General features: G+C 57.5%; 48 protein-coding genes (2 of these 48 cut by a window edge). 17 read left to right on the top strand and 31 right to left on the bottom strand.

Features of this window, described 5'->3' with window-relative positions; translation table 11 throughout:
- The 5 genes from AABO57_14250 to AABO57_14230 all read left to right on the top strand — a co-directional run.
- Positions 1–1,716, top strand: partial view of an ABC transporter substrate-binding protein gene (locus tag AABO57_14250; protein MEK6286897.1) — the 3' portion only. The gene continues 3,927 nt to the left of window position 1, outside the view; 1,716 of the gene's 5,643 nt are visible here — the last part of the coding sequence; the start codon falls outside the window, past its left edge; it ends in the stop codon at positions 1,714–1,716.
- 140 nt (positions 1,717–1,856) lie between these two features.
- Positions 1,857–2,543, top strand: coding sequence for a lipid-binding SYLF domain-containing protein (locus AABO57_14245; GenBank protein MEK6286896.1), 687 nt, complete (start codon positions 1,857–1,859; stop codon positions 2,541–2,543).
- A 602-nt stretch (positions 2,544–3,145) separates the two neighbouring features.
- Complete coding sequence (locus tag AABO57_14240; GenBank protein MEK6286895.1) at positions 3,146–3,787, top strand: DNA-3-methyladenine glycosylase 2 family protein; 642 nt, start codon at positions 3,146–3,148, stop codon at positions 3,785–3,787.
- 156 nt (positions 3,788–3,943) lie between these two features.
- Positions 3,944–4,933: a PP2C family protein-serine/threonine phosphatase gene (locus AABO57_14235; GenBank protein MEK6286894.1), complete on the top strand. Its 990-nt coding sequence runs from the start codon at positions 3,944–3,946 to the stop codon at positions 4,931–4,933.
- Positions 4,933–5,415, top strand: coding sequence for a hypothetical protein (locus tag AABO57_14230; protein MEK6286893.1), 483 nt, complete (start codon positions 4,933–4,935; stop codon positions 5,413–5,415). The genes AABO57_14235 and AABO57_14230 overlap by 1 nt, the downstream gene beginning before the upstream one ends.
- A 4-nt stretch (positions 5,416–5,419) precedes the next feature.
- On the opposite strand, the gene queA is transcribed toward AABO57_14230, so the two are convergent.
- Together queA and AABO57_14220 are read right to left on the bottom strand one after the other, a co-directional pair.
- Positions 5,420–6,532, bottom strand: a complete 1,113-nt coding sequence (queA, locus tag AABO57_14225) for a tRNA preQ1(34) S-adenosylmethionine ribosyltransferase-isomerase QueA (GenBank protein MEK6286892.1) — start codon at positions 6,530–6,532, stop codon at positions 5,420–5,422.
- Between the two features lie 52 nt (positions 6,533–6,584).
- The gene (locus AABO57_14220) at positions 6,585–7,472 is read right to left on the bottom strand and encodes a YihY/virulence factor BrkB family protein (protein ID MEK6286891.1); all 888 of its coding nucleotides are present in this window, start codon (positions 7,470–7,472) and stop codon (positions 6,585–6,587) included.
- A gap of 156 nt (positions 7,473–7,628) precedes the next feature.
- Here AABO57_14220 and solA point away from each other — a divergent pair, with 156 nt between their 5' ends.
- From solA to AABO57_14200, 4 genes are all read left to right on the top strand, one after another.
- Positions 7,629–8,801 (top strand): N-methyl-L-tryptophan oxidase, encoded by a 1,173-nt coding sequence (gene solA / locus AABO57_14215; GenBank protein MEK6286890.1) that lies wholly within the window; start codon positions 7,629–7,631, stop codon positions 8,799–8,801.
- 135 nt (positions 8,802–8,936) lie between these two features.
- On the top strand, positions 8,937–9,203 hold the full coding sequence (locus tag AABO57_14210; GenBank protein MEK6286889.1) for a hypothetical protein: 267 nt from the start codon (positions 8,937–8,939) through the stop codon (positions 9,201–9,203).
- A gap of 27 nt (positions 9,204–9,230) precedes the next feature.
- The gene (locus AABO57_14205; GenBank protein ID MEK6286888.1) at positions 9,231–9,563 is read left to right on the top strand and encodes a hypothetical protein; all 333 of its coding nucleotides are present in this window, start codon (positions 9,231–9,233) and stop codon (positions 9,561–9,563) included.
- 141 nt (positions 9,564–9,704) lie between these two features.
- Positions 9,705–10,466 carry a cupin domain-containing protein gene (locus tag AABO57_14200; protein ID MEK6286887.1) on the top strand — a complete coding sequence of 254 codons (762 nt, stop codon included), beginning with the start codon at positions 9,705–9,707 and terminating at the stop codon, positions 10,464–10,466.
- A gap of 81 nt (positions 10,467–10,547) precedes the next feature.
- On the opposite strand, the gene AABO57_14195 is transcribed toward AABO57_14200, so the two are convergent.
- Positions 10,548–11,750, bottom strand: a complete 1,203-nt coding sequence (locus AABO57_14195) for an ATP-grasp domain-containing protein (protein MEK6286886.1) — start codon at positions 11,748–11,750, stop codon at positions 10,548–10,550.
- Positions 11,751–12,217: 467 nt separating this feature from the next.
- Between AABO57_14195 and ftcD the strand changes: the two genes are divergently transcribed.
- From ftcD to AABO57_14170, 5 genes are all read left to right on the top strand, one after another.
- Positions 12,218–13,138, top strand: a complete 921-nt coding sequence (gene ftcD, locus AABO57_14190) for a glutamate formimidoyltransferase (GenBank protein MEK6286885.1) — start codon at positions 12,218–12,220, stop codon at positions 13,136–13,138.
- Positions 13,135–13,782 (top strand): cyclodeaminase/cyclohydrolase family protein, encoded by a 648-nt coding sequence (locus AABO57_14185; protein MEK6286884.1) that lies wholly within the window; start codon positions 13,135–13,137, stop codon positions 13,780–13,782. Before ftcD ends, AABO57_14185 begins: the two co-directional genes overlap by 4 nt.
- A gap of 17 nt (positions 13,783–13,799) precedes the next feature.
- On the top strand, positions 13,800–14,579 hold the full coding sequence (locus AABO57_14180) for an enoyl-CoA hydratase-related protein (protein ID MEK6286883.1): 780 nt from the start codon (positions 13,800–13,802) through the stop codon (positions 14,577–14,579).
- Positions 14,580–14,701: 122 nt separating this feature from the next.
- Positions 14,702–15,028: a DUF971 domain-containing protein gene (locus tag AABO57_14175; protein ID MEK6286882.1), complete on the top strand. Its 327-nt coding sequence runs from the start codon at positions 14,702–14,704 to the stop codon at positions 15,026–15,028.
- 233 nt (positions 15,029–15,261) lie between these two features.
- Positions 15,262–16,704, top strand: coding sequence for an amidohydrolase (locus tag AABO57_14170; protein ID MEK6286881.1), 1,443 nt, complete (start codon positions 15,262–15,264; stop codon positions 16,702–16,704).
- Between the two features lie 81 nt (positions 16,705–16,785).
- On the opposite strand, the gene AABO57_14165 is transcribed toward AABO57_14170, so the two are convergent.
- Both AABO57_14165 and AABO57_14160 read right to left on the bottom strand, forming a co-directional pair.
- A complete protein-coding gene (locus AABO57_14165; protein MEK6286880.1) occupies positions 16,786–17,976 on the bottom strand; it encodes a VCBS repeat-containing protein in 1,191 nt (396 codons plus the stop codon).
- A 21-nt stretch (positions 17,977–17,997) separates the two neighbouring features.
- Positions 17,998–18,240 carry a hypothetical protein gene (locus AABO57_14160; protein ID MEK6286879.1) on the bottom strand — a complete coding sequence of 81 codons (243 nt, stop codon included), beginning with the start codon at positions 18,238–18,240 and terminating at the stop codon, positions 17,998–18,000.
- A gap of 103 nt (positions 18,241–18,343) precedes the next feature.
- Between AABO57_14160 and AABO57_14155 the strand changes: the two genes are divergently transcribed.
- Complete coding sequence (locus AABO57_14155) at positions 18,344–19,348, top strand: hypothetical protein (protein ID MEK6286878.1); 1,005 nt, start codon at positions 18,344–18,346, stop codon at positions 19,346–19,348.
- A 70-nt stretch (positions 19,349–19,418) separates the two neighbouring features.
- Here AABO57_14155 and AABO57_14150 read toward each other — a convergent pair whose 3' ends face one another.
- From AABO57_14150 to AABO57_14065, 18 genes are all read right to left on the bottom strand, one after another.
- Positions 19,419–19,871 carry a type II toxin-antitoxin system VapC family toxin gene (locus AABO57_14150; protein MEK6286877.1) on the bottom strand — a complete coding sequence of 151 codons (453 nt, stop codon included), beginning with the start codon at positions 19,869–19,871 and terminating at the stop codon, positions 19,419–19,421.
- Positions 19,868–20,098: a hypothetical protein gene (locus tag AABO57_14145; GenBank protein ID MEK6286876.1), complete on the bottom strand. Its 231-nt coding sequence runs from the start codon at positions 20,096–20,098 to the stop codon at positions 19,868–19,870. The genes AABO57_14150 and AABO57_14145 overlap by 4 nt, the downstream gene beginning before the upstream one ends.
- A gap of 71 nt (positions 20,099–20,169) precedes the next feature.
- Positions 20,170–22,635 carry a serine/threonine-protein kinase gene (locus AABO57_14140; GenBank protein MEK6286875.1) on the bottom strand — a complete coding sequence of 822 codons (2,466 nt, stop codon included), beginning with the start codon at positions 22,633–22,635 and terminating at the stop codon, positions 20,170–20,172.
- Between the two features lie 403 nt (positions 22,636–23,038).
- Positions 23,039–23,191 (bottom strand): hypothetical protein, encoded by a 153-nt coding sequence (locus AABO57_14135; GenBank protein ID MEK6286874.1) that lies wholly within the window; start codon positions 23,189–23,191, stop codon positions 23,039–23,041.
- Positions 23,192–23,238: 47 nt separating this feature from the next.
- Positions 23,239–26,718 (bottom strand): protein kinase, encoded by a 3,480-nt coding sequence (locus AABO57_14130; GenBank protein MEK6286873.1) that lies wholly within the window; start codon positions 26,716–26,718, stop codon positions 23,239–23,241.
- 151 nt (positions 26,719–26,869) lie between these two features.
- Positions 26,870–29,347, bottom strand: coding sequence for a serine/threonine-protein kinase (locus tag AABO57_14125; GenBank protein MEK6286872.1), 2,478 nt, complete (start codon positions 29,345–29,347; stop codon positions 26,870–26,872).
- A gap of 708 nt (positions 29,348–30,055) precedes the next feature.
- The gene (locus AABO57_14120; protein MEK6286871.1) at positions 30,056–32,413 is read right to left on the bottom strand and encodes a carboxypeptidase-like regulatory domain-containing protein; all 2,358 of its coding nucleotides are present in this window, start codon (positions 32,411–32,413) and stop codon (positions 30,056–30,058) included.
- A gap of 718 nt (positions 32,414–33,131) precedes the next feature.
- Entirely contained in the window at positions 33,132–33,770 is a 639-nt protein-coding gene (locus AABO57_14115; GenBank protein ID MEK6286870.1) for a VOC family protein, read from the bottom strand.
- Positions 33,771–34,119: 349 nt separating this feature from the next.
- Entirely contained in the window at positions 34,120–34,686 is a 567-nt protein-coding gene (locus AABO57_14110; GenBank protein MEK6286869.1) for a Uma2 family endonuclease, read from the bottom strand.
- 88 nt (positions 34,687–34,774) lie between these two features.
- Positions 34,775–36,940, bottom strand: coding sequence for a S9 family peptidase (locus tag AABO57_14105; GenBank protein ID MEK6286868.1), 2,166 nt, complete (start codon positions 36,938–36,940; stop codon positions 34,775–34,777).
- A gap of 367 nt (positions 36,941–37,307) precedes the next feature.
- Positions 37,308–38,099 carry an alpha/beta fold hydrolase gene (locus AABO57_14100; GenBank protein MEK6286867.1) on the bottom strand — a complete coding sequence of 264 codons (792 nt, stop codon included), beginning with the start codon at positions 38,097–38,099 and terminating at the stop codon, positions 37,308–37,310.
- Between the two features lie 196 nt (positions 38,100–38,295).
- Complete coding sequence (locus AABO57_14095) at positions 38,296–38,850, bottom strand: YdeI/OmpD-associated family protein (protein ID MEK6286866.1); 555 nt, start codon at positions 38,848–38,850, stop codon at positions 38,296–38,298.
- An 89-nt stretch (positions 38,851–38,939) separates the two neighbouring features.
- The gene (locus tag AABO57_14090) at positions 38,940–39,320 is read right to left on the bottom strand and encodes a hypothetical protein (protein MEK6286865.1); all 381 of its coding nucleotides are present in this window, start codon (positions 39,318–39,320) and stop codon (positions 38,940–38,942) included.
- A 310-nt stretch (positions 39,321–39,630) separates the two neighbouring features.
- Positions 39,631–39,981 (bottom strand): nuclear transport factor 2 family protein, encoded by a 351-nt coding sequence (locus AABO57_14085; protein ID MEK6286864.1) that lies wholly within the window; start codon positions 39,979–39,981, stop codon positions 39,631–39,633.
- A gap of 16 nt (positions 39,982–39,997) precedes the next feature.
- Entirely contained in the window at positions 39,998–40,705 is a 708-nt protein-coding gene (locus AABO57_14080) for an alpha/beta hydrolase (protein MEK6286863.1), read from the bottom strand.
- A 168-nt stretch (positions 40,706–40,873) separates the two neighbouring features.
- A complete protein-coding gene (locus AABO57_14075; protein MEK6286862.1) occupies positions 40,874–42,724 on the bottom strand; it encodes a hypothetical protein in 1,851 nt (616 codons plus the stop codon).
- Between the two features lie 83 nt (positions 42,725–42,807).
- Complete coding sequence (locus AABO57_14070) at positions 42,808–43,689, bottom strand: ABC transporter ATP-binding protein (protein ID MEK6286861.1); 882 nt, start codon at positions 43,687–43,689, stop codon at positions 42,808–42,810.
- A 467-nt stretch (positions 43,690–44,156) separates the two neighbouring features.
- Positions 44,157–45,578 (bottom strand): cytochrome c, encoded by a 1,422-nt coding sequence (locus AABO57_14065; protein MEK6286860.1) that lies wholly within the window; start codon positions 45,576–45,578, stop codon positions 44,157–44,159.
- Positions 45,579–46,195: 617 nt separating this feature from the next.
- On the opposite strand from AABO57_14065, the gene AABO57_14060 reads away from it, so the two are divergent.
- Positions 46,196–47,143: a polysaccharide deacetylase family protein gene (locus AABO57_14060; GenBank protein ID MEK6286859.1), complete on the top strand. Its 948-nt coding sequence runs from the start codon at positions 46,196–46,198 to the stop codon at positions 47,141–47,143.
- Positions 47,144–47,332: 189 nt separating this feature from the next.
- Here AABO57_14060 and AABO57_14055 read toward each other — a convergent pair whose 3' ends face one another.
- The 7 genes from AABO57_14055 to rpmE form a co-directional block, all read right to left on the bottom strand.
- On the bottom strand, positions 47,333–48,352 hold the full coding sequence (locus AABO57_14055; protein MEK6286858.1) for an energy transducer TonB: 1,020 nt from the start codon (positions 48,350–48,352) through the stop codon (positions 47,333–47,335).
- An 11-nt stretch (positions 48,353–48,363) separates the two neighbouring features.
- A complete protein-coding gene (locus AABO57_14050; protein MEK6286857.1) occupies positions 48,364–50,079 on the bottom strand; it encodes an alpha/beta fold hydrolase in 1,716 nt (571 codons plus the stop codon).
- A 57-nt stretch (positions 50,080–50,136) separates the two neighbouring features.
- Complete coding sequence (prmC, locus tag AABO57_14045) at positions 50,137–51,018, bottom strand: peptide chain release factor N(5)-glutamine methyltransferase (GenBank protein ID MEK6286856.1); 882 nt, start codon at positions 51,016–51,018, stop codon at positions 50,137–50,139.
- Between the two features lie 40 nt (positions 51,019–51,058).
- A complete protein-coding gene (locus AABO57_14040; GenBank protein ID MEK6286855.1) occupies positions 51,059–52,411 on the bottom strand; it encodes a serine hydrolase in 1,353 nt (450 codons plus the stop codon).
- A 213-nt stretch (positions 52,412–52,624) separates the two neighbouring features.
- Entirely contained in the window at positions 52,625–53,704 is a 1,080-nt protein-coding gene (gene prfA, locus AABO57_14035; protein ID MEK6286854.1) for a peptide chain release factor 1, read from the bottom strand.
- Positions 53,689–54,852 carry a DUF1385 domain-containing protein gene (locus tag AABO57_14030; GenBank protein ID MEK6286853.1) on the bottom strand — a complete coding sequence of 388 codons (1,164 nt, stop codon included), beginning with the start codon at positions 54,850–54,852 and terminating at the stop codon, positions 53,689–53,691. Before AABO57_14030 ends, prfA begins: the two co-directional genes overlap by 16 nt.
- An 87-nt stretch (positions 54,853–54,939) precedes the next feature.
- Positions 54,940–55,149 carry a 50S ribosomal protein L31 gene (rpmE, locus tag AABO57_14025; GenBank protein ID MEK6286852.1) on the bottom strand — a complete coding sequence of 70 codons (210 nt, stop codon included), beginning with the start codon at positions 55,147–55,149 and terminating at the stop codon, positions 54,940–54,942.
- Between the two features lie 242 nt (positions 55,150–55,391).
- Between rpmE and AABO57_14020 the strand changes: the two genes are divergently transcribed.
- Positions 55,392–57,089: a DnaJ domain-containing protein gene (locus tag AABO57_14020; protein ID MEK6286851.1), complete on the top strand. Its 1,698-nt coding sequence runs from the start codon at positions 55,392–55,394 to the stop codon at positions 57,087–57,089.
- Between the two features lie 67 nt (positions 57,090–57,156).
- Here AABO57_14020 and AABO57_14015 read toward each other — a convergent pair whose 3' ends face one another.
- Positions 57,157–57,671, bottom strand: the 3' portion of a protein-coding gene (locus AABO57_14015; GenBank protein ID MEK6286850.1) for a J domain-containing protein. It continues 256 nt past the right edge of the window; only the last 515 of its 771 coding nucleotides appear in the window; its start codon lies off the right edge, out of view; the stop codon is at positions 57,157–57,159.

Below are 57,671 nucleotides of genomic sequence, written 5' to 3'. Positions count from 1 at the left end.
GATCAGATATTGGAAGAGGCTCGCTCGGAGAGCCGGCCGAACGTCAGAGCGTCTCTTTATCGGAAGTACGAGAACCTTCTCTTGGAATCCGGTGTACTCTTCCCACTATTTCATGACATTGATCACCGCCTCGCCAGCGCGAAAGTGCGCGGGCTTAAGCTGTGGGGCAGCGCCCCTTACGTGAACTATTCAGGGCTAGGCAAGGTTGAATCGGCCGCCACCGTGACCGAGAGCGTCCGTACTGCCAGCGGGAATATCCAAGTTCCCATCGCCGGGGTGATTGCAAGTCTGGACCCGTCACTGTCGTCGACTCTGGAACAGTCAGAGGTGCTTCCGAGCATCTACGAGACGTTGACTCGCGAGGTCGGGGGCAGGATTATTCCGTGGCTCGCGGCTGAATTCAGAGTGGAAGAGGGAGGCAGGAGATACCTGTTTCGTCTCAGGGACGATGTTCGCTTCCACGACGGTCGCAGACTCACCGCGCGCGATGTCCGCTATTCCTTCGAACGGTTGCTGCAGAATCCTGAAAGCGGGTGCCGGTGGTTCTACTCTCGGATCCGGGGAGCGAAGGCGCTGTTGGGCGGCGAGGCTGGGGATCTTGCCGGGTTTCGAATCCACACCGCCAATGAATTCACGATCGAACTCGACGAACCAGTATCAATCTTCCCCGCTCTGATTTCTTATCCCGGGGCCTCAATCGTACCTGAGGGAGTGGAACCAGTTGGCGAGAGCTGGCGCGAGGGTTGTGTAGGAACAGGACCGTATCGGGTGGTGAAGTTCGATCCGGGCCGCCGGCTCGAGCTTGAACGCAACAAGACTTATTGGCGCGCGGGGTATCCCAGAAACGAGGGACTGGTTTTCAGTTTTGGTGTTTCCCCGGCAGACATTGTTTCGGAGTTTCGCGCCGGCAGGTTTTCGCTGGCGTCGGATCTGTTACCGTCGGACGTGGAGCCATTGCGACGCGAGCCCGACTTCGCTCCGGGCTACCGCGAGACGCCCCGGCTCATTACATACTACGTTGCGTTCAATACGCATCAGGGGCCTCTGAGCGACAAGGGCGTCCGCCAGAGCCTTGTTCAGTCAGTCGACGTCGCCGCACTCGTTCGTCAGACGCTGGGGCGTCTTGCAATACCAGCACACGGGCTCATCCCGCCAGGTCTCCTCGGTCATGATCCCGCATACACACCACGCATGACCGGCGCGGCTTCGTCGGGGCCGGAACAACCACTAGCCGAGATTGAATTGACCGCGGCACTCAACCCGGTTTATTTCGGCGAATACTCGGCGCTCGCCCGGGAACTCTCAGCCGCCTTTCGTCAGAAGGGAATAAACATTCGACCTCTAAACAGGACAATGGCCGAGCTGATGGAGGCTCAGACACGAGCCACGGTCGACCTGGCAGTGGCGCGCTGGGTCGCCGACTACCCTGACGCGGACACCTTCGTCAACATTCTGCACTCTCGCGAGGGAATCAACGGGCGACTGTGTGGGTCTGCTGAGATCGACCGGCTTATCGAACGAGGACGAGCCGAAACCTCTCCACCGGTGCGCCATTCCCTCTACCGCCAGATCGAGGAGATTATCGTGCGCGATGCCCTGCTGCTTCCTCTCTTCCACGAGCAGACTTACCGGTTTGCGAGGCCGGAAGTTGAGGGACTCTCGCTGTCCTACGGTGCGACTGTGGTTGATTATGCGAGTCTTCGGATCCGAAGCTAGACGGGACCCCCAATCGTCGCCGATGGGGTGACAGCGACGAGGCAGCTTCGGTATGATGCAAAGGTAGGCGGCGGCTAGACTCGCCGCGGGCCGCGTGGACGCTCTAATAACCAAATCATCGCGAGTATGAGGCATCACCCATGAAATCAGTTCTAGTTTCCTGTTCGCTTCTGTTGCTTTTATCGAGCGCCGCGATGGCAGCCGATCGAAGAGACGTAGTCAAAAGACTGCAGCGAGCAACCGAAGTCTTCAGCGAAATAATGAAGACGCCCGACAAGGGGATTCCCGAAGACCTGCTAAACAAATGCGAGTGCGTCGGTATCGTGCCTGGCTTGAAGAAGGGCGGCCTGGGCCTCGGCGGGAAATACGGCAAGGGCCTGATCATGTGCCGCAAGCCTGACCGAAGCTGGACAGCGCCGTCGTTCATCACCATCGAGGGCGGCAGCATCGGCTTCCAGATCGGGTTCACCCAGATAGATGTGGTGATGCTGATGATGAATCGCAAAGGGGTCGACAAACTGATCGGCGACAAGTTCACCATAGGAGCCGATGCGTCCGCGGCAGCCGGCCCCGTCGGCCGTCAAACAGCGGCGCAGACGAATATCAGGATGGACGCCGAGATCCTCACGTACTCGCGCGCCAAGGGATTGTTCGCCGGTATTTCGTTGGACGGCGCAACGCTCAGAGCGGACAAGGACGACAATCGCGACTTCTACGGCAAGGATGTCGATGCGCGTAAGATTCTGCTCGAAGGCGCAGTCGAGATGCCGGCGGAAGCGCGAGCTCTCGCTTCAGCGCTGTCGTGGCAGTCGCCGAAGAAGAAATGATTGCGCGGTCCGGCGACCGCGGCGTTGGATCTGGGGCGCGGCAACCGGGCGCGAGTTTGCCGCGCCGCAGTTAGTAGCGTAGCCGAACGCGCGCAGCAAGAAGATTCTGGGTGAACCAGGCATCACAAATTGCATCATGAGGAGGCACCAATGAACAACACAATGCACTTACTGCCACACCACCGACTTCGACGAAGACACGCCTCGCAAGCAGATCGCTCGCTTCATGATGACCCAGTTCTCGCAAGGGTTGGTGAAACAGGATGGCAGCGCAGTAGGCTGCAATGATTGCCATCAGGGCCATGCTCGGCCGCTGGCTGCAATGCCGTTCGCCCAGCGCAGACCGGCCCCGGCCCCGGCCAAGAAGCCTAACTGATCCGGTTGAACGGATGGTCGATCATTCACCCTGATCTCAGATGTAAACGGCCTCGCCGCGGAAAGGCTTTTCGGGTCGCTTGCTAGACCCCTCATCGACGCGCGACTTACCAAACTCCGGAAATACCTCCAACTTCAGGCGAGGAGGGTATGCGCGAAAACGTGATGCGCGACCTCACTGTTTGGAATATCTTGAACCAGGATCGGGACGGTCCGGTGAGCCAAGAGTGACTAGACCTCACACGAACGCTACCTACCTCAGCGATGAAGCGCTAATGCGTGGAGTCAGGTTTTTATCGCGGCGTGATCCGGACCTCGGCCGCGTGGTGAAGATGTTCGGCGCCCCGCCGATGTGGGCGCGCGAGTCCGGATTCTCAACTCTGCTTCACATCATCCTGGAGCAACAAGTTTCGCTTGCGTCAGCGAGAGCGGCTCATCGCAAACTGCTGGAAGCTGCCTCGCCGCTCACACCGGGACGCTTTCTCGAACTGGATGACGTAGCATTGAAGGCCATCGGGTTCAGCCGCCAGAAAACTTCCTATGGACGCTACCTCGCACAGGCGATTGTCGAGGGCTTGCTTGATCTCGACGCCTTGAGGTCGATGGATGACGCCAGTGTAAGATCCGAGTTGATCAAGATCAAAGGCATCGGACGTTGGACCGCGGATATCTATCTGCTGATGGTGCTGCGCCGGCCTGATATCTGGCCCTCGGGAGATCTCGCGCTGGCGGTCGCGGCGCAAAAGGTCAAGCGGCTAGGGACTCGCCCTACTCCGGAGGAACTCGACGAGATGAGCGCGGCGTGGAAGCCGTGGAGAGCAGTCGCCGCGCGGATCCTGTGGCATTACTACTTGAGCGAGTTGGCATAGACTTTAGTCTGTGCCTCGTGGTTACTCCTATAGCGGAGCTACGGGACAGAGACTAAAGTCTGTGCTACTTCCATTTTCGTCTTGGGTCTCAGCGAAACATCTCTATAATGTCGAAGTGTAGAGCACCGCGCCTCGTCAATCGCGTCAAGGACTCAATTGGAAATAGGAAACACGATTCAACAATCAAAGCCAGGCTTCACCATCGAGGCTCGGGACAAGGTTTATTTGATCGGCTTCGTGGTGGGAGCGGGCCTCCTGTTGTTTCTCGGGCGCGGACTGGTACAGGGCTCAGCGCTGGCAACTTGGGGACTGACGTTTGGAGCTACGACGGCGGTTGCCGTCCTGCTGGTGTCGCTCTATCGCGTTCAGATCGAGTTGCAAGCGAGCCGCCGCCAACTGGCTCGCAAGGAGGCCGAGCTGAGCTTCGCGCTCGAGGTGCAGCGCGCGCTCTTTCCTCGGCAGTTGCCGGACAAGAACGGATTGGAGTTCGCGGCGGTGTGCATTCCCGCGCGCGGCATCAGCGGTGACTACTACGACGTGATGCAATTCCCTGACGGGCGCCTGGTGTTCGCGATCGCCGACATCAGCGGCAAAGGCATCTCGGCGGCGATCCTCATGGCCAACGTGCAAGCCCTGTTGCGCACGCTGTGCGAGACGGGAATTCCGCCCGCGGAAGTCTGCAAGAGATTGAACCATCATCTTCATCAAGTAACCGATGACTCAAAGTTCGCGACTTTTTTCTATGCTGAATGGAGCACAGCCGAACGGCGTCTGAGCTATGTTAACGCGGGACACTATGCGCCAGTCCTGCTCGGCTCGATGCGCGGGCGGCAGTTGTGTGAAGGTGGATTGCCGCTCGGGTTGTTTGCGGGTTCGGAATTCCAAACCGGCGAAGTGACGTTGCAGCCCGGCGATTTGCTGGCGCTCTATTCGGACGGCATCACCGAAGCGGCGTCGAAGAGCGGCGAAGAGTTTGGCGACGCGCGTTTGCAAGCTGAGATCGAAAAGCGCTTGGACAAGACCCTTGAGGAGATCCAGGCCGGAGTGCTTGAAGCTGTGCGTAAGTGGGCGGGCGATGAGCTCGAGGACGATATGACGCTATTGATGGTGCGGGCTATCGAGGCCAGCGAGACCAGGGAGACATAATGAACATTTGCGGGCGCGGACTACGCGATCACATTCGAATGTTGGCTCCGTTGTTTGGTCTCATCACCTTGGTTTGGGCGCTGAGGTGGGGGCTCGACGCCGCAGGGGTTTCGCACGGCATGGTGCGCGTGTTCAGCGTGACTGTCGCGACGTCTCTTGCGATCCTGATATCGGTCTGGCTGATTCACACGCAGAAATTCGGCAGCTATCCGAACGTGGTAGTCGCGAGCCTGCTTCTGGTCATCTATGAACAAGGGGTGATAGTTATCGCCATAATCTACTCGGTGATCAGCAAGACTGAGAATGTGTTCACGGCGCCTGAGTTCTCAATCGCGGCTGAGGATCCTTATCACCTTCGACACATAGTCGGCCATCTGACTTTTGGGATAGGCGCGGGCATGTTGTTCGGAGCAGCGACGGGGTGCTTGATGTTGTGGCTGCTGCGACGGCTCGTGCCTCGAGACCGCGCAGTCACCCACTAACGCACTAGAGAATTAGCATCGCATCGCCGTAGCTGTAGAAGCGATAGTCGCGGTCAATAGCATGGCGGTAAGCCTTTAGGATCAACTCGCGCTCAGCGAACGCGCTCACCAGCATCAGCAGTGACGAACACGGTAAGTGAAAGTTCGTCACTAACCCACTGACCACGCGAAACTCGAATCCCGGATAGATGAAGAGATCGGTAGTCAGGGGTTGGGGGCTGGGGGTTAGAGGTTGGTACGCCGCATTCTGGTCACCGACCAACCCCCGACCCCCAGCACCCAACCCCCGTCTCGCCGCTGATTCGAGTGCGCGAGTTGCCGTCGTGCCCACCGCGATCACTCGGCGGCCTTCGATCAACGCTCGGTTGATTGAAGCAGCCGCTTGCTCGCTGATCGAGTAGGCTTCGGGTTCGACGCGGTGGTCCTCGACTCGTTCGACTCGGACCGGCTGGAACGTCCCGTAGCCGACGTGCAGAGTGATCTCCGCGATTTCGACTCCGGTTGCGCGCAAACGGTCGAGCAACTCGGGAGTGAAGTGTAGTCCCGCCGTAGGAGCAGCGACCGCGCCGCGTTCGCGGGCGAATACAGTTTGATAGCGCTCGGCGTCCAGGCGGTCTTCTTCATCTCGCTTGATGTAAGGCGGCAGGGGGGTGCGGCCGATGCGGTCGATTATTTCGTCGAAGTCTCCTGTTGCTTCGAAGCGAACCAGGCGGCGTCCGCGATCGCGCCACTCGATCACTTCAGCGGTGAGTTTGCCGCGGGCGAATTCAACTCGCGCGCCTGGCGTCAAAGCTCTGCCCGGCTTAACAAGCGTTTCCCATATCAGCGGTTCGATGCGGCGCACGAGAAAGACTTCAACGCGCCCGCCGCGCACCGTATCGCCTCGCGGCGTCACGCGCAGCCGCCGGCCAATAAGCCGCGCGGGGAAAACTCGAGTGTTGTTGAGCACGAGCAGGTCGCTCGCGCGAAGATGATCGGGTAACTCTGCGAAGACCGAATCGACAAGCTCGCCTGTCGCGCGATGAACCACCAGTAGCCGCGAGAGGTCGCGTGTTGCGGCGGGTTCCTGCGCTATCAAACGCTCGGGGAGATCGTAGTCGAAATCGGAAACGAGCATGGGTTATGAATCTCGCTCACTCGCGAACTCCTCTCACTTTGCGCGCTGGCTTTCAATGGCGGGCGCTTGGGGCGCTGGGGTGGGCGAGGGTTTCAGACGCGTTGAACAAGTGATCGCGATGAAGCAGCGCCGTGAACTGCGCGCCGAACAACATTATGACGCTGGACAAATAAACCCACGTCAGCAATGCCACCCCCGCGCCGATCGAGCCGTACAACAAGTCGTAGTGGAAGTAGGGCAGCAAGTAGGCAAAGCCGAACTTGGCCGCTTCCCAGAACACCCCGGCAAGCACTGCGCCCGGCAACGCTTCCATGATCGACACCCGTGTGTTCGGCAATATCTTGTACAGAACCGCAAACAGGATGACGGTCAAGGCGAGACTTGTCAGCACAAACACAATTTGCCACACGTGGCCGGACAGCGCCGTGAGCCACGGAGCAACTCTCAGCGGAATCCTGTCTGCCGCCGACCTTACTCCAGTAACGAACGCGGTGAAAAGGGCCGAAGATGCCAACAAAGCCCAAACCAGACTCATCACCGCGATGTTCACCGCACGCCCGTGCAGGAACGATCGCGGATATGTGCCCCATATGCGGTTCAACGCTTTCTCGATCACGGTGAACATCCAGGACGCGGCCCACAGCATCACGACCAGACAGCTCACGATGATGCCGGTCGAGATGGTCGATATCGACTCGAGGTTTTTGCTGACGAACGGGCGAGCTCCGGGCAGAAGCGCCAGCACTTGACCGATGACATATTTTTCAACGGTCTCCGGCCCGATCAAACGGTTGCCGATCGCGAGCAGAACCAACAGCGTCGGAAACAGCGCCAGCATCGAAAAGTATGAAACGGCGGCGGCCGCGGTCGTCAGGTCGTTGTCCATGAACGACATGAAACTGCGCGTCACTATTCGGCGTCTGTGAGCTTTCGTCGGCATCTGGCTCGATGATTCTAAGTGCTCCCCTGATCAAAGGGAAGTCCGTAGTCCGTAGTCCGTAGTCCGTAGTCCGTAGTCCGTGGTCAGTGGACAAACTCGAGAACTACGGACTACGGACTACGGACCACGGACTACTATGTTAGAATCGCCGGCGCGATGCAGACATTCGACGTGGCAATCGTCGGAGCGGGCGTGATGGGCGCGGCCGCCGCTTGTGAGCTTGCTCGCGAAGGCGCCAGCGTTGCCCTTATCGACCAATCTTCTCTGCCTAATCCGCGAGCCGCTTCGGTCGATCACTCCAAGGTGTTCCGATTCGCGTATCCCGATCCACTCTACGTGAAGCTCGCGGTCGATGCGCTCGAGCGATGGCGCGAGCTTGAAGCCCAGACCGGCACGCGGCTGCTAACCAACACGGGAGCGTTGCTTCTCGGGAAGCGCCAGCCTTCCTTTGAAAGCGAATGCTACGAGGCGTTGCGCTCGCTGGGGCTCGAAAGCGAAAGGCTGAACAGCCAGGAGGTGATCGCGCGATTTCCTCAGTTCAATGCGAGTGCGTTCGCTTACGGCGTTTACGATCCAAGCGGCGCGATCTTGCACGCGGAAACGGCGATGCGAACCTTGATCGACCTGGCGACCCGGCGAAGGGTGGCAATCATCGAAGGCGAGCGTGTCGTCGAGGTCAAGCAAGCCTCTGAGTCTCGCATATCGATTGTCGCCGAGTCCGGCATGGAGATCGTGTCTGAGCGCGTGATGATTGCTTCGGGTCCGTGGTCGCGAAGGCTGCTTCCATTTCTCGAAGACAAGCTAACGACCACGCGTCAGGAGATTGCTTACTTCGAGCCCGGCAACGCGATTTCAGCGGGCTCGTCGCACTCTCTCCTCAGCTTTGAACCCGGCAGCTTCCCAATCTTTCTAGAACTCGAGAGCGGCTTCTACGGGTTCCCGATTCATCATGCCGGCTCGATGAAGATCGCCAACCATCACAAGGGCGCAGAAGTTGACCCGGATTCGGCAGAGGATCACGCGGGCGAAGACTTCATCGAGAGCTGCCGCGCGTTTTTCTCCGAGTTCATCCCCGGGCTTGCGGATGCGAGAGTCCGCGAGGCGCGAGTGTGCGTCTACAACAACACGCCCGACGACGACTTCATCATCGACTGGCATCCTCAGCTTGAGGGCGTGTTGGTGGTGACGGGCTTCTCGGGGCACGGCTTCAAGTTTGGCCCGACGATCGGGCGCATTGCGACGGAACTTCTGATGAATGGCCGCACATCTTTCGATATCCGCCGGTTTGAGCTGTCGCGGCTTGGCGACCCAATGATGACGACCTGTTAACAGTTGTCCTGAGCTTGGCCGGGTTTGGGAGCGCGGCGCGTGTCGCACGTGGTTGAAACTCGTTTGAAAATGGAGGCGCTATTGTGTCTCTGATTGAGCTGACTGATCTTGTGATTGTTGTTCGAGGAGGCGCCGGTGAGTTGCCACCGACCCGGCACGGCCTTCTCCGGTGCAGTGGGCAAAACGGTTGAAGACGCAGCGGCCTACGTTCCACACGGCACGATTCGGTTTACAACTATCGGCGCAGTCCTGGCGGGCGGTGGCACGGTGACGCTTAAACCTGAAGTCACCAGAAGTGGTAGAATAAACGAGCGCCACGTCAACGTGATTGAAGGCTCGTCGCCATCAGCGTTCTCTGGCGCATTGCCAAATCCGGTACCCAAGCGGGATCGGATTCGGTAAGCGTTCCGCATATCAAAGGAGCTTGCTATGAACTGGGCGACAATTCGTTATCGCGACTTTTACGATGTCCCTCGCATCTTCATCACGGCTCTCGACGGAAAGGAATATCTTTTCGATTGCCCTTTCGATGATGATCTCGACGACTACTCGGATCACTATCGCGTCTATCAACTCCCTGCGATCTTGGAAAGTGAGCTTGAAGGTTCGTGGGAGCTACTGCCGGAACAGGCTGAGCGCTTGCTTGGGGCGGTTCCAGTAGCTGAAGTTCAGTTTGACTCAACAAAGCGACAACGCATCAACACGACGGTCATAGAAGCGTTGCTGGCTCGCCGTGATCCGCAGACCACGCGCGTAGCCTGAGCTCTTAGTTCAGTTCCGATTTTCGTTTGAGGGATTCAAATTGACCTCGACAATCAAAGCATTGCTACCGGCTGTATTTGAGGAGGAGCCAGGCCGGTTGGCAAATCCGGACCCGGCTCCGAGAAGGTGTGAGGTAAGCGGATGAAAGCATTATCTGGGCTTGCAGCAGTGGTCGAGCGTGGCGAACTCACTCAGACAGAGGGCGCGCGACGTTATAGCGTTCCCATCTCGCGAGCGATGGGCGCTCGCGACATCGCGCAATATGTGAGCGTCTACTCCGAAGGCGTCTCCTCCGCGCGTCGCAATCCTGTCGGCGAAGAAGTTATCTACGTCGTGAACGGCACGGGCACCTGTTACATCGACGGATACAGCTACCCGCTCGCGCCGGGCACTGCGGTCTATGTTCCACCTGGAAGCGTCTACCAGATCGAGAACCTGGACGAGCGAGGGCGCGGCGTTAGCGATCTCGAGATCGTTAGTGTCTGCTGCCCCGAGGATGACGACGCGGAAACCGGAATAGAGCCGATAGTGCGCGCGGCGCAGGACACGAAACCGTTTCGCACGGTGCGCGAGGATGAGGTTGAGGCGCTCCCGGCCGGCGACCGGACCTTCAAGATTCTAGTGAATCAAGACATCGGCGCGCACCGCGTGACGCAGTTTATCGGTGTGATCCCGCCCGGCCGCGCGCCGATGCATCATCACACCTACGAAGAAGCGATCTACATAATCGAAGGTGAAGGCTGCGTGCACACCGAAGACGGCGACGCCACGTTCAAGGCAGGCTCGAGCATTTATCTTCCGCGACTCGTAAGCCACTGTCTCGAAAATACCGGCTCAAGTAGCATCAAGTTGCTCGGCGTATTTCACCCGGCAGGCAGTCCGGCCGCGCTATACGACGACTAGGATGTTTAGAGTACAGACTTTAGTCTGCGAGCGCGCTGCGGCAGCCTGAAGGCTGAACTCTGAACTTCTCTCAACGGTCGCTCACGAGGCAGGCCTGTCGAGCGGCGGCTCGGTTGTATAGAAGTCTTCGTAGAAGCGTCGGCTGTACTCTTCGAGCAACTGCTCGACTCGCCGCGGGTCCTTCGATGCCACCACCAGACCCGCGTGGTGAGGCTTGTTCAAACGATAAGCGATCTCCGGATCACCATACGCCGAAGTCTCCGGCTGTGCCTGCCGCGCAAGCGAGATGATTACTCCAGCGTAGTCGTCCCGATGCGGCGGTACCTGGTATGAGCCTTCCTCTCCGGCGATCTCGATGCGGGCCCATTCGGCCCACAGGTTCACGTCAGTCGCGGCTTCTATAGCTTCGGCAATGTTAGCGCCGCCGACGCGCGCGGCGATCTCCAAAAAATAAAAACGACCGTCGGCCCGCGCCTTGATGAACTCGGCGTGGGTGACTCCCCGCACCAAACCTAGCTTGTCGATCACTTCACGGTTCAACGAATCCAGCGCCTGCGCATCGGCCGAGGTGCGAGGGATCTTTCGCGTAGTGAAGATGCCGCCCTGCGAGACATCCATCGGCGGATGGCCGTATTTGTGAGGCACCGTGAACACGACTTCTCGCTCGGACACAATCGAATCAACGTGGTAGATATCACCGGGCAAATACTGCTCGAGAACGTAGAAGGACTGCCGGTCGCCAAGCGCGTCAAGCAGCGGCCACAGTTCATCGGAGGCCGCGATCTTCTTGATGCCCATCGAAGCCGCTTCCGAGCGCGGCTTCAACACCCACGGCGGCGCGACGCGGGACATGAATTCGCGAAGGTGGTCATAGTTCAGGACGTGAACGAACTCGGGAACGAGTATGCGTTCGGTCCGGGCCTTGACTCGCATCGCCAGCTTGTCGCGGAAGTAGCGAGCTGTGGTGTCACCCATGCCAGGAATGCGCAAGTGTTCGCGCAGGAGCGCTCCGGTTTCCTGATCGTACTCATCGAGTGGCACGATGCGATCGATGTTTTGCGCGCGAGCCAGATAGCTGATGCCTTTGATTATGTCGGCGCGTGAGTAGCCGTCGGGCATATAAAAGATTTCATCGATCGCCTCGCGCGGCCAGTTCGCCTCGCGAAGTGTTTCAACGGTTATCAGCAGGACGCGGCAGCCCTCACGCTTGCACTGGCGGAGGAAGGCCTCGCCCTTCTCGTAGCTTGCCAGACAGAGCATCGTTAGTGGAGTCTGGTCGGACACGGCGCGCTCCTTTCCAGTTGCGCGATTATATAGCGGGCGCGGCTTGCGCGGTAGCCTCTGGGGTCGAGTCTGACCCGCCAATTTCTGTCGCCCGCATACGCGGGCTTGCGCGCCCGGGCGGCGTCAACCCAGGGCTCGCGGACTCGCCCTGGGCTACACGCTATTGCCAGTCCGTGGCTGACCCTGCCCTCGGTTGCAGAATCCACCGTCACCGCGTCAAGAACATCAATCAACCTTCTCGCAATCACGCGCGCCTTGTAGCGCTCCCAGACATAGGTTTGTCCTCCCGAACGGCAAAACTGTTGAAACAGTTTGAACGCGGATCTATAGCACGCTGGACACCTCGATGAATCGAGGTGTTAATGAGAGAGCGGCTCGACCGCGAACGTAATCCGCGACCTGCACCGCGTCACGGTCCTGCTACCGCTTCTTTGCAAGCCCAAAGCTAATCGGTTAGGATTCTGAGCGTGCGAAGCATAGTCGAGTGCATTCCTAACTTCAGCGAAGGCCGGCGAACCGAAGTCTTAGATCAAATAGTGGGAGCCATCAAAGCAGTTACCGGCGCGGTTTTGCTGGACCGCGAATCGGACCCCAATCACAACCGATCAGTCGTCACCTTCGTTGCGTCGCCCGAACATGTAGTCGACGCCGCGCTCGCAGGGGCTAAGAAGGCGGCTGCGTTGATAGACCTCAACAAACACACCGGCGAGCACCCTCGCATGGGGGCGACCGACGTAATTCCGTTCGTGCCAATCTCAGGAGTGACGATGGATGACTGCGTCGCCCTTGCTCGCGCTTGCGGAGAGCGGATGTGGAGCGAACTCGGAATCCCGGTCTACCTCTACGAAAAAGCGGCGACCAGACCTGAACGCGAGAACCTCGCGACATTGCGCAAGGGACAGTTCGAAGGCATACGTGACGAGATCGCGGCCAACGAAGCTCGCCGCCCTGACTTCGGAGAGCTTCGAGTTCATTCGACCGCCGGGATAACCGCTGTAGGCGCGCGTCCGCCTCTGATTGCTTATAACGTTAACCTCGCCACTTCCGACCTGGAAGTCGCCAATAAGATCGCGCGTGCCGTGCGGCATCAGTCGGGCGGCTTGCGCTACGTGAAAGCGCTGGGGTTCGAGCTGAAGGATCGAGGCATCGTTCAGGTCTCGATGAATATGGTCAACTATGAAGGCACCCCGCTGTTCCGCGCGTTCGAAATGATCAAGCGCGAAGCTGAGCGTTATGGTGTCGCGGTCGTCGGGTCCGAGATCGTGGGGCTGGTTCCGCAGCGCGCGCTGAATGCAGTCGCGGACTTCTATCTACAGCTCGAAGAATTCAGCGAGGACCAGATCCTGGAACACAGACTTGCAGGAGCGATGGAGGAAGCCGAAGCATGAGCGATCCCGCCATTGCCGATCAGACGACGGTTCTGTCAACCAGCGTAGGAGCGTTCGCCGACCTTGTCGCGGCCGGCACGCCGACGCCAGGCGGCGGAAGCGTCGCGGCTTACTGCGGAGTGCTTGCAGCCTCGCTCGGACAGATGGTGTGCAATCTAACAATCGGAAAGCAAAAGTACGCCGAAGCTGAACCGCGGCTAAAAGAAATCAGATCGAGCCTTGAAAGTTTGAGCGCGCGGCTGCGAGAGTTGATCGCAGAGGACGCCGCAAGTTTTGAAGCGGTGCTCCGCGCTTATCGATTGCCGAAGGAAAGCGACGAGCAAAAGGCGGATCGCGCCGGACAGATTCAAATCGCGCTTCGAGGCGCGGTTGACGTTCCGTTTGAAACGGCGCAGCGCGGCTTCGATGTTCTCGCGCTGCTGGGTGAGCTTGCCGAGATCGGCAACCCTAACGCGCTATCCGATGTGGCCGTCGCAGCCCAGCTCGCACAGGCCGCCATCAAGGGTGCTTCTTACAACGTTGGCGTCAACCTTGATTCGATTGCGGATCGCGAAGCCGCGGACGAGACGGGTGAACAGATGAAGGCTATGATCGAGCGGTCGAAAGGCATCGCGGAACAGGTTGAAGCGAAGTTGAAGATGTAGCCCGCGGAAGTTCTACAATGGCAGCACACTACAGAGACATTCAGGTGGCAGTGACCGACCGCGTTGCGCGGATAACCTTTGCGCGGCCGCCGTTGAACATTTTGACGATTGCGATGATGAAGGAGATCGTCGACGCGATCAATCGCATCGCCCAGACGCCCGACACCTGCGCGATAGTGTTTGCCGCATCGCAGGCAAGCGGGGCTTTTTGCGCCGGCGTCTCGATCGAAGAGCACAAGGCCGAAACGGTGTTTCAGATGCTTGACGGCTTTCATTCGATCTTTCGCTCGCTCAACGCGGTGTCGAAGCCGGTGATTGCGCTGGTCGGAGGCGCAGCGCTGGGCGGTGGGTGCGAGCTTGCCGCCTTTGCCGACATCGTCATTGCCAGTGGCTCCGCGCGGTTCGGTCAGCCCGAGATCAAACTCGGCGTCTTTCCGCCGGTTGCCGCCTTCCTTTTGCCGAAGGTGATCGGTGAGAAGAAAGCGCGCGAGATGATATTGACTGGCGAGTTGTTGACTGCCGAAGCCGCGCAGTCGCTAGGCCTGGTCAATCACGTCGTCGCCGAAAACGCTCTGGAGGCGAAAGCAGAGGAGTTGCTCGGAGCGTTTCGGCAGATGAGCGTCCCCGGACTGGAGATGGCGCGTCGGGCGATGGTTCAGACGTGGGGCCTCGGTTTCGATGAGGCGCTCAAACGCGCGGAGGATATCTACCTTAACGAGCTGATGTCTTTCAAGGACCCGCAAGAAGGCGTTGAGGCTTTCATCGCCAAGCGTCCTCCTCGATGGAAACACAAGTGAAATGGGTCAGTAGTCCGTAGTCCGTGGTCCGTAGTCAGTTGAGGTCCAACCTGGGGTACTCTGTCTAGCTGACCACGGACCACGGACCACGGACTACGGACTACGGACTACTGACGTCCCTTATGCCAACTCCGCTCGAGATAAAGAAGACCGGTCCGCACGAGATCACCGTCCGATGGGACGACGGTCATGTGAGCATCTACGCGATCAAGTATCTGAGGTCGGAATGCATGTGCGCCAACTGCGTCAGCGAAGTGACCGGTCTTCGCGTACTCGATCCGAGGACGGTTGCCGAAGACTTGACGGTCCTGAGCGCCGAGCACGTAGGCCGCTACGGTGTGAAGTTCTTGTTTAGCGACCGGCACGACGACGGCATATATACGTGGGAACGGCTCCGAGATCTGTGCCCGTGCGAAGAGTGCAAGGCAGCAAGGCAAGCTGCGAACTAGTCGGACTGTAACATCCGCTTCACTGATGAAGGAGTCGTATCCGCGCAAATCCGCCGAATCAGCGTCATCGGTGGTCTATGCCACCCCGGCAATGCGATTCTTACGAACTCATAGACCACCGATGACGCTGATTTGACGGATTCACACGGATTGCCCATTTGTTCGCTTGCGAAACGTCTGTTACGGGTCACTAGGCCAGCGGTAGCAGAAGCATTTTCCAAGAAAGGATACCCATGAAACTACGCCTGGGAAGGGTTGCAATTTTGGTTATCGCCCTGTTGATTCACCCCCTGCTGACCTTCGGCGGCGACATCAAAAAGAAAGAAGAAGCAGTCGCCTCCATCGAAAAGCACAAAGCGGAGCTTACCAATCTGAGCGATCAGATATGGCGCTTCGCTGAAACGGCGCTTCGTGAGACTCGGTCGTCGAAGCTGCTCGCCGACTATGCCGAGAAGCAGGGGTTCGAGGTCAAACGCGGAGTCGCCGGGATGCCTACCGCGTTTGTCGCGAGCTACGGACAAGGGCGGCCGATCATTGGAATCCTCGGCGAATACGACGCGCTGCCAGGGATTTCTCAAAAGGCTCAGCCGGTAAAAGAGGCTCTGGAAGCCGGTTCTGCGGGTCACGGCTGCGGCCACAATTTGTTCGGCGCGGCGAGCCTTGGAGCCGCGGTTGCGCTCAAGGAGTTGATCGCGGCGGGCAAGCTCAAAGGGACAGTTCGCTTCTATGGCACTCCTGCCGAAGAAGCCATCGGCGGGAAAATCTACATGGCTCGCGACGGGTTGTTCAAGGACCTCGACGTTTGCCTGGCGTGGCACCCTGATGACAAGATCGTAGCTGACGTCGATAGCTCGCAGGCGATCGTCGATTTCATCGTCGAGTTCAAAGGCAAAGCCGCTCACGCCGCCGCCGATCCCTGGAACGGACGAAGCGCGGTTGCGGCACTTGAGTTTTTCACAACAGGGCTCAATCGCATGCGCGAGTTCGTTAAGCCGACTGTCCGAATGCACTATGTCATTCAGAAGGGCGGCGATGTGCCAAACGTCGTGCCTGAGTATGCAAGGCTCTGGTGCTGGATTCGCGACTCGAAACGCACCGGCATGGAGGAGGTTTTGAATCGAGCTCGAAAGATCGCTGAGGGCGCCGCACTGATGGCAGGCGTTGAATCAAAGCTCACGATACAGGGCGGCGATTACGAGATGCTTGCCAACATTACCGGAGCTAAGCTGATCCACGCGAACATGACCTGGCTCGGGCCGATCGGGTACACGTCCGAGGAGCAGGAATTCGCAAAGGCGATTCAGCGCGCGACCAGTGTCCAACCCAAGGGCTTGAACGGCGCAGTCCAGCCGCTCGAACCACCGAAGAAAGATCCCGAAGGTGGCTCGACGGACGTAGGCGATGTGAGCTGGATCGTGCCCACGTTGCACCTATCAGTGACGACCGCGCCCGAGGACGCTCCGTGGCACGCGTGGCCGGTGGTTGCGTGCGGAGGAATGTCAATCGGCCACAAGGGGATGGTCTACGCGGCGAAGGCTCTCGCTGCAACGATGGTTGATTTGTTTGAGGATGAGAAAACTCGTGAGGCAATTCAGGCGGAGTTCAAAGATAAGAGCAAGGGCGAAGTCTACAAGCCGTACATTCCGGACGGTCCGCCTCCAGTGCCGAAGAATTGATAGTGTAGGCTAGCGGAAGAGCGAGCAGCAGGCAGAGAGACTGGACATTGGTGACGATTTTCTATTTTCTGCCTTCTGCTTCTACTTCCTCGGACTTGTTGCGGCGAGGTTTTCGTACCACTTTAGATTCGTCGTAGCCGTGCCGATACAAGCTACATCCGGTCTGGCATCTCCATTCAAGTCAGCTACGGCGCATCCGGCCGCCCCGATGCCGCCATCATCAAGAACCTGTCGTGACCAGCGACTGCCCTTGGGATCTTCGGCTGAGTAGATGTAAACACTTCTCCCTTGGCCCCGATAGCCGGCGATTATTTCATCTCTTCCGTCCTGATTCAGGTCTGCCGTCAGCAGCACGTGGCCGTCGTTCAGACTCGTGTCAATCACCTGCCGCTGCCAGCTCTGTCCTTGCTTGCGGTAGACGACGACCTGGTTGCCGTGCCAGGGCTCGATGGTGGAGAGGAACCGATCCTTTCCCGACCGGCCCACGGCAATTTCGCTCGACCCGCTTCGCGGCCACGGATCGGGATTTCCATTGACGAGTCTGCTGCGCCCCCACGCTTTCGTCTTTCCGAAGCTGAACAGGTCGACTCCCAGGAAGCTTGCCGTCAGGATGTCTTCTCGCCCGTCCTTATTCCAATCCGTAACTGCGAGCCCGTGCACCACACCTTCAAGCTCCTGCGAGATGATCTCTCGTTTCCAAATTCCCGGGCGATAGAACACAAGCGGAACGGCGCCTCTGTAGTCAGGCGGTTTTACGAAAGCGCCGGCGAGCGGAGCGTTGACCAGAACCTTTTTCCCCTTCCCGTCAATATCGACCCAGCGCAGCCGATGCGATGTGGAGAGCCGATCAATCTCGATCATTTCCCACGGCTGCGAAGGATCGCCCCTGTGTTTGAGCAGCGACACGGTACCGATACTTCTTGCGGGATCGGGGGAGAATTCGTGAGCCAGGGCGATCTCCGGAATGCCATCTCCATCGATGTCCGAGGCCGCGCAGTTGATGGGGCGGGCAATATTCCCGACAAGTACGTGACGCTGCCATCCGGGGTTTTCGAACCAGATGAGTTCATTCAATCCGCTGGCGACGGCAATCAAATCCGGTTTACCGTCGTGATTGATGTCTGAGACGACTACCTGGTAACCGCCGTTCAGATCAGTGGCGATTGTGTGCTCAGCGAACCTGGCAGGGAGAGCGGCGGTCGAAGCCGGTTGAGCGCCAAAGAGATTGAGCGGAACAAGACAGGCAGCAATTCCCAAGATTAGCAATCGCATAATCTCCTCCACTAAGGGCATTCACTCCTCCAGAAGCTTCCCTTTGAAGACCTTCTGCCCGCCCAGCGACGTGTAAAACGCAAGCGCGGCCAGCGCCGTCACCAGAAACACCACAAAGAGCGAAGTGCCTGCATACCAGGCCCAGAAGTTTGTCGTGAGCGGGAGGCTGTTGAGCCAGAAAAAAATTAAGGCGCTGGCGGCCAGCGCCAGCTGTCCGAACCTGATGAACACCAGGACGAGCAAACTGACAAAAATGAAGCCCATGACGGCAACGGACAGGGAGCTGCTTAGTAAGCCCGGGAGCACAGAGATCAACACAACAACTGCCCCCGCCAGCCAGTTTCGGCGCAGTAGCACGCGCAGCAGGGTGAGCAGAAAAGTAAATGTGAGCGGGTTGAAGACTGCTCCACCCGTGCTGAACGGCGGAAGCCGGCCGCGCCTTCGGATCCTTGTCGAGACACCGCAGGATCACTCGCTCAGCCAGCGGGTCAATGTCTTTGACATGACTCGAGGGTGTCGCAGGCGAGGACTTGTCGTGAAGCTCGATCAGTTCGTGAATGTTCTGCGTTTCATAAACTCGCTTGCCGGTGAACAGTTCATAGAGCACGAGGCCCAAAGAGTAGATGTCGCTGCGTTGCGTGACTTCTTTGCCCGTGAGTTGCTCGGGAGCCATGTACGCAGGAGTACCCGCCAGGACGTCTTCTTCGCGAAGCTCCTCGCTCACTACCGCCAAACCGAAGTCGGTGATGCGCGCTTTGCCGCGGCCGTCGATCATCACGTTGGCAGGCTTGAGATCGCGATGCAGGATACCCATCTCGTGGGCGGCGGCGAGTCCCGCGCAGATCTGACGCGCGATCTCGACCGCCTTGATTCCAGGGAGGTGACCAATACGCCGCAGCAACGAAGCCAAGTCCTCGCCGTCGATGAACTCCATCGAGATGAAATGCAAACTTCCGAACTCTGTGGCGACTTCACCGATGTCATACACGCGGCAAACATTTGGGTGGGCCACCTGCCGAGCGATGCGCACTTCATTGTGAAAGCGAGCGAGCATTCCACCATCGAGCGCGATCTTCTCGGGCAGGAACTTGAGTGCAACGGTTTGATTGAGCTTGAGGTCTTCGGCCTTGAAGACTTCGCCCATCCCTCCGCGGCCGAGGAGGCTGACGATTCGATAACGCCCGGCGAGTATCGCGCCGGTGACGAATCGGCCTTCGCCACTCGAGGGCGAAGCCGAAAGCGAAGCCTTAGGGTGAACAGGGACAGCTTGCTGCTCGGCGTTGTCTTCAGCTTGCGGCATCCGCGTTGGCGTAGCGCTATCCGCCAGCGCCGCGCCACAAGAAGGACAGGCGAGAAGATCATCAGCCACTGAGCGTGAGCAAGAACGGCAAGTACTCATATGGTTCCTGAGGTTGAGAATCCGATTCCTGTAGCTTGATCTGTCAGGGGTACGCGTTTGGATTTTCGGTACTCAATCCTTCCGCCTCAGCCGCTCGCTGCAACTGATCATCCGCACTCAGAAAACAGAACTGATCCGGATCGACGCCGGTCGTGCGCAGGTAATTCAGCCCCGAGGCCAGATGAACCGCATCATAGCCGGCCAGCGGCTGGCGGTAAGTCAGCAACGCCGCCTGTTCGATCACGCTCAGGGTGGCGGGAAGCAGTTCGTACTGACTGGCTTGAAGGTGGCGGGTGAGTTGCGTTGGGCTGCGATGAAATTCAAAAGCCGAAATCGTCCCGTCGCGCTTGCGACGCGCCAGTGCCGCAGGAATCTCGGCAATCGCCAGAGTGCAGGTCAACAACTTGTGTTGACTGATCTGCGCGCGAAACCACCGGCTGCCGGTTTCACGCACGTATCGTTTCACCAGCGCGCTGGAATCGCAGTACCAGATCACGGGCGGTCTCCCTGCCTCAACCTGATGATCGTTTCGGAAACCGGCTCCGCTCCTTCAGGCAACTCGACCGGCTGCCAGTCCTCATCGGATATCTCAAGCTGGCGTAGCAGTTCCTGTTTCTCTTCTTGCGTCAGCTCCGGATCAGCCAGCATCTGGGCCACCGACTGTTCGTGCAAGTCTTGCAAAGAGCTCGCCTCAGATTCTTCGGCTTCAATTTTTCGCAACATCAGCTTTCTTCGGCCTCCTTGCGGTTGATTCTCTCCCAGCTATTCCTCCGGTTCAAGGATGAATGAAGCGTTCACTCCTCCAGCAGCTTCCCCTCGAACACCTTTTGCCCGCCCAGCGAAGTGTAAAAAGCATAGCCCGCCAGCGCCAGCACCGCGAGGAGCGTGAAGAGCGAACTGCCCGCGTACCAGGCTGAAAAGTCGGTCGTGATCGGGACGCTGAACAAAAGCAAGTAAACAAATTGGCTGATGGCGAACGTCACGAGGCCGAAGCGCAGCAAAGCGATGAGGTCAAGCGCGGGAATTAAGCAAGCAAATACCACGGCAATCATCGGATTGCTTGATCCCAAGACTTTCAGCACAACCGCGATCAAGACCCAGATGCCCACGGCCAGCCATTGTCGACGTGTGAGGACGCGGAGCAGAAACATCAGGAAAAACAAGAACAGCGCAATTGCAAGCGCCAGACCTATATTAGTCAAAAACCCTTGAGCAATGAGGTAGCGCACGCCGAGCCAGGCGTCCAAGAAGCTTCCCCACTGCGGAGCTGCGTTAAGCCAGAGGCTGACGAGCTGTTCGAGCTGATAAAGCAGCGTCTGACCGATGCCGAAAAGGATGCCGACGAATACATCACGGCCCACCAGTGGATCGCGCAGACTGCCGCTGAGCACCCGGCTCCACGAGATGATCGTGTCTGGCCAGCGCCGCCTCACGTAAGGTTCGAGCGCGAGATAAAGCAACCAGAGGACACCAGCCACCAGCAGCGCCTGGCTAACGGCCAGAAAGAAGAAGCTGGGTACTTCTCCAATACTCGGGGCGTGACTGGCGCCGAAAAGCCAGGCGAGCATCCTGACGGCAAAGACAAAGAGCGCCAACCTGAACGCGCCGCGGCGGTCGCCGCGGCCCTGACGGAAATTGTGGCGGGCCATTAACACCGCTCCGAGCAGGATGGCAAGGAATACGCAGATAAAAATCGCAAAGCTAATGCGCTGCCCCGTGGTTGGCTGAAAGTCTTGCGTCCGCCCAGGGCTACTCCAGGGCTCGATAAGTTGAAAATAAACCGGCTTGCCACGGTAGGCGGCTGCTTCAATGCGTAACGGAATCTCTGGTTGATCGGGATACGCTCCTGTCCAGGCTGCACGCGCGTCACAGATGGCGAGCGGCGTCCATTTCGGCTCGGTCGGGGTGAAGTGCGCCATATCAAGTCCCGCCGCCGCGAAGAGCGCCGTCCAGTCAGGCAGGGGCAGCGCACCACTGGCTTGATCTACTTGCGGCGGCACGGCAGTGAAGGAGAGCAGGCGTCCCCGCGGATCCAGGCTTATGTTCACCATGCCTGAAACATTCTGCGGCGGATCATCTTCCGAAACCCATCCACCGCTCCACATGGCAATCGCCTGAAGATACCGCGGACTTTCACGATACCAAAAATAAATGGCGGCCGGTTGGCCTTTCGTGAGCTGGCTCCAGCGATTAGCGGGTTTGTCATTCCGCTCAACGTAGCGCTGATAGTCAGAGTTGAAGCGCAGCCCATTGGCGCTGTCGGTGGGCCGGTCGGTGTAGCCCAGCCGGTTGATGATGTCGCGGGACTTGTGCGCCAGCGCATCCGGCGAATTTTCATGCATCGCCTGCGCTTTCCAATCCAACTTGCTGCCCAGTAAAGCAGTGATGATGAGTCCGGCAATGACGGCGGCCAGACACGCCACGGCGATAGCAGGACGTAAGCCGGTTTTCTCACCCGCTTCCGCAACCATCTCCGGCGATGGTGTCTCGCCCATCGCCAGCGCAGCTTGAAGCGGATCGCCGCCCGGCAAGGCCAGCGCCACTTGAACGGCAGAAGCCGGCCGCGCCTTCGGATCCTTGTCGAGACAGCGCAGGATCACTCGCTCGGCCAGCGGGTCAATGTCTTTGACATGACTCGAGGGTGTCGGAGGCGAGGACTTGTCGTGAAGATCGATCAGCTCGTGAATGTTCTGTGTTTCATAAACTCGCTTGCCGGTGAACAATTCATACAGCACCAGGCCCAAAGAGTAGATGTCGCTGCGCTGCGTGACCTCCTTGCCCGTCAGTTGCTCGGGCGCCATGTACGCGGGAGTGCCCGCCAGGACATCTTCTTCGCGAAGCTCCTCGCTCACTACGGCCAATCCGAAGTCGGTGATGCGCGCCTTGCCTCGCCCGTCGATCATCACGTTGGCAGGCTTCAGATCGCGATGCAGGATACCCATCTCGTGCGCGGCGGCGAGTCCCCCGCAGATCTGACGCGCGATCTCGACCGCCTTGACTCCAGGCAAGTGACCAATACGCCGCAGCAACGAAGCCAAGTCCTCGCCGTCGATGAACTCCATTGAGATGAAGTGCAATCCGTCGACTTCACCGATGTCGTACACGCGGCAAACGTTTGGGTGGGCTACTTGTCGAGCGATGCGCACTTCATTGTGAAAGCGAGCGAGCATTCCCCCGTCGAGCGCGATCTTTTCAGGCAAGAACTTGAGCGCAACAGTTTGATTGAGCTTGAGGTCTTCGGCCTTGAAGACTTCGCCCATGCCTCCACGGCCGAGCAAGCTAACGATGCGATAACGCCCGGCGAGTACCGCGCCGGTGACGAATCGGCCTTCGCTCGTCGAGGACGAAGCCGAAGTGGAATCCTTTGAGCGAACCAGGGCAGCTTGCTCGACAATGTCTTCAGCTTGCGGCATCCGGGTTGGCGTAGCGCTATCCACCAGCGCCGCACCACAGGCCGCGCAGGAGAGCGCCTCGCGAGGCACTGGTCTTGAGCAAGATGGGCAAGTTGTCACAAGGTCCCTTTCGCGTTCGCTGACAAAGACAGATCATCCTCCGTCTTCCTCGTTCGCACAATCACCGGCAAGCCGGGCGGCAGGGACGGGTGGAAACGAGCTACGGACCACGGACTACGACCACTGACCACGGTTTGCCAGCCCCACTAATTCAACGACCACCTTCGATGGCGATGATAAAATCAAATTTGATCGCATCCGCTCGTAACTTTTTGGCAGCCTGGTCGCCCATCCCGCCCGCGCCGAGCTGAGAGAGGATGAGATAATGCGAGAGCGTCGTGTTCGGGGACGGTGATTCCTTCATCGGGTCTGCCTTCTTACTTAACCGGCCTGCCTTCTGTCTCGGAGTCATCAGGCTAAGGGCTGATCAACGCTCAGTTCATCAAGCAAAACTCTGGCGGCTTTCAGATCAAATGTGTCGAAGCCTTCCGTGAACCAGTCGTAAATGTCCGCGAGGATCCCTCGGCCTTCCTCACGCTTGCCCTGCTCCCGCCACAAGCGCGCGAGGCTCATTACTGCGCGCAACTCAAATGATTTTGCCTGCTGTTGCCGCGCAATTTCGATAGCCCGATGAAAGCACGACTCGGCTTCTGAGGGCGAGACGACTCCCGCCTTCACCAACGCGTCTCCTCTGAGTCTGTACAACTCGGCCTCGTAGAAAGGCTCATTGGTTTGCGTTGCCACATCCATTGCTTCTTTGAGCGTCACGAGTCCTTCTTCTACCCGCCCGGCTTCGTTCAGAGCTTCAGCCAGCAGGGCAAGGAAGTAGCCGTGCTGCTGTCTGGTTCCGATTGCGAGAGACGACGCCAGGCCTTGTCGGATCAGCGCAATTCCTTCTTCTTCCTGACTCTGCATGGCCAGCGCCCAGCCGCGCATCATCATTGCGATGGCGGCGTAATATGGCAGCCCGTGCTCTTCGGCGTGCCGGGCCGTCGCCGCGGCAAGTTCGAGCGTCTTCTGCGCATGGCGATGAAACGCTTCCAGGTAAGCAGCCACCGCGAGCGTGTTGGCTGCGGCGACCGGAAGGCGCAAACGCTCTGACTTGGCGTTAGCCTCATTCATCACCTGTTGTGATTGGTCCGGATAGCCAAGATAAAGGAGCATCCGTGACAGATGCGCACGGCTGAGCACTGCCCCGTACATGGAGGCCTGCGAGGTAATGCCGGCAGCATCGTGAATGGCTATGGTCTGTTCGAAATGATCGCGGGCGTCGGCGAACTGGCCCATGTAACATTGGCTCAGCCCTATCACCCAGTGAGATTGCATAAGCATAGCCTGGTTCCGCGAATTCTCCGCCAGGCGCAGGCATTGTTCGCCGTGGTCGAAAGCGCGTTCGTATTCGGCTCGCACAACATAAACTATGGCCAGGCTGAACTGCGCGCGGAAAAGCTGAAAGACTTCGTGCAGTTGCAAGCTAAGCTCGCGTGCTCGAATGAATGCCTGCTCGACTTCCGGCTGGGCATAGCCTTTGGCGACCATCAGCGATTGCCCCAGCATCGTTTGCAGCGCGAGTTCCTGCTTCGCGCATTCAGCCGTTTCCGGCAGCAGGCGCAGCATTTCCAGACCGCGCTGTGCCAGCGCGCCGGCTTCCTGCAGGGCGAATACTTCCGAGGCATTGTTCGCTGCCACAAGGAAATAGTCGGAAGCTCGTGACCAATCCCGCGCGGCCTCGAACAGAAACGCCAGCTCCGAAGCCACCGTCGCGCTCTGTTTCCCGTAACAACCGAGCAGCGCCTCGGCCACCGTCGCGCTCAACTGAGCCCTTCGCGTTGGCCTGAGCGATGCGTACAACGCGTTCTGATAAAGCACGTGGACGAACCGATAACGCAACGTCAGCACGCGTCCGGGAAACTCCCTTTCATTGACGAGCCGCACCAACGCATAAACGCGTTCCAGCGCCTCCAGGCGTTCTTCAACATCCGCCGGGTCCAGCTCGAGAGCTTTCGACACGATTGCCGAATCGAACTCATAACCCTGCACGCTCGCGGCCACCAGTAAGCGCCGATCTTCTTCGCTCAGTTGCGCGATCTTGCGCTCAATCATCCCGCGCACCGATTCCGGCAAGTCACGCTCAATGCTGGGCAGCGATTGTGCGAGCACCCATCGGCCTTGCTCGGAGGCAATTACCTTGCGATCGCGCAGGTAGCGGACGAGATCAGCCATAAAAAGCGGATTGCCTTCGGTCTTGGCATGAATCAACGCGGGCAGTTCGGCAGGGAAGCGATGTTCCGGGAATTCGAGCGCGAGATATTTCTCGATCTCTGCGCGCGACAAGAACTCGAGCTCAATCTCACGGCACACGCCGCGCGCCTGCAAGTCCGGCCTGACCTGCAGAAACGGATGCTTAGCCAGCAGCATATCCGATGGGCGATACGTCGCGATGATCAGCACTCTCATCGAGTCGAATTTGCTCGCCAGATAAGCTAGCAGATCAATCGTTGAGACATCGGCCCAGTGGAGGTCATCAAAGAAGAGCACCAGCGGCCGGCGTTCGGAAACTTCCTCCAACAGCGCGCCGAATTCGCGTTTCATTCGTTCTTGTGAAGCTGCGCGTTCCGCTAGCAATCGCTCCACCGAAGAATCATCCGCCTGAAGCGGCATAGCCTGCGCGTACCAGGTGGGGGCAAGCCGCTTCGTCGTTTGCACAATGGATTCAGCACCCAGTAGCGAGGTCCGCGACTGCCCATCGGCCCCACGTAGCAGGCCATCGAGCGCTTCGAGCCACGGCAGGTAGGCTTCGGTCCCCGCCAGGCGCTCGGAGCATCGTCCGCGCGCGATGATACAAGACTGGCCGCCGGCGCGCAGATCACTCAGGAAGTCCTCAACCAGAGTTGTCTTGCCCATTCCCGGCTCGCCCGGCACGCACAACAGCAGTCCTTTGCCGGCGAAAGCAGAAGCGAGGGCTTCACGCAGTTCCGCGTGCGCCTTCTCTCGGCCAACCGTATGACGTGTGCGTGGCCGCAGGACCGGGGAGCGGCTCTCGCCGCTCGGGCGCTGCCCTCCGATTTCAGCCAGCGCCATCTCAACTTCTGCCGCCGTGGGCCGCAGCCGCGCGTCCTTCTCGAGCATCTGCAGGATCAGGATTTCAATCGCAGAAGGGATTTCAGGGTTCAAACGTGAAGGGCTGAGCGGTACTTGCTGGGTAATGGCATTGAGCGTGCCGAGTATCGAATCTGTCGCAAACGGATGCCGCCCCGTCGCCATCTCGTAGAAGATCATTCCGAGTGAGAAAATGTCTGAAGGATGGCTCAAACTTTCGCCGCGCGCCTGCTCCGGTGACATGTAGCGAATGCTGCCGAGGAGTGTGCCCGGCTGCGTGTATTGCAAAGTCGCTGCCTCGGCATCCATCGCAGTGGGCACGAGTCGCGCCAGCCCGAAGTCGAGCACCTTCACGTAGCCGTCATCGCGCACCATGATGTTCTCAGGCTTGATGTCACGGTGTGTAATACCAGCCGCATGCGCCGCACCCAGCGCCTTCGCCATCTGGCTGCCCAGTTGTGCCAGCGCGTCGAGCGAAAGCCCTTCGTCAATCAATGTTCGGAGCGTGCGTCCGTCAACCAGTTCCATCACGATGAAGCGTCCGGCCCCGATTTCCCCGAGTTCGTGAATCGTGACAATGTTCGGATGATTGAGCGCAGACGTGGCACGCGCTTCCTGCTCGAATCGCAGCAACCGGTCTGCGTCGCTGGCGAAAGAAGCGGGGAGGACTTTGATGGCGACTTCGCGATTCAATCGTGTATCCCGCGCGCGCCAGACCTCACCCATCCCGCCCGCGCCGAGCGGAGAGAGTATCTCGTAAGGCCCGAGCTGACTGCCCGGCACAATGGTCATCGCTTCACCTCCAGTGTTCAATTGACCGTGTCAATCGGGCGCCAGACTTCGCCCACCCACAAGCGCCAAGTCGGGCCAGAATGCGGTAGTGAGGGAGGGCGTCAGTCGCTAACGATGTTTTCATCTCGATACAGCCTTGCAGACAGAACACTCACTCCTCCAGCAGCTTCCCCTTGAACACCTTCTGCCCGCCCAGCGACGTGTAGTAACCATAGCCGCTCAACGCGACCAGCACCGCCAGCGCGAAGAGCGAGTTGGGGGCGTACCAGATGGAGAGATCGGTCGTCAGAGGATAGGCAATGGTCAGGGAGCCGAACAACGAGTAGGCCATCGTCGCCAGCAGTCCGAAACGCGCAACTGTGACCACAATCAATGTCGCCATGATCATGACCGGCGGAGAGAACCACACTCCGGTAAAAACCAAAGATGGGATCGTGTAGAAAAGCAGCCCCATGACGCCGGCCGCCAGCCATTTCTTGCGCAGTAAAATGTAGAGCAGTAAAAGAAGGAACAAGAAACCCAGCCCGAATGTTATGCTTCGCGGCACGCTGCCCAGGAAATACGCGATCAGATGGCCGAAGCTGACCAAAGTCCCGCCATCAAAATCTGCGGGCATGTCAGCATTCGGGGTGTGCTGTAGACTAAGGAACCTGCGAACATAGATCATGCCCGTTAGACCGATGAGTCCGAGCAGCCCGCCAATCAGCACGTCTCGTCCGATCATCGGATCACGAAACTCTCCTGCCAGCAGCCGCGTCCACGAAATAAGGAGGCGCGGCCAGTAGCGCCGCACGAAAGGTTCCAGCGCCAGGTAGATGATTCCAAAGAGGACGGCGTCGAAAAGGGCGGAAGACACGACTTCATACAGGATGCTGGACTCAGTGAAAGTGGGCACGTGATCCGCCGCAAGCAACAACCCCAACAGGCTGATGGAAAAGATGAACAGCCCCAGTTTGAACGCGCCCCGGCGGTCGCCGCGCCCCAGCCGCAGGTTCCGCCGCGCCAGCAGCAAGGCTCCAAGCAGGATCGCTGCAAAAACAATCGTCCGCAGGATGGCGGCAATCTTCAGGCCTGTGGGGATCAATGCCTCTTCCTGCCGGCGCGGCTTGTCCCACGGCGCGACGATCTGAAAATAGACCGGCTGGCCGCGCCAGGCGGCGGCTTCAATGCGAATCGGAATATCCGGATGATCGGCATAACTCCCCTGCCACGCCGCCCGTGCATCGGCGTAGACCGGCGGCGTCCACTGCGACGCGGTCACCGTGAAGCTCGCGATGCTCAGACCGGCTTCGGCAAACAGGGGCGACCAGTCAACGGCCTGCGCTACTGTCGCCCCATCGCTATGTATCTCCGTCGTTTCAACCTGCGGCGGAACGCCTTGGAATTCCACCAGCCGCCCGCGCTGATCCAGAATCAAACTGGTCATGCCCGGAACATCCAGCGGCGGATCATTCAGCCAGACCATGATCGGCGGGTTGATCGGTTCCAGATAGCGCGGACTCTGGCGATACCAGAAATAGATCGTCAGCGGCTGGCCGGACGCCAGGCTTTTTCGCGCGTCGGCGGCAGTCGGGTTTTGCTGCTCGTATTTCAGATAGCTGTCACTAATGGCAAACCCGTAAGCGGTATCGGTGGGCGCGGCAAGGTAGCCGAGTTTGTTGATGATATTTCCCGCGCGCTCGGCCAGCACTTCGGGCGATTTTTGCAGCGCCACTTTGGAATTCAGCGAGAGGTACTTCGACCCGAACAGAATGAGAGCCAGCACCAGCAGCGTGGCGGCGAAACAAGCGCCGGCGATTGCCGGACGCAACGCGCCTTCCTTTGATGAGGCGGCCACCATCTCCGGTGACGGCGTCTCGCCCATAGCCAACGCGGCTTGAAGCGGATCGCCGCCCGGCAACGCCAGCGCCACTTGAACGGCAGAAGCCGGCCGCGCCTTCGGGTCCTTGTCGAGACACCGCAGGATCACGCGCTCAGCCAGCGGGTCAATGTCTTTGACATGACTTGAGGGTGTTGCAGGCGAGGACTTGTCGTGAAGCTCAATCAGTTCGTGAATGTTCTGGGTTTCATAAACTCGCTTGCCGGTGAACAGTTCATAGAGGACGAGCCCCAACGAGTAAATGTCGCTGCGATGCGTGACCTCTTTGCCCGTCAGTTGCTCGGGAGCCATGTACGCAGGAGTGCCCGCCAGGACATCCTCTTCGCGAAGCTCCTCGCTCACTACCGCCAATCCGAAGTCGGTGATGCGCGCCTTGCCGCGACCGTCGATCATCACGTTGGCAGGCTTGAGATCGCGATGCAGAATACCCAGCTCGTGCGCGGCCGCGAGTCCCGCGCAGAGCTGCCGAGCGATCTCAACAGCCTTGTCGCCCGGCAAGCGCCCAATGCGGCGCAACAACGAAGACAAGTCCTCGCCGTCAATGAACTCCATCGAGATGAAGTGCAATCCTTCGACTTCACCGATGTCATACACGCGGCAAACATTCGGGTGCGCCACCTGCCGAGCGATGCGGACTTCATTGTGAAAGCGAGCGAGCATTCCACCATCGAGCGCAATCTGTTCGGGCAGGAACTTGAGCGCAACGGTTTGATTGAGCTTGAGGTCTTCAGCTTTGTAGACCTCTCCCATCCCTCCGCGTCCAAGCAAGCTGACGATCCGATAACGCCCGGCGAGCATCGCGCCGGTGACGAATCGGCCATCGCTCCTGGAGGGCGAAGCCGAAGTGGAGCTAATCAAGGGAGCTTGCTGCCCGGCATTGTCTTCAGATTGCGGCATACGGGTTGGCGTAGCACTATTCACAAGCGCCGCGCCACAGGCCGGGCAGGAGAGCGCCTCGCGAGGCACTGGTACCGAGCAAGATGGGCAAGTTGTCATCAGGTTCCTTAAGACTTGGCGCGAACGAATCGCCTATCTATCCTTTACCGCAGCATCCCGACGCGGCGGAACAAATTCTGGCGCTTGGCTCATACGCAGACTATAGAGCAGATTGAGCCGGGCGTTGCGGCCGAACGGATCGTCTTACGTCAGATGGACTTCACCTATCTAGCTCCGAGCTTTGAGATGATCCGATAATGGAAGATCATGCTTGAGTTGCAATTGTCCTTAGTTGCATCTGTCCGTTGATCTACGGTTTCGAAAGGCAGCGCAACTTTACTACCGAGGGAGTTGTTTTTCAACGCGCCGGACCTTGCGGCAAAGACGGCCATCGTCTCTGCCATAGCCGTGATGTCGGCCTTTCGGCTTGCAGCGCGTAGCCGGGCTTGATTCGATCGGGGATTCAGTGGCGTGAAACCGACAGGGCGACAATCACCTCGGGCAACGTAGACATTCTCTATTTCAGAAGTCGAACGCCACGCCGATTGAAGGCAAGATAGGCATCAAATCCGTCAGCCCGTAGAAAGCTCGACCGCGAGACTTGATCCTGACCGGATCAGAACGAACATCAACGAAATTCTTCCGATTTTGCAGGTTCAAAACTTCGCCAGAAAGCGTCAACTTCCATTTCCGAAAAAGAAAGGCTTTGTTCGCCCTTAGATCAACCCTGCTGTAGTACGGTAATCGAGCAGTGTTCCTCTGGCTCCCCACCGCGAAGGTTGATCCCACCGGCTCAAGAAACCCTCGCCAGGGTAACCCGCTCCCGTACCGCCATTGTGCGCTCAGATTGAACGTTGCGGTGAGACGATAACTCCCGTACATATTTATTGTGTGGCGCTGATCGAAGTCACTTACGAAGCTGAGGTTGTCTTGCAGATCCTGTAACCGCGTTCGTGAGTATGCATAAGAAACCCATCCGGTGAGCCCGTTGGCGCTTCTACGTTGCAGCGACAACTCGACTCCCCGCGCGTGGCCTCGCAATGAGTTTTGAAACGGGAACCCTTCGAGCGTTATATTACCGGCCTGGATGCGTGGCTCTGAGAGGCTGAAAATCTGATCCTTATCTTCTCTGTTGTATACCTCGGCCAATAGCCGGGTCCTGTCCCCGAAGGTTCGCTCGACACTCATATTGTAGTGCGTCGCACGCTCGGCGCGCAGATTAGGATTTCCAAGGTACCCGAAGAGCTGCCTGAAGTCCGGGAACTGATAGTACTTGCCGACGCCCGCGCGGAATCTCCAGGTATTCCACCTTGATACCGCCACTGAAGCTCGAGGAGAAAACAGAGTCTCGCCGGTTAGTCCACTGTGCTGAATTCTGCCGCCACCGGTTACCGAAAGAGCGTTCCGTTCGCTGCTCCACGTATCCTGCGCATAGTAGGCCTGTTCTACGGCGTCGCGATCGAAGCTCTCGAGCGTCTCAAAAACGGAGGGCTCAGATATCCGGAAGAAGTTGCTGGTCTGGTTTGAGCCTATCGAGCGAACATAGAACCCTCCCTCGATCCGGTGCCCGCCATGAGTGAGAGAGTTTGTGTCGTTGCGAACACCGATCTGAGTTCGGTTTCTATCGTCGATAGGCGCATCGTTTCGATTTACGGTCGTTGAATTCGTTTGCAAAGCAAAGACGCGCGTCTGCGCAAGCAGTTGAGCGTTTGGTGAATAATTCCAGTGGGCGTTCACCAGCATGTTGCGCGAGTCGAGCTTATGCAGATCATTTGGATCAGTCCGATCAGCGCTGGCGGGGTCTGCGCCAAGGAATATTCCATAAATCGCAGAGATCCCTACCTGATGGCGTGATGAGAGATCATAGACTACTTTGCTCTGCATGTCGGTGAAATCAAGACTCCCGTTTGATTCGTTATCTGTGTTGGCCGCATCGGTGTTGGTTATCTTCTCTATAAAGCGCTGGAGGTAGTCGACGTAACTGGTGCGGCCGGCGATGAGCCAGGAACCCTTCTTGTTCGCAAAGGGACCGTCCACAACTCCGGCAGTGGTGAGAACGCCAGTCGAAAAACGTCCTGACGGCTTTATCCTATTGCCATCCCTTGTTTCAAGATTGAGCACGGCTGCTGTCTTTTCTCCGTACTTTGCAGGGAAAGCTCCGCTAAAGAAAGACAGACCGCCTATCGTGTCGGAGTTAATGACCGAGAGCGAAAGCTTATTATCCGTTTCATTGTCTATGATTGTCGTATGGACAAAATCATCGGTGAGTATCCCGTCCACATAGATCCCTATGTGATCGTAACCTGCCCCGCGAACCGCAAATTCACTCCTTAGATCGTTATTGGCAGTGACGCCGGGTAGCGATTGAGATGCTCGCAAGGGATCGCCTACAAGCACCATGGAAAGGGTTTGCAGTTCTGTTTTATTAAGAGCCTTCTCGGAGGGCGCATTGGTTTCGATCTCATCGAATGGACCCGCGGACACTGTGATTTTCTCCGTCAATGTAGCGCCTTCCTGGTTCAGCGCAATCTCCACCTCAGCCTTTTCCACGTCTTTGACTGTTATTGTCTTTTTGACCAACCCATAGGTGACCGTCGTAATGTACAAATCAAGCTCGCCCGGTTGGACGCCTTCCAACGTGAAGACACCGTTCTCGTCCGTAGAGGTGCTTTGTTGAGATGCAACAACTATGATCTTGACCTTTGCGATAGGCTCTCCCGATCGAGCATCAACTACTCGGCCGTGTAGAGTTATCGAGCGACTTTGTTTAGCGAGACCCGCGGTTTCAATCGAATTGCCAGTGTTAGTCTCAAAAGCAAATGTCGCTATGGGGAGTACAAAACAGAGCATGCTTACGCACAGCCGAAGCGTGTATTTCATCAGCTCTCCTCGTTGTTGTGTTCGGCATTAGTGAGCGGTCAGATAACGGTGATGAACTGTGAGTGCTCTTCGGAGACGCATGCGACGCATCCCAGCCTGCTTCTTTCCATTAAGTGCCGGTTCTTCTCATGCCGCCCCATCTGCGTCATCAGTGCAACAACGGATTGATGCGGCGCATCGCTGCGATGATGCCCGAAATCCTGCTGTATTCGTGCTAACGGGGCTGGCAGTGATTAGAACGCTCACACAGCGGCGCACTTGCGGACTAACACCATGTTTATAACTTGAGATTAGTTACAGATTCCGACCGGCAAGGGGTTGAACATCAAATCGCCCTGATACTGTGGTGTCTCTGGTTTCCGTTCGCGCGGTTTCGCTGGATCAGGAACGGGGTCCCATTTCGGGTGTTGCCGATCTAGAGATATCTGGCGCGGGCCGAATCATTGGTGACAAACTCTCGATTCGGTAGGCGCCTGAAGATTAAGCACAAGCACGGCGACCAGAATCGCCAAGACGCCTGCCACGACGAGCATAATTGTGGTTCCGCGAACCGCTGGTCTACGGGCAGCTCTCAAGCTCGCCTTTCAAGCAAACGCATATACATGTTTTCGTGCAATGCGGGTAGTTCTTGCTCGCTTCTTCCAGCAAACGGCTCTCTTGATGTCACTGACGAGCATCTAGCTCTTTGACCCCAGATTGTTGCCCGCCCTCTTCGTTTCTAACGGAGTTCGACGTCGCCGTGCGCTGTGCGGATGGTGGCGATGATGGTGGGCGCGGACCCTGAGTCTACGCGGAGATTCAACCCGAGACTAGAAAGCTCCGCTTGGACCCGATTCGCATCAGGATGCTCGGCTCGAAGAGCGACCAGCACGCAACCTTTAGGCAGGGCAGCGGCTGGATGTGGGGTCTTGCCCCAGTCGATGAAGAACGGAACGATTCCACCTTCATTCAACACAGGCGAAACGGTGAGACGCCACGACAACAGCACTCCATCCGGACGGCGGCGACTTCCGGGCTGGACTTGACCCAGGTCGAGACCGTGGCTCTTTGCGTTCTCGACGATTGCTTCGAGGTCCGTTCCTTTCGCGGCCCATGTGACCAGCCGGGGCGCTTGAAGCTCGTCGATGCCGAAGCGCCGCGGCCGGTCAGGCTTCGGCTGGTCTGGATCCGGTCCAATGATCTCCAGGTATGTGTTATCACCCAATCGGATCAGCGCGTTGCGAGTGCCCCAGCCCGGGTGCTGACCTCCAGGCACGGCGCTCACACCGAGGAGCCGCTCGACTTGGTTTATGCCAGCCGCGAGATCGGGTGTTGCAAAGACGAGGTGGTCGATCTTCAAGAGTATCGGTGTCTCCATGTTCGGAGCTGGATGACAGCCGGAGATTAGGATGCAAGCCGCAAATGTGATGCGTTCAATCAAACGCGCGCGCGGTCGGCGGGACCGCTTGTTTTGACGTTTCGCTGGGAGCGGAGGCATCCCTGCCTGCCTCTTCTTGCGCACCGCCGAGCAGGCAAGGATGCCTGCGCTCCCAGGGGCGTCCAACGAACGGAGACCCTTAGCGGTATTGGCTCGCATCGACCTCGCCTGGTTGAATCAGCGTCTATTCAACAAGGAGTGAATCTGGACCTTCAGGGCGCGCGTACTCTGCCGATCGTCGATTGACTCGTTACGCAAGAAAGCTTCGCCAACCGGTTCACGAATCAAGTCACTCTGGCGGTGACAAGAACAGCTTCGCAACTTTGCACGAAAAACCAGGCAACAGTGGAGACTCTAGCGTGTCATTAGCGTACAGAGTGCGGTCAAGTACAAGCTGGTCGTGATCGCGGCGATAGACTGTGATTTGCTGCAGCATGGCGTCCACAATCCAGTATTCATGCACACCCTGGCGCGAGTAAAGCTTAAGCTTGACCCTGCGGTCACGGTCTTCATTGGTCTTGCCCGGCGAGAGCACTTCGATCACGAGTTCCGGCGCGGTAAGGAGATGACCGGCTCTGTCCGTCGCAAGCGAGAGGCGCTCTCGCGTGACCCACACAACGTCGGGAGCCACATCATCGCCTTCACCAAAGATCAACCCCGGAGCTGTGAGCACAACTCCTAAACCATCCTTGTCATTCCAGTCGCCAAGGAACTGGCACAGACGACTGCAACTGTACTGGTGCTCCATACTCGGCTGTCGGGACACGTAAAGTTCTCCTTCGATGATCTCGTAGCGCTTGCCGTCATCGGGCATCAGTTCCAGATCAGCGGACGTGAACTTCACGGAGGTAACCATCTCGATCTCCTCTTTCGCAGGGTTATCTTAACCGTGCCTGGCAGGGCATCGCAACAAGTATGCCCAATGCGTGCCCTACCCAAGCGGTCTACTCCACGTCGTAAATCTTGATCGGCTTGTCCTGAAGATACTTATCGAACCAGTTGACGATGTGTTGCAAGCGTTCGATGCGATGCCACGGCGCGCCCGAACGGGACAGCTCGTGCGATTCGTTCGGGAAGCGCACCATCGCCGTCGGAATCTTGCGATACTTCAACGCCCGGAACATCATCTCGCCGCCTTCGTTGGGCGGCGTGCGATAGTCCGCTTCGCCTTCGATGAACATCATCGGCGTGGTGATGTTCTTGACGTAAGTGATCGGCGAGCGCTTGGTGAAATCCGCGGGGTCTTCCCACGGTGCCGCCCGGAACCACGTCGGCATGTATAGCCAGAAGTCCGCCGTGTACCAGAAGCCCGACCAGTCGGCGATCGAACGCTGGGACACCGCCGCGGCAAATCGAGTGGTCTGGCCGACCGTCCAGTTTGTCAGCACGCCGCCGCCGCTTCCGCCGGTCACGCCCATCTTCCTGGTGTCGATGTAGCCGCGTTTTACAACCTCATCCACACCGGCCATCAAGTCTTTGTAGTCATCGCCGGGATAGTTGTACTGAATGATGTTGCCGAAGTCCTGCCCGTACGAGGTGCTGCCGCGCGGGTTCGTGTAAAGCACGACGTAACCCTTCGCTGCCATCCATTGGAATTCATGTGTGAACGTGAGGCCGTAAGCTGAATGCGGCCCGCCGTGGATTTCCAGGATGAAAGGATACTTCTTTGAAGGATCGAAGTTCGGTGGCTTTTGTACCCACGCTTGAATCTTCTTGCCGTCGAAGCTCGTGTACCAGATTTCTTCGGGATCGGTCAGGTTGAGCTGCGAAAACAGTTCATCGTTGACGCGCGTCAACTGAGTCAGCTTGCCTGCTGAAGTATCGAGCAGGAACAGATCGCCGATGTTGGTCGAAGTCGAGATCACCAGCGCCATCTTCGCGGCATCCGGAGTCGCCGTGTAGCTTACGACTTCGTGATTGCCAGTGGTGAGCGCTTCAACTTTGCCGGTGGCCGCGTCGATGCGTTTCAGATTTGCAGCTCCGTGCTCCGCGACGTTGACGTAAATCGAGCGGTCATCCTTGCTCCAGACGACTCCTCCGGGATTTCCGCCGCGCGGCGCGTGCTGATCTCCCCCGATGCCGCCGCCTATGTCGAAATCGTAGCCGGCGCTAAGGTTCTTAGGCGTCGCGCCTGCTTCATTGTTCACCACGAACAGGTCAGGCTGGGTGTAGGATTTCACCGGCTTGTGCCCTTGCGCGCCGCCAAACGCGATGCGTTTTCCGTCGCCGCTGAACGTGTAGTCGCGCATTCCGCCGTCGAAGCTCAACAGCTTTCGCTCATCGCTTCCATCGCGCGCAATCGAGAATAGATCGGTGCGAGGCAGTTCGTAGTAAGGCTCCGCCAAGCGGCCGGCAACGAAGTAGATCCGCGAGCCATCCGGCGACCAGCTTATGTTTCCCTCATCGAAGTTGCCTTTGGTGATTTGCTTTGGCTTCGGCTTTTCGCCGGCCGCGGCGGGCACAGTCACGGTCCAGATGTGCGCGTGAACTTTCGGATTGAGGTAGCCGCCGCCGTTCGCGCGATAAACCGCTTTGGTGATCACGCGCACGTCGCTGACGCGCTCGGGCGTTTTGTCTTTGACTTCGGGATCTTCGGGGTTTGGCTTTTCCTTCTCTTTGCTGGGGTCCTCTCGACTGACGAAGGCGATGGTCTTTCCATCGGGCGACCACTCGAAGCCTGCCGGGCTGCGCGGTGCGTCGGTCAGCGGTTGCGCTTCGCCTCCCTCGAGCGACAGCAGCCAAATCTGCTGCGGCTGCGGCCGGCCGTCGCGTTCAGGCGAGCGAATGAAAGCCAACGTCTTCCCGTCGGGCGACCAGCGGGGCGCACCATCACGCGGCCCGGCGGTGATCTGTCGCGGCGAGCCGCCGCTTGTCGAAACGATCCACAACGCGGTCTCGTAGCGATCTGCCTTCTGGTTCACCCACACGCGCAGAAAGGCTACACGCGAGCCGTCGGGTGAGATCTGTGCATCCGCGATCCAGACGAATTTGAACAGATCCATCTCGGTGATCATCCGCTTGTCGGCAGCCAGCGAACGCGCCGGAAGACCGAGCGTGATAATCAGCACAACTGTAAGCAGGGAACTGAAGCGGCGGAATCCGGTTTTCATGGAGGCTCTCCTGATTGAGTAAATTAGGTTGAAAAACAATAGTGCATTTTCCAGAAAATGTGTAGCAGCTAGCAGCCCCAGGCGTGAACGGTGGGGGGCGCAGTCCATATGGACTGCGGCGGCACCCTGCTACATTTCGCTCACGCGACACCTGCGCCGCCGCTTTCGGTTCGCAGTCGAGACGGTCCTCTTTGAAAGAGCGATCCAGCCTCCGCCAAAGCCAAAGCGCCGCCGCTGCCAGCGCCAGTACACTTCTCACTCAAAGGCGGCGCAGTCCATATGGACGGCGCTCCCCAGCGGCATGTGGGTGGAATTCCCGAAGTTTTGACACAGCCTCTGAACGCCTGGGCTAATGGAAAACCGACCCCTAGAGGCTTTTCCATTCGTCGCGAAGGAACGCCAGCGCGGTCTCGGCGAAACGGTGGGTTAGCTCGCCGCTTCCAGTATGTTCGCCAAAGATAGGGCCGTGACCGCCATTAGGAATCACCCAAAGGTACGAGCGAGGAATTGCAGCGTACATCTCCATCGCCAGGTTGACGGGATACAGAGGATCCCGATCGCCATGCACAATCAAGGTGCGGGCCGCAATAGTCGATAGGTAAGGAGGCGTGAAGTTCATGTCATCATAGCTGTCCTTGAATCCATTGGCTTGCGTCCATATAGCGCGGATTTGCTCATCGCCATGCTTATGCCATTGCCTCATTTGTTGCCACTCCGCGTCGGTTCGATTGTTGGGAGTCATCTCGCGCATGATGGCTCGAGCTTGCTCGGGAAAATACGGCGTCGCACTAACCAGGACCATGGCCTCGACTCGATCCGCCTGGCCGGTCGCCATATGAAGAAGGGTCTTGGCCCCCATGCTCATGCCGATTGCTTTGAATCGTTCGATACCCAAATGGTCCAGCAGAGCAAACACGTCGAGAGCCGATTGGCGAAACGTGAACTCCATTGAGGGATTGGTTGACCGTCCGTGGCCGCGCAGATCGGGTGTGACCAGCCGGTATCCCTGTGGGGGGACTTTGAAGATCAACTCCCAATTGGCGCCTACCCCGCCTCCGCCGTGCAGAAGAACCAGCGGCTCGCCTTCTCCGCGAAGTTCGTAGTACATCTCGATATCGTTGACTGGCGCGGTATGCCCTGGAGTCGAGGGTGTTTCCATTTGGTCTCCTAACCTAGATTTCTGCGCCATCCCTCGGTGCTCTGCGTCTCTTCGGCGAGTGACTTTCGGCGTTGGGTTCACCGCAGAGCTGCAGAGCACGCGAAAAATTACTGAGAGAAAACATTCGAAGTGGCAGACTACTCCGGGTTGGGCGCGCTTGGGAATTTCATTTGGGCGTTTTGTCCGAGCCAGCCGACTATACCCTTCGTCCCTGGGCGGATTCTTCGATGAGCGTCTCCAACCGCTTGAGCCTTGTTTCTTCCTTCTTGGCGCTCACTACCCACCAAAAAGCCTGCTTTCGATACCAGGCTGGTTGAGCGTGAAAGAACTCCCACGCCGCCTTGTTTTGCTCGAGCCTCTTCTCGTAAGGCGCGGGGAGCTCAGCGCTCCTTTGCTCGTAGGAATAGATTCCGGATTTGTTTTCTTTCCGGGCCTCAAACGCTTTGAGCCCAGCAGGCTGCATGAGCCCGTTCTTGCTCAGTCCTTCGACGCGTTTGATATTGACCCCACTCCATGTGCTTGTCGGTCTGCGAGGCGTAAAGCGGATCGTATAACTGATGTCATCGATAGTCCGTCTGATCCCATCAATCCAACCAAAACACAGGGCTTGATCGAAAGACTCGGGCCAGGTAATGCTCGGGTGCCCTGAACCTTTCTTGTAGTAGCCGACCCATAGTTCTTGAGTGGAAGCATGATACTTCTGAAGCCAGTTACGAAAATCGCCGGGTGATTTGAAGAACTTGATATTCATGTTGCTTCGGTTCCCGAGTCAAACAAAATCATTTTCCCTTTGTAGTGCACAACAGAACAGAAACCGAAATCCTGCTTAAGTGCGGCGCTTCACAGCTTAGTTTTCTTCGTCGGTTCTTTATACCAAGGGTAATAGCTAGGATCTGCGCCATCACAGCAGTCCATTGTGAAATCAGCATTTGGTTTGAAGAGCACGACATACACCAATCTGCCGTTCACATAGAACTCGACTTTACCCTTACCTTTGACGCGGTCGCCCTCCGCAGTTACAACCTGTTTTCTTGGAATCGCACTTTGATAGTCAACGAGACGAGCTGCTGCATTGTGTAATCGTCGTTTGTGAAGGCTTGGACGTGTGTCTCCTGTTCCGAGGCTGCTAATCACAATCACGATGCTACCCGATTGACGGACCTCGGCAATGATTGCGTCGACTAGGTAGCTGGTGTATTCGCCATCCTCCGAAGTGCCCACTGCTGGTTCTGAACGGTGCTGCTCTGGCGAAGATCGGTCCGATGCTAATATGGCGAAGCTAGGATGTATGCTACTGTCCAACGCAATCAACAGCGCTAGCCAACCTATTCTGACGATTGATTTCGTTCTTGAATACCGCATCTCAATTGACTATCCAAAGGCTCGAGTAAGCCAGCGAAACGCCCCGCTTCACCTGCCGCCCGCGAATGGCCTTCAACCTCGCCGCGAGGAAGCACCTCTAGAGTCACGTTATCGGGCGTCAGGTTGCTAGCGGTTGTTGGGCGGCGGCGGTGACATTGCGCCGTTCTCCTCATTGTTGCGGCATACGTGTCAATTGCTGAGCGACGGCTTGCCAACGTCCGTTACGTTTCACATAGACGCGCGTGTGCCGAAATACGCTGGTACTGCTCTGTCCTCTGAAGGCGACTTGCAACGTAGAGCGTCCCGTGACTATCGCTGTATCAACAAAGATGCGAACCTTGCTGTCGTCAAGATTGAAGGCTTCCATCTTGTAATCTGGCAAAGGTTTGATGTCATCTATCTCCTTCGCCCTATCTCTTATTTCGCCACGACTGCTCGTGGCGATAAAATCATCGGCCAGGATGCGACTGACTGCTGCGACATCTTGCTGCATGATTGCGTCGCGGTACATACGCTCCATTTCTCTTACAGCGTATTCAGTTTTCGTTCAGCGTATTCCTTTGCGCCCACGCGACTGTCGGTTCAATCCATTCCTTCATCGGTCTGTAGATAAAACCGTGCTTTAAGCCGGTGTTAAGTTCGACTTCTTTGTATTCGCCCAAGCCTGTCGCGTCGGTGCGATACTTTTGACACGAACCGGCAAGGTCGCTGCGCTCGTAAATGGACAGCACGTGCCCGTGCAGGTTCACCAAATCCAAAAAGGCGTCTTCGGCAGAGCAAGCAGCAATAATAACGAAATTAACTTTACGATTTTCAAGATACGTCGAGGCAAGCATCGTCATCCACGAACCTTGAGACGCGCCCACAACCGTGATGTGTTCAGGCGGCACTCCGGCTTCGAGCAACTGTTTGACTTGTCCGGCGACTCTTTTGCCATATTGCTCAATACCGGTGTCTTTGTTGCGCTGCTTGCTAATAACGACGAACCCTTCTTGCTCAAAGGCGTCGAGTATTTGGTCATACTCATAAACGCCGTATTGCGGATGCGCCGGTCTCCTGCCTTGCTCGACAATCTTTCCGTGTAGATAAAACAAGTAACGCGCCTTTGTATCAACTCTCCGCGGCACGTCACTCAAAATATGACGTGGATTGTGAGCAACATCGGAGTTGCGTTGCGCTATGCTTTGCGACAAGCACAAGAAACTTACTATTAAGACAGCGAGCGATCTTGTTAAGAAACTCATAATCTACTCCAAGGTTCGATTATTAAGCGACGACCCCCAACGGTTGAGTTGACCGCGCGCCGCGATCCTCAACAACCTGGAAAGCAAAGAGCAAAGTAATGCCACCCGCGCTCCGGTCCAAGGAAGTTGTTAGACGCACTTTAACAGGAGTTAAGCCTTAAACCACAATCACTCTCTCGCATCAATCACTAAACCTGCGATTAAAGCGATCGCTGCGGATATGACCATCATCAAGATCGACCAACCATTACCGCGCAGACGGCCGCCAATCGTCAGTCCCATTGTTGACCTACGCTCGAAGAAGAGGTGTGCGAGCGCGAGACACATACCCCCAATTGCAAGACAGTAAATTCTATGTGTCAGGATTGTGACGTGATTGTTTCCTGCGCCGGTTAGATCAGCATACTTCCAGAGTTGATAAAGGAGCGGATTGTAGAGCCAGTGGTTATAGCCGATGCTGTATAGATAGAAGAGGCCGGCGCCTGTTCCGATGCTCACTGCGTAGGCGAGGTATTTATCTCGCAGCAGAACATTCAGCGCGAGGGATGTCCCTGCCATGAAAACTATGCTCGGAAGCAGAATTACAGAGTAGGTTATCAGGTAGGCTTGAATCTCAACCGGCGTATGCCCTCTAAGAAGTTGGGTCGCAATTGCGGTAAGACCAACCAGGACGATCAGAACCAGGGTCAATGAAATCGTTAGCAGAAACTTTGAGAGCAGCAAGACGCTGTTAGGAGCGGGCATGCTCCATAAGACAGGCTCAATCCTCACCTCGCGATCACGGTGCATTGCTTCGCCCGTGTAGAAGACAATCACGCCTAACAGAAACACCAACAGTCCGCTCGCTGTGCGACTCGCAAACGCCGCGGAATAGGTCTCTCCGGAAAACGCTGCCTGGAAAGGCAGTGATAAAAAAGAAAGGAGCATAGCCAGAGGCAGAATCACCACAAGACTTCGTTCACTGCGCAGTAGCCGAAACTCAACACCCAGGGCCGCGATTAGTTTGTTGAGGTGCGCGCGAATTCCCACGCTTGCCGTGTTGACTGCGGGGAGCGGGACGCTGGTGACTACAGTCGTTTTCAAGGTTTCGGGGGATTCAGTCCTCCGCGATGGGGGCCCGCTGGTCTCCTTGAAGCTCTCCGAGTCGTAATAAACCCCTTCCGCTGCTGTCGAAAGGCCGAGCGTTGAAAACTCTTCTGCCTTTCCCGGTCGCTCAGCTATTGAGAATCGAAAGTAAAGGAGGGTTAGTACCAGGGCCACAATCAGAATCACTCCCACGCGGTTCGCGAACAGGTCTGAGCTGTAGCTGATTACAATCCGATTAATCCCATCGGCGTCTTCCCAATTCACCCGGTCCACGCTGTTAAAGCCAACTAGCATAGGATCGAGCGTTACGCCCCAGCGTCGCGGTAATTCTTTCAAGAAGAGTACTCCGTAAGCGATATAGAGCGGGTAAAAAGCGACGGCCGAGGCGTACACGATCTTCGCGTTGCGTGTAAGGGTTCCGACCGTAAAGTAGATGGCAGCCAAAAATAAATGTGAGATGACTACAAGAAAAAAGAAATGCTTGAAATAAGGGAAGACTCGCACCGGCAGGACAACCACCCGCGCCAGGGGGAACCATTGCAGTAACAGCATCGTTAGCGCGAAAGTCGACTGACAACAGACGAGCACAAAGAAGTTGCCGAAAAATTTGCCGAGAAGATACGCACTGCGACTGACAGGCTTTGAAAAGACAAGCGGGTCAACGCCGATGCGGAAATCTCTGATCACGGCGTCTCCCATGATGAGAGCGGTGAAGATCGGGAGCCCCAGTAAGGAGAAGCCCTGCAAGTTCCTGACGATGTTGTAGTCTCCGTTTGTTGCCCAACCGTAGGTAGCAGCAGCGCTCCAGCCCCACCATAGAACAGCATGGGCACTGAATAGAATGATCAACGCATAAGGAGCGACGCGCTTACTATTGAGTAGCACCTCGTTCTGAAAGACAGCAACGAACGGCGTATGGAATGGATTTGTCATCTTAACGCGCCCGGTAAGATGTCCGATAAACTTCAGGGTCATCTGTGTTTGAATTCACCCAAGGTCCGACAAGCTGAAGCCTGTCAGACATCGTTTGTTTGACTGACCAAATCAAAATAGCAATCTTCGAGAGCCGGAGCTGCCGGACTAAACTCTTCGCCTGGTCGCTCGCCCTTTGATATCACCCTCACGCGCGCCATTCCACCCAACATCTGCGAAGAGATTACCTGGCAGCGTGCCTTCAATGCCGAGACGTGTTCGCGCGGCACCGCTGCTTCCCAGACGGAATCTTTGAGCCCGTCGATAGCATGCCGCGGGGTGCATGACGTGAGGATTTCGCCATGTCGAATGATGGCCATCTGGCTGCAGAGGTTCGAGACGTCGGAGACAATGTGAGTTGAGAGGATGACTACGGTATCTTCACCCGCGGTTTCAGAAAGCAAGTTGTGAAAACGAACTCGTTCCTCCGGGTCTAATCCAGCTGTGGGTTCGTCAACAATAATCAGCTCCGGTTCACCGATTAGAGCTTGGGCGATTCCCAGTCGCTGTCGCATCCCTCCCGAAAACTCTCCGACCTTCTGCTTGCGAGCGGATGACAGATTTACTCTTTCGAGGAGAGCGCCGATCAAGGCGCGACGCTCTTCTCTCTTCCACACGCCCTTCAGCTTCGCGAAGTAATCGAGCGTCTGCTCCGCTGTTAGCGTAGGGTAAAGCCCAAACTCTTGCGGCAGGTAGCCAAGCATCTGACGCGCTCTATCCTTGCGAGAGATCAAGTCGACGCCGTTCATCTCAACTGTGCCGGAGTCCGGTTCGAGCAGAGTCGCCACTATCTTCATCAACGTGGTCTTGCCGGCGCCATTTGGCCCGAGCAACCCGAACATCCCGGAAGGAACGTCGAGCGTGATTCCTTTGAGCGCCTGAATCCCGCTCGGGTAAGTCTTTTTCAATTCCTTTATTCCGAGCATCCTTCTTCCTTTAGCTTCTAGAGAGTTGAATCGCTCATTAGACACCTTTCCTGTTGGGGAAGTTCCCGCTCGGTTGATAGATGAGACGTTCTGACCAGCTAAGAGCTTATACTAATATCGTTCTTGTGCTGCTGGCGGGCGCTCCAAATCACTACTATTTCCACGGAGCCGATAATCGCCTGTGTTTTGGCGATCATCGTTCGAGGCAACAGCCGATATCCACCCTCCGCTGCCTCATTCAGTTCCTTTTGCATCGTGCCGGTTCGAGTGGTTGCGGTTCAATGGGAGATGCGTCGCGCTCGAGAAATATGGCCATCTCTTTTCCACTAGCAGGCTGCTGAAAAAGTCGGTAACACACAGCGGTCACGGCCAATCTCACCAACGCTCGGTTGTGAGCACTGAATCCTGAACCCGACCCAGTCGCAGATTCAGGATTCAGTGGCGTGCAGAGATCGCTAGAGCGATGCTCAGTTCTTCGCTGGCATCGAAGGCTTCACCGGCTGCTTGTCCAATGTGTAATCCATCCAGCCGATCATCATCTCGTCGTAGGTCGGTTCTCCGTAACGTACCGCCTTCGCCGCATCAGGGTTGTATTTGTTCTTCGTCGAATTATCGAAGTACCCCGTCACCATGATGCGCGTGCCTTTGGGGAGCGCCTTCGGCTCCTTGAAGTAATAAACTGTCTGCCACGAGAAATCGTACCTCGGCACGTTCAGCAGAATCTCGCTGCGGCCATCCGGATAGAAGGCCCGGTATTCAACAGCCTTGCCGCGAAGGTGAAGGTGCGGCATGAAGTTGATGATGTGGACGTCTTCGTTAGCGGTCCAGCACGAGGTGACCCGATGATTGTCGGCGCCCGGCGGGATCAGAAAGGCGTTGTTTGAAATGCCGTAGGTACGCACCAGGCTTTTTGGCGCAGTCTTAGCAAAGATGAGTCCGACGCTCGAGCGATCCGTCTGCACGGAACCGGCGGCCTTCGAGTAGTGCAACTGGAAGACTATCTTCGAACCGGCTGGAATCCGCTTAACGGTGCCGGGTTCCCAGATCGCTTGATTCATCCCCGGCGCATAGCCGGCGAGCAATTGGCCGTTCTCCATGTCCTGGCCCCGGTCCAATCGATTGAGCCTTCCGCCGTTTGGCGCGGAGCATCCGTCATCAAACACCGGCGCATCCAGCTTCGTGCGAACCAGGAAGCCTTCGCGATAGGTGGGCGAGTCCTTTTCCATCTTCGCGCGCAGCTTCTCGATTTCTTCTTTGCTCAGATTGGGCCGCTGTCTTCCGTTCGCATTCGGAGACTGGATGAAAGCGATGATGTGGTGAACTATTTTGCGATTGCCTGGCCGGGCCTCGGTTCTCTGAACGTAAACGTCTTCCTTGAAACCCGGGTCAACTGAGAAATACTGATACTCATCCGGGCCGCTTGCTTCGAGGGTGAACGGTTCGGGCATTTGGATGACGAGGTCAGGCTTTCCAATGCTCCAGCCTTCGGGGAACTGGGGCGCAGCGGGCAGGTCTTTCGGATTGCCTTCCTTTGCCCCGCCGTCCACCCATCGGACGATCGTGTCGATCTCGGGTTGGGTCAGGCGCCGGTCATTGGCCCAGACGCCGTAGTGCGGATCGGCGTGCCAGGGTGGCATCGACTGAAGCAAGACCTTTTCACGGATGGCTCTTGCCCACGGACGCACGCCGGCGAAGGTCAGGGTCGAGAAGGGCGCGGCCTCACCGGGACGATGGCATTCAGAGCAGCTCTTGTTGAAGATTGGCGCAACGTCCTTGGCGAAGGTGATCTCCTTGCCCGATGGCCCTCCCGCGCTGGTGACTTGTGATGAGAGGACAAATGCCGCTGCTGCAATAACACAGACAAGAAGAATGTAAGTTGTGCGTTTCATGAAGCCTCCCCTCCTGAGTTAATTGACCGAAGTCCGGTTGATCGTTCGACTGCGCGGATACCGTATCGGACGGTCTCGCGACAATCGGTTTGCTTGTGCGCTCTGCCTGTCTGAAAAAACTATGGATGATGACAAATCTGAAAAGCAGGCTACTGGCGCACGCCCAACCGGGAGATCTTCCCCAACTGGCTGCGGAAATCCCCTCAACGAGCGGAAAAATTACGCTCCGCCGTCTAACCTTCAAGGGCCCTCGGTCGCAGCGATCGACCGCTAGAAACTTCGGTAAGCCCCTGCGTATGCAACAGAACTCGAGCACGGGCTTTGATCCGGTCTGTTCGCTCGAGCCGGCCGCCTGTGTTTCGGCGTGCCGGACGTCGCAACGAAGAGGCAAGCTGAGTGCCGGACCGATCCAACGACCACCCGTTCCGCCACGAAGACTCGAAGACACAAAGCCGCACCAAGTCACGTTGACCACCTTCGTGCTCTTCGTGCCTTGGTGTCCTGGTGGCAGAAGGCAGTTTCTCAGCATCCCCAGAGTTTGAGGAACCGGGCGCAAGGATCGCAGTTAGATATTATGTCGAGTAGCAGGACTCGATATCTTGATTCACGGAGAAATGATGAAACACTTTTTGCTGATACTACTCGCAATCCTGTTTGTTCCTTTGTCGAACGCTCAACACATCGAGGCTGGTGGGGAGGCTCGCCGTACGGTCGCGCTCACTTTTGATGATCTGCCCGAGGTCTTCAGCCGCGACGTTGCGACGATGAGACGCAACACGACTGAGCTGCTGCGAACGCTCAAGCTTCACCGCGCTCCGGCCATCGGATTCGTCAACGAAGGCAAGCTGCACACACCGGGTGAGATCGACGCTCGCATCGAAGTGCTCAAGCAATGGGTCGACGCGGGAATGACGCTTGGCAATCACACGTTCTCCCATCTTCGACTGTTGAACACTCCACTGCTTGCGTATGAGGACGATGTTATCAAGGGCGAGGTCATCACTCGGCGGCTGATGAACGAGCGACAGCCCTATCAACTCTATTTTCGACACCCTTACACCAGCACCGGGCCGAACAAAGAAGTGAAGGCTGCGTTCGAGACCTTCCTGCGCGAACGCGGCTACAAGGTCGCGCCGTTCACCATCGAGAATTCGGACTACACCTTCAATCAGATTTACTCTGACGCCCGGCGCAGCAAGGACACGGCGTTGACGGAGCGGCTTCGCAAGACCTATCTGGACTACAACGACGCGCAGTTCGAGTTCTTCGAGCGGCTTTCAAGCGAGATGTTTGGGCGAGAGATCAGCCAGATCCTTTTGATTCATGCGAACGACATCAATGCCGATTGCCTCGACGAGTTGTTGAAGAGATTGGAGGCCCGCGGTTATCGCTTCGTCGCGCTGGATCAGGCGATGGAGGATAAGGCCTATCAGACGAGAGACGATTATATCGGTTTGCATGGACCGTCGTGGATGCACAGATGGACGGGGAGTCTTGGATTGAAGATGAAACTCGATCAGGAGCCCGATCCGCCGAAGTGGGTTTTGGATATGTTCAAGAGGTAGCGAGCCGGTGGGATAAACCAGTGACTTGTAACAGCCGTTTCGCTAGCGATCAAAATACGAAATCAGTGCGAATCCGTCAAAGCCGCGTCATCCGTGGTCTATGAGTTTGTAAGAATCGCAATTGCCAGCGCCGCATAGACCACGGATGACACTGATTAGACGGATTTGCGCGGATACCCTCCTTCACAACTACGGGCGGCGATAGGTTGGTTTGAAGAGCTGTCGCAGGTCGCGCTCGGGGTTATCCGGCGGCTTTGGAACGAGTTGCTCTTGAGGTTGAGAGACATCGTTCACTCGACGGAAGTTGTAGCGGATCATCGCGCGGATGTTAACGGGATTGCCATCTCGCGTCGCGGGCGCGTATTTCAGTTGTCGTACGGCCGCGACTGCCGATTCGTCCAACCCGAAGCCGGCCCATCGAGTTATCTCAACGCCCCCAACTTCTCCATTCGAACGAAAGACAGCCATCACCTCCACGGTAGCCGTGATATCCGCCTGCTCTGCTTCGCTTGTATAACCGGGCTTAACTCGGCTGAGGAACTGCGGTGGTTTGAAACCGGCCGCGCGAGGCGAGTCTTCTTCTGGCATATCTTCGATGACATCACCAGAGTTGCCCGAATCCTTTAGAGCCGGCATCGGACCCGGCGTGCGGATTTGAATCATGGAATCGATGTACCCGGGGGCGCGTTCACCCAGTGCTCTCGCAACTGCGCGCAAGGCGCCTTCCCGCGTCGCCGCCTTTTCCGAGACGAAAAAGAAGACCGCAAGCGAACCCGTCCTCCCGTCAACAATCATCACTCCCGCGAACGCTTCTTCGTGGGATTCGTTCTTGACCTCGCTGCGAGTGAGCGCTTCAGCTTTGCCTACAATGAAAAAGTCGCAGCCGATGGCGGCGGCGAGCCTCCTCGCTTCTTCCTTGCTCATGTTTATCGAACCCTCATAGCCGATTCCGCTCAATGCCGGCTGCATCATCGAATGATCGATCAACACAACGCGCGAGTCGCGGCCGAAAGCTTCGGCAAACGAGGAGTCGAGGGCGACGGAGTCGCCGGTTGCCTTTGCGCGAGAGAAGCCGATGAGCGCGATGCGCAGCGGGGTTTGAAGCGCAATCGGCGCAGGTTTAGCGATGGGTTCCATCGCGGCGCGGAGGTGGGCCGGCGGATACCCGACCAGGGAAAGAACGGCAACGACGATAGCGAGTCGATTCATGGAATCCAGGGTCACTTCACTTTCAGCTTTTGCGCAAGCCAATCGCTTAACAGCTTCATCACGTCATCGGGGATCGCGTTAGTGGAAAGCGAAGAGTATTCGCTGGGCGCGCCGGTCTTCGCCGGAAGAAACAGATGATTGAGCCCAACGAAGACGCGGGCGGTCACGTCGCGATTGCCTGCTTCGCGCGCCGCCTTCTCAAGCATCTCCGCCTGGTCAGCGGTCACCTGCCGATCAAGCTCGCCTTGCAGGATCAATATCGGCTGACGGACCTTTCGAATCGCCGGCAGTGGATCGTAAGCAAGAAAGTATCTCATCCACGTCGCGCGCATTGCTTCAGGCGCCGACGCGTCGCCTTCGATTGCCTTGCGCATAGCTTCTTGCTGCTCGGCGCGGGCTTTGGCTCTGGCTTCTTCAGTCAGAGTTGGGTCGCCCCGCAGACCTTGATTCACCTGATAAGCGATGATCGCGTCGCCGCGCTTGCCCGGTCCTGCCAGCAGCACTATGGACGCGATGCGCGGATCGCTCGCCGCAACCATCGGCGCGATCATTCCGCCCTCGCTGTGCCCGGCTAACGCAATGCGATCGGGGTCGATGTCTCTGCGCTCGCGGAGATAATCAACCTGCGCGCGAACGTCATCCGCAAAATTGGCGCTGGTCGAGGCCTTGAGCGTCTCGCCGCCTTTCGACTTTCCGACGCCGCGATCATCGACGCGCAGCACGGCTATGCCGCGGCTTGCCAGCGCTTCGGCGATCTGCCGGAACGGTCTGTATTTCTCAAGGCCCGGCAGCGGCAGGTATTCATCGCGCGTTTGCTGACCCGAACCCGTTATGGTGATGACCGCGGGATAGGGCTGCTTGCCGGTCTTCGGCAAAAGCAGGGTGCCTGCCAGCGTGAAGCCCTTCGCCTCGACCGTGATTTCTTCGGCGGTGAACGGTGCACCGGCCGGGGCCGCGTAATCGACCTCCGCCTCTTTCATCTTGGCTGAGAGAATGGCCTTGAAGGACGGGATGAAGCTCGAGTATTCCTCGAGCACCGCAGCGAAGTTTTGCAACGGGACCGCGAGCGTGGCGATGCGGCCTTTCGTGTCGACCCACACGATGACGTTTGACATGGCCACCGTGATGCTATACCGATCGAAAGACGAAGGCGCCGGCGAAGCGGCAATGCCGGTGGCTTGAACCTCGTCCCGCGCGACGCGCTCGACTTTGGCGCTCATGTTTGGAAAAACCTGGAACTCCTGGCTTCCTCCCCGGGCCGCGTCATAGCGAGCAAGTAGGAACTGAAACATGTGAAAAATGTTTCCGCCCAGAAGGGACGTTCCCTTCGCGAAAGGGAGTTCCTTTGAAGCGCCGCTGGTTGTGACGATGGCGACCGCGGCTTTCACAACAACGGACTGATCGAATGGCTGGCCGTTCACCGTGCCCTTCGCTGTAGAGGACAAGGGCTCGCCCGATTTGTCCACTTCTAGTGTCGTGTTCAAATCCATCGACGCGCCGGGCACTTTGAAATCCGTGTGACCACTCGACGCATAGCTGCCGTCCGGCAGGCATTTGATCTCGAACTCCTCGCGGCCGATAGACGTGTCGCCGAGCCAGAACGAGAAAACGCCTTTGCCACAGAGCGAAGGCGAGAGCAACGGCGCAGCGGGTGGAAGCTTCTGTTGCGCGAGCAGCAGCGCTGGTGCGAGAAGAACCATGATGCACGCGGTGATTCTCAGTTTCATAAACTCTCCTTATCAGAGCAAAGATGGTTGCGCAAGCTGGCGCCTGCGCTCCCAGGGCTACGGATTTTCTGACGGCTTCATGACTGTGAGCGTGCGAGGAATATCCTGGAGATCGCGGAGCACATCAACCAGTTCCCACGAAGATGCGGCGATCAAATCACTGATTGAAGCGAGCTGACCGTATCCGATTTCGACGACGAGATAGCCGCTCGGCTTCAGGTACTGCACGGTATCCGCGAGCAGCCGGCGACAGAAATCCAAGCCGTCAATTCCACCGAACAGAGCCCGGTGCGGTTCCCATTCGCGCACCTCGCGCTGAATTAGCTCTGGTCCGCGTTCGCTGACATAGGGCGGATTGGACGCGATGAAATCAACTGAGTGTTCCAGCTTGAGCTGCGCCAAAGGCTTCAATGCGTCTCCCTGGATGAACCCTATGCGCGCAGCCACTTTGTGACGGGCCGCATTGGCTCGCGCGACGTCGATCGCGGCAGCGGAAACGTCGGTTGCGATCAATCGCGCGCGCGGCAGATGAACGGCGAGGGTGATGGCTACACAGCCGGACCCCGTGCCGATGTCGACGATCAATGGGCTAGCTGCTTTCCGCGGATCGCTCGCCAGCTTGATGACTCGCTCGACGAGAAACTCAGTCTCGGGTCTGGGGATCAGAACGTCCGGAGTGACGATGAAGTCGAGACCGTAGAATTCTTGATGGCCCGTTATGTACTGGAGGGGCTCGCCGGACGCGCGACGCGCGACAAGCCTCAAGAAGGTTTCATAATCCTCCTCGGTTATCGGGTCTTCTGATCTCGTAAGCAGGCGTGTTCGCTCGATGGCTAGCACGTGACAGAGCAGAACCCCTGCCGTCCGACGGTCTTCGGCCACGGCGGCGGCTTGAAGCCGCGCGGCTCCTTCGGCGATGGCTTCAGCTATTGTAGGCAAGATGGTTTCTGACAAAGACTCTGGGTTCAAGGCCCAATCGTCATCTGATCTTCTTTGCTTCGTGGTCTCCTGACTGATGAAGAATGACGTGAGTGACCTTTCCGCCGGGATCTCTGACGAACGTCACCTGCGCGTCCGCGACCTTGATGAAAAACTTTGTTTGCGATTCCGGGAAGAGCTGCACTTTTGGCTGGCCCGCAGCCTGCAACCACAACGAGTCGGCTTCCCGGCTGATGTTCAAGATGAAGCCGGGTGCAAGCTCGTACTGACCGGCGTAGTCGTCAAAGATCTTCGGATCAATCTGCGCCTCCCTGCGCGCGGGCGGCGCAAGCTCTGGATTGTAGAGCGCCGCGACGCCATGGGCGATGTTCCCGGGATTAGCGCCGGCGCGATTGGTCAGAACAATGACGGTGAGCTTGTCGCCTGCGTAGCGGGCGATGTGCGAGGTGAAGCCTTGCCACGCGCCGCCGTGTTCGATGATCTTGTGTCCGCGAACTTCAGCGAACGCCCAACCGAAGCCATAAGGCCGCGTGTTTCCGTCGTTGAGCTTCACCGGCGTCCACATCTGATCGAGACTGGATTTCCTTAATAGCTTTTCGGTATATAGCGCGGCGTCCCACTTCGCCATATCGAGCACGGTAAGGTAAAGGCTGCCGTCGGCAGTGGTGTTCATGGCAGGCGAAACCCATTCCTGATTCTTCAACTCGCCCTTTGGCATGCGATAGCCGGCCGCGCGATTCGGCACAATGTCAGCTTCGCTTATGATGCGGGCGGTGCTCATGCCGAGCGGCTTGAAGATTCTGTCTTGAAGGAAGTCTCCGTAGAACTTTCCGGAGACCTTGCTGATCAGTATCCCCAGGGTCGCGTACCCGATGTTGCTGTAGCGCCACTTTTCTCCCGACGCAAAGGCGAGCGGAATCGCCTGTGCTTTCTTTAGCAATTCATCCTCGGTGTAGTCCTGACGGAAGTTGAAGTCCTTAGGATAATCCGTCGTGCCCGCCGTGTGCGTGAGCAGATTCCGCACCGTGATATTGCTCCAGCTCTCGGGCGCGCCGGCGAAGTATTTGTTGATCTTGTCATCAAGACCGATCTTGCCTTCTTCGACCAGCATCATCACCGCGGTTGCGGTGAACTGTTTTCCTACCGAGCCCGATTGATAGATCGTCTCGGGAGTAGCGGCGACGTTCAACTCGACGTTGGCAAACCCGTAGCCTTTGGCCTTGATTATCTCGCCGCTTCGAACGACGGCGACCGACAGACCGGGTATCTTTTGCTTCTGCATCTCGGCCTTTATGAAGTCGTCTACTTTGTCGGTTTGGGCCGTTGCGATTGGCGAGAGCGAAAAGAAGAGAAGAAACAGAAGCGGTAAAACGTGCGCGTTGTTTCGATTCATTCGGTTCCTTGCTGGTTCTTACTTTGAGCTTAGTGATCTCTTCTAACGGCATGCGTCTAACAGCGCGGGCGGCCTAGATGGAGTGGCCGGAGCTCTTCTTTTGGGCATCGAGAAGTTCAGAGTTCAACCTTTAGGTTGCTCTTCGCCAGCCGCAAGCTAAAGCTTGAACTCTGAACGGCAGGGCATAAGTTCTCACCCTTTGCGCGCTCTAATCTACGCCGCGGCTTCGGCGTCAGCTTTGAGCTTCTCGGCTTCATAGTACGCGGCCAGCGCGTCAATCAGGTCGCCGATCTCGCCTTCCATAAACAGATTCAACTGATGAGAAGTGTATCCGATGCGATGGTCGGTCACGCGGTTATCCTTGAAGTTGTAAGTCCTGATCTTCTCAGACCGGTCGCCCGATCCGACCATCGAGCGCCGCTCGCTTGCGATCGCCTGGTGTTGCTTCTCCTGCTCCATTTCCAGAAGCCGAGAACGCAAGACTCGCATGGCCTTCTCGCGGTTTTTTATCTGTGACTTCTCGTCTTGCATCGAGACTACCGTGTTGGTTGCAAGGTGCGTGATTCTGACCGCGGAGTAAGTAGTATTGACCGACTGTCCGCCGGGTCCCGACGAACAGAACGTATCAATGCGAATGTCTTTAGGATCAATCTTGATGTCAACCTCTTCCGCTTCGGGAAGCACCGCGACTGTGACCGCCGAAGTGTGTATGCGGCCCGATGCTTCCGTCTGGGGGACTCGCTGGACGCGATGGACACCTGATTCGTGTTTGAGCTTGGAGAAGACCCGATTGCCTTCGATGAGCAATATGGCTTCTTTGACTCCGCCGATTCCGGACTCGGACGCGTCGAGCACCTGAACTCGCCAGCCCTGTCGCTCGCCGTAGCGCGAGTACATGCGCATGATCTCGGCCGCGAACAGCGTAGCTTCATCGCCGCCCGTGCCGGCGCGAATCTCGAGGATGACGTTCTTCTCGTCGTTGGGATCGGTGGGCACAAGGAGGACTTTCAGTTCAGCTTCGATGCTTGCCCGCCGTTGCTCGAGTTCGCTCAACTCGGTTCGCGCAAGGCTGACCATCTCGGCGTCGTCCTCGGTTTCGAGCAGTTCCGTTGTCTCTCGTATGCCGCGATCGAGCGCTTTGAACTGGCGATACTTCGCGACGATCTGTTCCAGCTCGTTGTGGTGCCTTGCGATCTTGGTATACCTCAACTGATCCGCCAGCAGCTCGTGATCACTCAACTGCCGCGTCAGCTCCTCGTACTTCTCTTCGATTGAATCTAGTCTGTCGAGCATGATTTGATCGGTTCAAGCTTCAACGATTCCTTGAGCGCATAGATCGCCACCTCGAGTTGAGAATCGTCAGGCTCTTTCGTTGTGATGTTCTGAAGCCAAAGCCCGGGTCTGGTGATCACCGAGAAAAACCATTGCGCGCTGCTCCTCGCGGATGCTCGAATTACTTCGTAGGAAACGCCTGCGACTACCGGCATCAGTAGCACTCGCACGAGGAAGTTCAGGAAGAGGGAATCAAACTTGACTACAGAGAATGCCACAATCGAAACCAGCATCACGACCATCAGAAAACTGGTGCCGCAACGCGGATGCTGTCGCTGCTTTGTGCGCGCGTTTGCGACCGTCAGCTCTTCGTCGGCCTCCCAGGTGTACACGACCTTGTGCTCCGCGCCGTGATACTCAAACACGCGGCGGATGTCCCGCAGCAGCGAGAAGCTGGTGATCATGATCAGAAAAAAGGCCATCCGAATTATGCCGTCTACGAGGTTAAACGCGACCGAAGGGCGAATCGGATGAAGCGCCGCGCGCATCCATGCCCACGCGTCCGCGTACCAGGTGCCGGTCTCCGAGTGTGCGCCGATCGTTCCGCCGCCAAAGTAAACGAACAGAGCGTTGGTCAGCAATAACGGCAACACGATGAACAGCAGAACGTTGAAGAAAAGGGCAAAGACAATTGACCCCACGGCTCCGGCGGTTGACTTGCCCTTGGCTTCTTTGACCGGGGCTGGCGGCCTGGTTTCTGTTTTGACCATGACCGGCGCCACGGCCATTATTCCCGCGCCTAGTCCCGCGGCTTGCAACTCTACTTCTTCGATCTCAGGCTCGTTCTCCGCTTCGTGGAAGACGACGTTCGCTGAAAAGTTCAGCGCCTTGATGCCAAGTATCATCGACTGAATCAGCACCGCCGACCCGCGCAGCACGGGCAGTTTTAGCAGCGGATATTTTTCCGCGAGCACTGGCAAACGCTCGGACTTCGCCACGATCTGTCCATCCGGCCGCCGGACGGCTACGGCATACGAGTGCGGCGCGCGCATCATCACGCCTTCGATGACCGCCTGTCCGCCAACTATGATTTGGTCTTCTCTCATAAACGGATCGCTTCCTTCGCGCAAAAAACTATGGTTGCCGGCTGCCGCTTCGACTGTTCGCATTCGGCTTGCTCACGGTTTCGGGATTGAAACCGTCAACGCGCGGATGCGACCGGGCGGCCCCGGCAACCAAATGATGTTGTTGACCGGCTAAGCTTCGGTCTTACGGCCGTACTTGCGATTGAACCGTTCGACCCTGCCAGCGGTATCGATGAGCTTTTGTTTCCCTGTGAAAAACGGGTGGCAATTGGAACATATCTCAAGCCGGATCTCCGACTTGGTCGAGCGAGTCTGCCACGTCTCCCCGCACGCGCAGTGCACGTTCGCGTTCACGTATTTTGGATGAATATCGGGCTTCACTTTCGTGGTTACTCCTGTTGCGAATTTTTCGATCGAAGCAACGTTACAAGCTAACCGATTGAAGTGAGGCATGTCAAGGTTTCACCCGGTTTCAAGGGTGCGCGTCAGATTTTCGAGACACGGAAGACTATTGCCTCTCACATGCATTCCATCTACAATGTGCCAGTACCGCTCCCGACTTGCCCTTATATCTCCACCCGCGGCTACCGCTCCCGTAGCCCACCGCCTCACAGGAAGCTCCGGTGCAAGGACAACTAGGCGAAAAACTTGTTCCCGATCTCATACGCGAGATAGCCCAGAAGAACTCAAGCGGATTGCTCCGGTTGTCGCGTGGTAAGGCGATCAAAGCAGTCTTTTTCGAATCTGGCGCGCCCACATTCGCCATCAGCAATCTTACAAACGAGCAACTCGACTTCAAGTTGATGAAGGAAGAGCTTGCGACCGCAGAACAGGTCGAGCGGGCCAAAGAGCTTGCCGGCAAGGCTCACCGTCTGGGCCCTGCGCTTGTCGAGATGGGGGTGCTCGAAGACGGACAAATGCGCAAGCTGGTCTCCGAGCAGGTAATGGAAATAATTATGTCGGTTTTCGAGTGGACGCAGGGAGACTACTCGTTTGACGAGCGAATCCGCGCGGCGCACGAAGTGACGCTCGGGCTGACCGCCGCGGACGTCTTGCTTCAAGGCGCGCGTCACGCCGCGGAAATTCCGCAGGTTGCTGATGCACTTGTTCCCGAGGACGCAGTAGTCCTCAGATCGAAGGCCAGTGGTCCGCGTGCCGATACGGGCAGTTTGATCCCTTTGGAGAGCTACATACTCTCGCGCATCGAATCCCCCACGGCGGTGAGTGAGGTGGGGGCGCTGAGCGGACTTGGAGACGCCGACGCCCACCGCGCGGTTTGCGCGCTGGTCGCCGCTGGTTTCTTGAAGCTTCTTGATCGCGACAAAGAAGACGAAGATCAATCCGCCGCCCGTGAGGCTGACGATTCGCTGGAACGTTTGCGCGAAGAAGTCGTTCGCAAGCTTCACTTTTCAACTTCGGCCGACTATTACGACCTACTGGGTGTGACCCGGCAAGCCACCACCGCCGAGATCAAGGCCGCTTACTATCATCTGGCCAAGAAGTATCACCCTGACCGTTATCATCAGCGCGACAGCGGCGATCTGCGAAACAAACTCGAAGCCCTGTTCGCGTCAATCACGCACGCCTATGACACGTTGAGCCAGCCGGCGCAGCGTGCTGGCTATGACGAGAAGATAAGAAGAGGATCGGCCTCGCTTCCCCAGAGTCAGCCCAGAACTCCGCCTTCGACTGGGTCCAATCCTGAGCCGGTCGTGAGCGAGCCTCGCGCGTCTGATGAAGAGCGCGCTCAGAGCGGCGACCTCAAGCCGTCGAACGGGCAACCGGGCAGCACCGATTCCTCAGCTAAGACTCTCCCACCGAAAACTCATGGTGAATCGGCCGCGGCCGAGCCGATTCCTAATCTGGGCGGTGGTCCTCAGCTTCCTCCCGCACAAAGGGCCGAGTTCTACTACCAGCAAGGACGAGCGCGTTTCGAGAGAAAGGAATACCACGCAGCAGTTCATCTGCTTCGTGAAGCAATCAAGCTGGACTCGAGTCGCGCTGCCTACCACTATCATCTTGGCATCGCTCTGATTCGCAATCCGCGGACCCGTCGCGATGCAGAACAACACTTAGCCAGAGCGGCCGAGCTGGAGCCTTACAATGCGCAGATTCGCGTGAAGCTTGGGATGCTATACAAGGAAGCGGGCCTGTCTAAGAAAGCTGAAAACTACTTTCGTGAGGCTCTCCAGCTAGACCCCGATAACAGGGCGGCGAAGCGCGAGATTGGTTCCGGCGCCGCCAAGAGCAAGGCCGCCAACGGCGGCAGCATCTGGAAATCGGATGTCGGCAGCATCGCGAAGAGGATTTTTAAGAAGTAGTCAGTAGTCCGTAGTCCGTCGTTTAGTTGACATCTCCGAGCTACGGACTACGGACTACGGACTACCTTCACGAGCGATCCAGCAGCCCACCGATACGTCGTATACTTCCAATGATCAGCACCACAATCGGCGGGTAGACAAACGCGCCCAGCAGCGTGCTCAAGCTCACCGCTGCGCCGTAGTGTCCCGGCACGAACTTGCTCACGACGTAGCCCAGCCCTATCGACACCAGATACCCGCACACCAGGAAGATCAACCCGGCTCTCCGGCTGATAGATTTGTCCTTCGGCACTTCCTGTTCGCGAAACACCGACGTGAGATGATCAGGGATGTGATAGGTATAGCGCGACAGCACGACTGCGAGGTTCTTCACAAGGTAAACAAGACCGTAGAGCGCCAAGGCAAGGATTACCATTCTACCGACCAGCCGCGATTCTTCGATCATCTTCGCTTTCGAAACCATCACATAGAACGCCGACAGAAACAGCGGCACGACGATCAACACCGCGTGGGAACGAGCCGCAGTTTCTTGTCGCTCTCGCGCCAGCCACTCGTCGACGAGGCGGTCAAAGTGACGCTGCA

It is taken from the genome of Acidobacteriota bacterium (assembly GCA_038040445.1).
GTDB classification, from domain to species: Bacteria; Acidobacteriota; Blastocatellia; order UBA7656; family UBA7656; genus Onstottus_A; species Onstottus_A frigus.
This window is presented reverse-complemented; position numbering and strand designations above follow the sequence as displayed.

Bases quoted from the DNA above. Each gene is read 5' to 3' on its own strand.
- AABO57_14245 (MEK6286896.1), top strand. From the start codon at position 1,857: ATGAAATCAGTTCTAGTTTCCTGTTCGCTTCTGTTGCTTTTATCGAGC.
- AABO57_14230 (MEK6286893.1), top strand. From the start codon at position 4,933: ATGAACATTTGCGGGCGCGGACTACGCGATCACATTCGAATGTTGGCT.
- queA (MEK6286892.1), bottom strand. From the start codon at position 6,532: ATGCTCGTTTCCGATTTCGACTACGATCTCCCCGAGCGTTTGATAGCG.
- AABO57_14220 (MEK6286891.1), bottom strand. From the start codon at position 7,472: ATGCCGACGAAAGCTCACAGACGCCGAATAGTGACGCGCAGTTTCATG.
- solA (MEK6286890.1), top strand. From the start codon at position 7,629: ATGCAGACATTCGACGTGGCAATCGTCGGAGCGGGCGTGATGGGCGCG.
- AABO57_14205 (MEK6286888.1), top strand. From the start codon at position 9,231: ATGAACTGGGCGACAATTCGTTATCGCGACTTTTACGATGTCCCTCGC.
- AABO57_14200 (MEK6286887.1), top strand. From the start codon at position 9,705: ATGAAAGCATTATCTGGGCTTGCAGCAGTGGTCGAGCGTGGCGAACTC.
- AABO57_14185 (MEK6286884.1), top strand. From the start codon at position 13,135: ATGAGCGATCCCGCCATTGCCGATCAGACGACGGTTCTGTCAACCAGC.
- AABO57_14180 (MEK6286883.1), top strand. From the start codon at position 13,800: ATGGCAGCACACTACAGAGACATTCAGGTGGCAGTGACCGACCGCGTT.
- AABO57_14175 (MEK6286882.1), top strand. From the start codon at position 14,702: ATGCCAACTCCGCTCGAGATAAAGAAGACCGGTCCGCACGAGATCACC.
- AABO57_14170 (MEK6286881.1), top strand. From the start codon at position 15,262: ATGAAACTACGCCTGGGAAGGGTTGCAATTTTGGTTATCGCCCTGTTG.
- AABO57_14165 (MEK6286880.1), bottom strand. From the start codon at position 17,976: ATGCGATTGCTAATCTTGGGAATTGCTGCCTGTCTTGTTCCGCTCAAT.
- AABO57_14160 (MEK6286879.1), bottom strand. From the start codon at position 18,240: ATGGGCTTCATTTTTGTCAGTTTGCTCGTCCTGGTGTTCATCAGGTTC.
- AABO57_14145 (MEK6286876.1), bottom strand. From the start codon at position 20,098: ATGTTGCGAAAAATTGAAGCCGAAGAATCTGAGGCGAGCTCTTTGCAA.
- AABO57_14140 (MEK6286875.1), bottom strand. From the start codon at position 22,635: ATGGGCGAAGTCTTCAAGGCCGAAGACCTCAAGCTCAATCAAACTGTT.
- AABO57_14135 (MEK6286874.1), bottom strand. From the start codon at position 23,191: ATGAAGGAATCACCGTCCCCGAACACGACGCTCTCGCATTATCTCATC.
- AABO57_14130 (MEK6286873.1), bottom strand. From the start codon at position 26,718: ATGACCATTGTGCCGGGCAGTCAGCTCGGGCCTTACGAGATACTCTCT.
- AABO57_14125 (MEK6286872.1), bottom strand. From the start codon at position 29,347: ATGGGAGAGGTCTACAAAGCTGAAGACCTCAAGCTCAATCAAACCGTT.
- AABO57_14120 (MEK6286871.1), bottom strand. From the start codon at position 32,413: ATGAAATACACGCTTCGGCTGTGCGTAAGCATGCTCTGTTTTGTACTC.
- AABO57_14115 (MEK6286870.1), bottom strand. From the start codon at position 33,770: ATGGAGACACCGATACTCTTGAAGATCGACCACCTCGTCTTTGCAACA.
- AABO57_14110 (MEK6286869.1), bottom strand. From the start codon at position 34,686: ATGGTTACCTCCGTGAAGTTCACGTCCGCTGATCTGGAACTGATGCCC.
- AABO57_14105 (MEK6286868.1), bottom strand. From the start codon at position 36,940: ATGAAAACCGGATTCCGCCGCTTCAGTTCCCTGCTTACAGTTGTGCTG.
- AABO57_14100 (MEK6286867.1), bottom strand. From the start codon at position 38,099: ATGGAAACACCCTCGACTCCAGGGCATACCGCGCCAGTCAACGATATC.
- AABO57_14095 (MEK6286866.1), bottom strand. From the start codon at position 38,850: ATGAATATCAAGTTCTTCAAATCACCCGGCGATTTTCGTAACTGGCTT.
- AABO57_14085 (MEK6286864.1), bottom strand. From the start codon at position 39,981: ATGGAGCGTATGTACCGCGACGCAATCATGCAGCAAGATGTCGCAGCA.
- AABO57_14080 (MEK6286863.1), bottom strand. From the start codon at position 40,705: ATGAGTTTCTTAACAAGATCGCTCGCTGTCTTAATAGTAAGTTTCTTG.
- AABO57_14075 (MEK6286862.1), bottom strand. From the start codon at position 42,724: ATGACAAATCCATTCCATACGCCGTTCGTTGCTGTCTTTCAGAACGAG.
- AABO57_14070 (MEK6286861.1), bottom strand. From the start codon at position 43,689: ATGCTCGGAATAAAGGAATTGAAAAAGACTTACCCGAGCGGGATTCAG.
- AABO57_14065 (MEK6286860.1), bottom strand. From the start codon at position 45,578: ATGAAACGCACAACTTACATTCTTCTTGTCTGTGTTATTGCAGCAGCG.
- AABO57_14060 (MEK6286859.1), top strand. From the start codon at position 46,196: ATGAAACACTTTTTGCTGATACTACTCGCAATCCTGTTTGTTCCTTTG.
- AABO57_14055 (MEK6286858.1), bottom strand. From the start codon at position 48,352: ATGAATCGACTCGCTATCGTCGTTGCCGTTCTTTCCCTGGTCGGGTAT.
- AABO57_14050 (MEK6286857.1), bottom strand. From the start codon at position 50,079: ATGAAACTGAGAATCACCGCGTGCATCATGGTTCTTCTCGCACCAGCG.
- AABO57_14040 (MEK6286855.1), bottom strand. From the start codon at position 52,411: ATGAATCGAAACAACGCGCACGTTTTACCGCTTCTGTTTCTTCTCTTC.
- prfA (MEK6286854.1), bottom strand. From the start codon at position 53,704: ATGCTCGACAGACTAGATTCAATCGAAGAGAAGTACGAGGAGCTGACG.
- AABO57_14030 (MEK6286853.1), bottom strand. From the start codon at position 54,852: ATGCGAACAGTCGAAGCGGCAGCCGGCAACCATAGTTTTTTGCGCGAA.